50 protein-coding genes, 1 tRNA gene and 2 riboswitches (2 of these 53 only partly in view) are annotated in these 57,671 nt (G+C 49.1%); of the genes, 5 read left to right on the forward strand and 46 right to left on the reverse strand.

The annotated features are described in order from the left end of the window. The 36 genes from MWG26_RS13095 to cobK form a co-directional block, all read right to left on the reverse strand. Positions 1-1,351, reverse strand: the 5' portion of a protein-coding gene (locus MWG26_RS13095) for a sensor histidine kinase (RefSeq protein ID WP_025657122.1). It extends 86 nt beyond the left edge of the window; only the first 1,351 of its 1,437 coding nucleotides appear in the window; it begins with the start codon at positions 1,349-1,351; its stop codon lies off the left edge, out of view. Positions 1,352-1,443: 92 nt separating this feature from the next. Then, complete coding sequence (locus MWG26_RS13100; RefSeq protein ID WP_025657121.1) at positions 1,444-2,097, reverse strand: potassium channel family protein; 654 nt, start codon at positions 2,095-2,097, stop codon at positions 1,444-1,446. Between the two features lie 15 nt (positions 2,098-2,112). Then, positions 2,113-3,453 carry a TrkH family potassium uptake protein gene (locus MWG26_RS13105; protein ID WP_025657120.1) on the reverse strand — a complete coding sequence of 447 codons (1,341 nt, stop codon included), beginning with the start codon at positions 3,451-3,453 and terminating at the stop codon, positions 2,113-2,115. After that, the gene (locus tag MWG26_RS13110; protein WP_117440775.1) at positions 3,450-3,917 is read right to left on the reverse strand and encodes a hypothetical protein; all 468 of its coding nucleotides are present in this window, start codon (positions 3,915-3,917) and stop codon (positions 3,450-3,452) included. Before MWG26_RS13110 ends, MWG26_RS13105 begins: the two co-directional genes overlap by 4 nt. 381 nt (positions 3,918-4,298) lie before the next feature. Then, the gene (locus MWG26_RS13115; protein ID WP_025657118.1) at positions 4,299-4,568 is read right to left on the reverse strand and encodes a Txe/YoeB family addiction module toxin; all 270 of its coding nucleotides are present in this window, start codon (positions 4,566-4,568) and stop codon (positions 4,299-4,301) included. Then, the gene (locus MWG26_RS13120) at positions 4,561-4,830 is read right to left on the reverse strand and encodes a type II toxin-antitoxin system RelB/DinJ family antitoxin (protein ID WP_025657117.1); all 270 of its coding nucleotides are present in this window, start codon (positions 4,828-4,830) and stop codon (positions 4,561-4,563) included. Before MWG26_RS13120 ends, MWG26_RS13115 begins: the two co-directional genes overlap by 8 nt. A gap of 346 nt (positions 4,831-5,176) precedes the next feature. After that, positions 5,177-5,247, reverse strand: a tRNA-Gly gene (locus tag MWG26_RS13125). A gap of 226 nt (positions 5,248-5,473) precedes the next feature. Continuing rightward, the gene (locus MWG26_RS13130; protein WP_025657116.1) at positions 5,474-5,704 is read right to left on the reverse strand and encodes a hypothetical protein; all 231 of its coding nucleotides are present in this window, start codon (positions 5,702-5,704) and stop codon (positions 5,474-5,476) included. A gap of 15 nt (positions 5,705-5,719) precedes the next feature. After that, positions 5,720-6,193 (reverse strand): precorrin-2 dehydrogenase/sirohydrochlorin ferrochelatase family protein, encoded by a 474-nt coding sequence (locus tag MWG26_RS13135; RefSeq protein WP_025657115.1) that lies wholly within the window; start codon positions 6,191-6,193, stop codon positions 5,720-5,722. 74 nt (positions 6,194-6,267) lie between these two features. After that, positions 6,268-6,903: a precorrin-8X methylmutase gene (locus MWG26_RS13140; RefSeq protein ID WP_025657114.1), complete on the reverse strand. Its 636-nt coding sequence runs from the start codon at positions 6,901-6,903 to the stop codon at positions 6,268-6,270. After that, a complete protein-coding gene (locus MWG26_RS13145) occupies positions 6,900-7,952 on the reverse strand; it encodes a bifunctional adenosylcobinamide kinase/adenosylcobinamide-phosphate guanylyltransferase (RefSeq protein WP_025657113.1) in 1,053 nt (350 codons plus the stop codon). Before MWG26_RS13145 ends, MWG26_RS13140 begins: the two co-directional genes overlap by 4 nt. Before the next feature lie 107 nt (positions 7,953-8,059). Then, positions 8,060-9,676: a peptide ABC transporter substrate-binding protein gene (locus MWG26_RS13150; protein WP_025657112.1), complete on the reverse strand. Its 1,617-nt coding sequence runs from the start codon at positions 9,674-9,676 to the stop codon at positions 8,060-8,062. A 10-nt stretch (positions 9,677-9,686) separates the two neighbouring features. Further along, positions 9,687-11,528, reverse strand: coding sequence for an ABC transporter ATP-binding protein (locus tag MWG26_RS13155; protein WP_025657111.1), 1,842 nt, complete (start codon positions 11,526-11,528; stop codon positions 9,687-9,689). Between the two features lie 6 nt (positions 11,529-11,534). Then, the gene (locus MWG26_RS13160; protein ID WP_240285772.1) at positions 11,535-12,416 is read right to left on the reverse strand and encodes an ABC transporter permease; all 882 of its coding nucleotides are present in this window, start codon (positions 12,414-12,416) and stop codon (positions 11,535-11,537) included. After that, positions 12,413-13,333 (reverse strand): ABC transporter permease, encoded by a 921-nt coding sequence (locus tag MWG26_RS13165; RefSeq protein WP_025657110.1) that lies wholly within the window; start codon positions 13,331-13,333, stop codon positions 12,413-12,415. The genes MWG26_RS13160 and MWG26_RS13165 overlap by 4 nt, the downstream gene beginning before the upstream one ends. A gap of 188 nt (positions 13,334-13,521) precedes the next feature. Then, on the reverse strand, positions 13,522-15,063 hold the full coding sequence (gene cobA, locus MWG26_RS13170; RefSeq protein ID WP_025657109.1) for a uroporphyrinogen-III C-methyltransferase: 1,542 nt from the start codon (positions 15,061-15,063) through the stop codon (positions 13,522-13,524). 1 nt (position 15,064) lies between these two features. Then, positions 15,065-15,946: a hydroxymethylbilane synthase gene (gene hemC, locus MWG26_RS13175; protein WP_025657108.1), complete on the reverse strand. Its 882-nt coding sequence runs from the start codon at positions 15,944-15,946 to the stop codon at positions 15,065-15,067. Next, the gene (locus MWG26_RS13180) at positions 15,943-17,463 is read right to left on the reverse strand and encodes a cobyric acid synthase (RefSeq protein WP_117440777.1); all 1,521 of its coding nucleotides are present in this window, start codon (positions 17,461-17,463) and stop codon (positions 15,943-15,945) included. Before MWG26_RS13180 ends, hemC begins: the two co-directional genes overlap by 4 nt. Further along, complete coding sequence (locus MWG26_RS13185; RefSeq protein WP_025657107.1) at positions 17,451-18,536, reverse strand: pyridoxal phosphate-dependent aminotransferase; 1,086 nt, start codon at positions 18,534-18,536, stop codon at positions 17,451-17,453. Before MWG26_RS13185 ends, MWG26_RS13180 begins: the two co-directional genes overlap by 13 nt. Positions 18,537-18,562: 26 nt before the next feature. Continuing rightward, positions 18,563-19,531 (reverse strand): adenosylcobinamide-phosphate synthase CbiB, encoded by a 969-nt coding sequence (cbiB, locus tag MWG26_RS13190; protein ID WP_025657106.1) that lies wholly within the window; start codon positions 19,529-19,531, stop codon positions 18,563-18,565. Then, positions 19,528-20,127 carry a histidine phosphatase family protein gene (locus tag MWG26_RS13195; RefSeq protein ID WP_117440778.1) on the reverse strand — a complete coding sequence of 200 codons (600 nt, stop codon included), beginning with the start codon at positions 20,125-20,127 and terminating at the stop codon, positions 19,528-19,530. The genes cbiB and MWG26_RS13195 overlap by 4 nt, the downstream gene beginning before the upstream one ends. Continuing rightward, on the reverse strand, positions 20,118-20,885 hold the full coding sequence (locus MWG26_RS13200) for an adenosylcobinamide-GDP ribazoletransferase (RefSeq protein WP_025657105.1): 768 nt from the start codon (positions 20,883-20,885) through the stop codon (positions 20,118-20,120). The genes MWG26_RS13195 and MWG26_RS13200 overlap by 10 nt, the downstream gene beginning before the upstream one ends. A 76-nt stretch (positions 20,886-20,961) precedes the next feature. Beyond that, on the reverse strand, positions 20,962-22,020 hold the full coding sequence (cobT, locus tag MWG26_RS13205) for a nicotinate-nucleotide--dimethylbenzimidazole phosphoribosyltransferase (RefSeq protein WP_025657104.1): 1,059 nt from the start codon (positions 22,018-22,020) through the stop codon (positions 20,962-20,964). A 24-nt stretch (positions 22,021-22,044) separates the two neighbouring features. Next, the gene (locus MWG26_RS13210; protein WP_025657103.1) at positions 22,045-23,487 is read right to left on the reverse strand and encodes a cobyrinate a,c-diamide synthase; all 1,443 of its coding nucleotides are present in this window, start codon (positions 23,485-23,487) and stop codon (positions 22,045-22,047) included. Between the two features lie 56 nt (positions 23,488-23,543). After that, positions 23,544-24,782, reverse strand: coding sequence for a precorrin-6y C5,15-methyltransferase (decarboxylating) subunit CbiE (gene cbiE, locus MWG26_RS13215; protein WP_117440779.1), 1,239 nt, complete (start codon positions 24,780-24,782; stop codon positions 23,544-23,546). Next, entirely contained in the window at positions 24,775-25,506 is a 732-nt protein-coding gene (cobJ, locus tag MWG26_RS13220) for a precorrin-3B C(17)-methyltransferase (RefSeq protein WP_025657102.1), read from the reverse strand. The genes cbiE and cobJ overlap by 8 nt, the downstream gene beginning before the upstream one ends. After that, positions 25,499-26,272 carry a precorrin-4 C(11)-methyltransferase gene (gene cobM / locus MWG26_RS13225; RefSeq protein WP_025657101.1) on the reverse strand — a complete coding sequence of 258 codons (774 nt, stop codon included), beginning with the start codon at positions 26,270-26,272 and terminating at the stop codon, positions 25,499-25,501. The genes cobJ and cobM overlap by 8 nt, the downstream gene beginning before the upstream one ends. Next, complete coding sequence (cobI, locus tag MWG26_RS13230) at positions 26,273-27,007, reverse strand: precorrin-2 C(20)-methyltransferase (protein WP_044927254.1); 735 nt, start codon at positions 27,005-27,007, stop codon at positions 26,273-26,275. A gap of 77 nt (positions 27,008-27,084) precedes the next feature. Beyond that, positions 27,085-28,251: a cobalt-precorrin-5B (C(1))-methyltransferase CbiD gene (gene cbiD, locus MWG26_RS13235; protein ID WP_044927243.1), complete on the reverse strand. Its 1,167-nt coding sequence runs from the start codon at positions 28,249-28,251 to the stop codon at positions 27,085-27,087. A 19-nt stretch (positions 28,252-28,270) separates the two neighbouring features. Then, the gene (locus MWG26_RS13240) at positions 28,271-29,053 is read right to left on the reverse strand and encodes a sirohydrochlorin cobaltochelatase (RefSeq protein ID WP_025657098.1); all 783 of its coding nucleotides are present in this window, start codon (positions 29,051-29,053) and stop codon (positions 28,271-28,273) included. 50 nt (positions 29,054-29,103) lie between these two features. Further along, complete coding sequence (locus tag MWG26_RS13245; RefSeq protein WP_025657097.1) at positions 29,104-29,964, reverse strand: energy-coupling factor ABC transporter ATP-binding protein; 861 nt, start codon at positions 29,962-29,964, stop codon at positions 29,104-29,106. Next, positions 29,961-30,734 carry a cobalt ECF transporter T component CbiQ gene (gene cbiQ / locus MWG26_RS13250; protein WP_025657096.1) on the reverse strand — a complete coding sequence of 258 codons (774 nt, stop codon included), beginning with the start codon at positions 30,732-30,734 and terminating at the stop codon, positions 29,961-29,963. The genes MWG26_RS13245 and cbiQ overlap by 4 nt, the downstream gene beginning before the upstream one ends. Positions 30,735-30,765: 31 nt before the next feature. Then, positions 30,766-31,077, reverse strand: a complete 312-nt coding sequence (locus tag MWG26_RS13255) for an energy-coupling factor ABC transporter substrate-binding protein (RefSeq protein ID WP_025657095.1) — start codon at positions 31,075-31,077, stop codon at positions 30,766-30,768. 1 nt (position 31,078) lies between these two features. Then, positions 31,079-31,828, reverse strand: coding sequence for an energy-coupling factor ABC transporter permease (locus MWG26_RS13260; protein WP_025657094.1), 750 nt, complete (start codon positions 31,826-31,828; stop codon positions 31,079-31,081). 104 nt (positions 31,829-31,932) lie between these two features. Beyond that, a riboswitch (cobalamin riboswitch) is annotated at positions 31,933-32,134 on the reverse strand. Between the two features lie 72 nt (positions 32,135-32,206). Next, the gene (locus MWG26_RS13265; RefSeq protein WP_025657093.1) at positions 32,207-32,734 is read right to left on the reverse strand and encodes a cob(I)yrinic acid a,c-diamide adenosyltransferase; all 528 of its coding nucleotides are present in this window, start codon (positions 32,732-32,734) and stop codon (positions 32,207-32,209) included. 162 nt (positions 32,735-32,896) lie between these two features. Next, positions 32,897-33,703 carry a precorrin-6A reductase gene (gene cobK, locus MWG26_RS13270; protein WP_025657092.1) on the reverse strand — a complete coding sequence of 269 codons (807 nt, stop codon included), beginning with the start codon at positions 33,701-33,703 and terminating at the stop codon, positions 32,897-32,899. Positions 33,704-33,871: 168 nt separating this feature from the next. On the opposite strand from cobK, the gene MWG26_RS13275 reads away from it, so the two are divergent. Next, positions 33,872-34,879, forward strand: coding sequence for a GGDEF domain-containing protein (locus tag MWG26_RS13275; protein ID WP_025657091.1), 1,008 nt, complete (start codon positions 33,872-33,874; stop codon positions 34,877-34,879). Positions 34,880-35,183: 304 nt separating this feature from the next. On the opposite strand, the gene MWG26_RS13280 is transcribed toward MWG26_RS13275, so the two are convergent. The 6 genes from MWG26_RS13280 to MWG26_RS13305 form a co-directional block, all read right to left on the reverse strand. Further along, on the reverse strand, positions 35,184-35,660 hold the full coding sequence (locus tag MWG26_RS13280) for a superoxide dismutase family protein (RefSeq protein ID WP_025657090.1): 477 nt from the start codon (positions 35,658-35,660) through the stop codon (positions 35,184-35,186). A 77-nt stretch (positions 35,661-35,737) separates the two neighbouring features. Beyond that, entirely contained in the window at positions 35,738-37,918 is a 2,181-nt protein-coding gene (locus MWG26_RS13285) for an ASKHA domain-containing protein (RefSeq protein WP_025657089.1), read from the reverse strand. A gap of 199 nt (positions 37,919-38,117) precedes the next feature. Continuing rightward, positions 38,118-38,309, reverse strand: a riboswitch (cobalamin riboswitch). Further along, complete coding sequence (locus MWG26_RS13290) at positions 38,306-38,944, reverse strand: corrinoid protein (RefSeq protein WP_025657088.1); 639 nt, start codon at positions 38,942-38,944, stop codon at positions 38,306-38,308. (Overlaps the previous riboswitch by 4 nt.) A gap of 117 nt (positions 38,945-39,061) precedes the next feature. Next, positions 39,062-39,982, reverse strand: a complete 921-nt coding sequence (locus tag MWG26_RS13295; RefSeq protein ID WP_025657087.1) for a CobW family GTP-binding protein — start codon at positions 39,980-39,982, stop codon at positions 39,062-39,064. A gap of 67 nt (positions 39,983-40,049) precedes the next feature. Next, on the reverse strand, positions 40,050-41,414 hold the full coding sequence (locus tag MWG26_RS13300) for a uroporphyrinogen decarboxylase family protein (RefSeq protein WP_025657086.1): 1,365 nt from the start codon (positions 41,412-41,414) through the stop codon (positions 40,050-40,052). A 46-nt stretch (positions 41,415-41,460) separates the two neighbouring features. Then, positions 41,461-42,456: a biotin synthase BioB gene (locus MWG26_RS13305; protein WP_025657085.1), complete on the reverse strand. Its 996-nt coding sequence runs from the start codon at positions 42,454-42,456 to the stop codon at positions 41,461-41,463. 335 nt (positions 42,457-42,791) lie between these two features. Between MWG26_RS13305 and MWG26_RS13310 the strand changes: the two genes are divergently transcribed. From MWG26_RS13310 to MWG26_RS13325, 4 genes are all read left to right on the forward strand, one after another. Further along, complete coding sequence (locus tag MWG26_RS13310) at positions 42,792-45,437, forward strand: pyruvate formate lyase family protein (RefSeq protein WP_117440780.1); 2,646 nt, start codon at positions 42,792-42,794, stop codon at positions 45,435-45,437. Beyond that, positions 45,424-45,696, forward strand: coding sequence for a hypothetical protein (locus tag MWG26_RS13315; RefSeq protein ID WP_025657084.1), 273 nt, complete (start codon positions 45,424-45,426; stop codon positions 45,694-45,696). The genes MWG26_RS13310 and MWG26_RS13315 overlap by 14 nt, the downstream gene beginning before the upstream one ends. Before the next feature lie 377 nt (positions 45,697-46,073). Further along, positions 46,074-47,747, forward strand: a complete 1,674-nt coding sequence (locus tag MWG26_RS13320; RefSeq protein WP_162149284.1) for a PucR family transcriptional regulator — start codon at positions 46,074-46,076, stop codon at positions 47,745-47,747. Positions 47,748-47,791: 44 nt separating this feature from the next. Beyond that, on the forward strand, positions 47,792-48,751 hold the full coding sequence (locus MWG26_RS13325) for a glycyl-radical enzyme activating protein (RefSeq protein ID WP_025657082.1): 960 nt from the start codon (positions 47,792-47,794) through the stop codon (positions 48,749-48,751). A gap of 160 nt (positions 48,752-48,911) precedes the next feature. On the opposite strand, the gene MWG26_RS13330 is transcribed toward MWG26_RS13325, so the two are convergent. From MWG26_RS13330 to MWG26_RS13345, 4 genes are all read right to left on the reverse strand, one after another. Continuing rightward, positions 48,912-50,027, reverse strand: a complete 1,116-nt coding sequence (locus tag MWG26_RS13330) for a glycosyl hydrolase family 18 protein (protein ID WP_025657081.1) — start codon at positions 50,025-50,027, stop codon at positions 48,912-48,914. Positions 50,028-50,099: 72 nt separating this feature from the next. Then, complete coding sequence (locus MWG26_RS13335; protein ID WP_025657080.1) at positions 50,100-53,987, reverse strand: PAS domain-containing hybrid sensor histidine kinase/response regulator; 3,888 nt, start codon at positions 53,985-53,987, stop codon at positions 50,100-50,102. Beyond that, the gene (locus MWG26_RS13340; protein ID WP_330639559.1) at positions 53,984-54,358 is read right to left on the reverse strand and encodes an Hpt domain-containing protein; all 375 of its coding nucleotides are present in this window, start codon (positions 54,356-54,358) and stop codon (positions 53,984-53,986) included. Before MWG26_RS13340 ends, MWG26_RS13335 begins: the two co-directional genes overlap by 4 nt. 48 nt (positions 54,359-54,406) lie before the next feature. Beyond that, positions 54,407-57,671, reverse strand: the 3' portion of a protein-coding gene (locus MWG26_RS13345; RefSeq protein WP_025657078.1) for a response regulator. The gene runs 347 nt beyond the window's last position; 3,265 of the gene's 3,612 nt are visible here — the last part of the coding sequence; its start codon lies beyond the right edge, outside the window; it ends in the stop codon at positions 54,407-54,409.

A 57,671-nucleotide genomic window follows, 5' to 3' on the forward strand; every position in this document is an offset into this window, starting at 1 on the left:
CTTCCACCACCTCCTTGCAGATTGCAAGGCCCAGGCCGATTCCTCGTTTTCTGTCTGTGCTTTTATCCGAAAGTGATACGAATTCATCGAAGATCTTTTCCTTCATCTCCTCTGCGATTCCATCGCCATCATCTTTCACGACAAAGTAAACCCTGTTTTTCCGGTAGGAAACATCCAGGGAAATGCTTCCCCCGTCCTGCGTATGCTTCACCGCATTGTCCAGAAGATTCACCAGGACCTGCATGATCATCTTCCCGTCCATATCCGCTACAACCACACGGTCAGGCAGGGACACTCTGAAATCCCTTCTGCTTTTCAGGCCGATCACATGCTTCTGCACCTCATAGACAATATCGTCGATGACCTCCTGGTGTTTTTCGATGAACTGCTGTCCACTCTCGATCCGGGTCATGCTCAGTACATTTTCCATCATCTTCATCAGCCACATAGATTGTTCTATAACATCCCGCAAAAGTTCGTCCCGTGTCTGTCTGTCCATAGTCTGGTTCTCGATCATCAGGCTGCAGTCACCCATAATCCCTGTCAGGGGTGTCCGAAAGTCATGAGAAATACTGCGCAGCATACTGCTCTTCATATGTTCCCGCTGCACCTCCAGTTTGGTCTGCTCCTGTTCCGCATAGATCAGTTCGCGGTCCAGCGCGATTCCAATCTGGTTGGCCGCCGTTTTCACCAGCATCTCCGCTTCCGCCGCCAATCCCTGTTTGTGGTTGAACACTTTTAAAGTCCCCAGCTGTCTGGCCATACCGATGATCGGGAACATCAGGTAGTCCTTGGAAGTGTACTCATTGCCAGACCCGGCGGGAATTGTCTCCCCTTCCAGCTCTACAATACTTTCATATCCCGTGTGCTCATAAATATAGTGGATTCCCAGCTGGATAATATTATCTTTGCCGGTTACATTGATGAACTTTTCGGACATCTCATAGAGTCTCAGCGCCGTCTCCTCACTGCCCTGGGCAATTACCAGCTGTTTCTGGAAGCGGGCCGTCAGGCTGGAGGATATGCAGGCTGTAATCAGAAAAAAGCCCATCAGCGCCACATCATTCGGATTCATAATCGCGAAGGTGTGTACCGGAATCGTAAAAAAATAGTTGAACATCATAACGCTTACAATAGCGCCTATGATGCCGTACTCATACCCTTTTGTAAATACACTGATCAAAAGCACAGCCACCATAAATACCATCAGCCCGTTTTCCTTTTCCACACCGAACTGATTAAGCAAAAGGCAGACCAGACTGGCAGACAATACGATCAGTATTGTCCGCAGTGCATAAATAAGCTTTATATTTTTTGCAAGATTCCTGATCGCCTTTCCCATTCCGTCCATGGCTGCCTCCTTGTTCCCGTGCCCAACCGCAGGGTGTGAGCAATAACTTCTTCTGGATTACTGGCTCACTGATTCCGTACTATCATAACACTTTAGCGGATATTTGCCAAGATTCTGTCGATGTCCTTTTTCAGCCCCACCACCATTAGATGATCCTCTCTTTTCAGAATCCGCTCCGCATGAGGAAGCAGCTGCAGATGTCCGTCCTTCTTGATACCCAAAATACTGACGTGGTATTTAGAGCGTATAGCCAGCTGGCGGATGCTCTTCCCTACCCACTCCTCGACCGGTGGAATCTCAAATATGGAATACCCCTCCGTCAGCTCGATATAGTCAAATACATGGTTGGCGCTGTGTTTTACAGCCAGCCGTTCTGCAATATCCCGATCCGGGTAAATGACTTCGTCCGCTCCGTTACGCAGGAGGAACTTTGCGTGAATATCTCTGTTGGCCTTGCTAACGACATATTTTGCCCCCATTTCCTTGATCAGGCTGGTTATCTCCAGGCTGCTCTGGAAATTAGAGCCAATACATACAAAACAGATATCAAAATTCCCGATTCCAAGGCTCCTCAGCACATCCTCATTTGTACAGTCTCCCACCTTTGCCATCGTGGCGTAAGGGAGAAGGTCCTGCATGCATTCCTCATTTCTGTCAACAATCATCACTTCATTGCCCAGCTGAGACATATTAACACACAAATGATGACCCAGCCTGCCCAGTCCAATAATCAATACTGATTTCATAATATTCACCTCTGCCTATCCTATCATTATCTTTTCTACCGGCGCCTTCACGGGCGCCTCTATTTTGTGCCCTCTAAGAGAAAGGGCAAATGTCATGCTGCCGATTCTTCCGCAGTACATCAGGAAAATCAACACCAGCTTAGAGACAGTCTCCATGTCCCTTGTAATACCGGTGGACATTCCCACTGTTCCAATAGCCGACACCACCTCGAATGCAACATCCGTCATTGCCGCTGGCTGTACAGTTACAATAACCAGAACCGCCAGGATCACTGCGAACAAATTGATGCACAATACCGCACTGGCTTTCCTGATGGAATCCTCATCCAGCCGTCTTCCCAGGATATTACAGTGCATTTCCTTCCGCAGATTGGCGTGTACATAAATTAGGAGTACCACAAATGTGGTTGTCTTAACGCCTCCCGCCGTTGACCCCGGGCTCCCTCCTATAAACATCAGGATCGTAGTCAGAAGCTTGCTGCTGTCGGTAAGCGCAGCCGTATCCACTGTATTGAACCCGGCCGTTCTTGCGGTCACTGATCCGAACAGTGAACATAACACCTGATCCCCAAAAGGCATGCCGGCAATGGTATTATTTTTTTCAAAGAAAAAGAGCAGCGCCGCTCCTCCGAAAATAAGTATTGCTGTTGATATAAGTACAATTTTAGTGTGCAGCCGGTATTTACGGAACTTTAGCTTATTTACCGAAATGTCATTCCAGACAAAAAAACCGATTCCTCCAATGACAATCAGACTCATAATCACCAGATTCACAACAGGGTCATTATAATATTTAGTAAAGGAAGAGTATGCCCCGCTCTCCCCCATCAGATCAAAACCGGCGTTACAGAAAGCGGATATGGAATGAAAGACTCCAAAGTATACCGCTTTCCCCAGGCTCATCTCCCGGCTGAATCTGACCGCCAGGATCAGAGCCCCCATTCCTTCAAATATCGCAGTTCCGACAATAATCTTTTTAGCCAGCCGTACAATTCCGCCCACCTGCATAATATTGACGCTCTCCTGGAGCGTCCCTCTTGTCCAGAGGCCAATCTTCCTCCGCAGGAGAATTGCGAAGCATACGCCGATGGTCATAAATCCCAGACCGCCAATCTGTATGATACACAGAATAACACACTGTCCGAATGTGGACCAGTACTGAAAAGTATCCGCGATTACCAGTCCGGTCACGCATGCAGCAGAGGTAGAGGTAAACAGCGCATCCGTAAAGGGGGTGTATACCCCTGCCTTCGTTGATACAGGCAGCATCAGGAGCCCTGCCCCCAGAAAAATGATAATACAGTACCCCAAGACAATCATCTGCGTCTGGGTCAGTCGTTTTGTAAACAGTTTCATGCCGCACCAACCTCATTTTCCATTGCAAGCAGCTCCAGCCGCTGCAGCAGTTCTTCTTTTTCTGTAAATACATTGATGTGTGACTGCCTGTAAAGCTTCATGTTGCTTTTCTCATTACATATGCTGAACATCTGCACGCCGGGGTACATTTTATGGAACAGATTGCATACCGACAGGTTATCAATATCGGATCCTGAGACTGCGGCCAGATAGTTTACCTTCTTCCAGTTCTTGTCAATATAAATGCTTTCCAGATAAATCGGACGGATACCTGCTTTTTCAAACCATCCTGCAATTTTTTCCTCCTCGCTGCTCTTACCGAATATGACTGCATATTCTTTCTTCCTGTCTTTCTTCTGGAGTTTCTTTTCCTCATCCATGAAATTATCAATGCCCCTCATCAAGTAGAGGCCGTACAGCATTCCCGCTGTTACTATGATTCCTAAAATAAGATTCGTCAACATAACTATCACCCTCTTTTCTTATCTCTATCATAGTACTTGGCGCGTTTAGGCGGTGATAAAATTAAATTGAATTGTATTAAGATTGTGTTTAGGAAATCGGGAAATAGCGATGATCTTTAGTTTCGGTGCGGATGGGGTATGCCAGGCGGTAGTAAAGAACTCGTCCCCAGAGTGGGTGCCCGAGACGGGGGAGGCGGATCGAATTGACTATGCATATCATGCATCTTGATTAAATGGATTTTAAGGCTTTTATGTATGGGGGCTTTGGGACTGTTTTGATGAAATAATTTTTATTTCCTCATATTAGCGGACATGAAGTCCCCCCCGTCAATTCTCCTGCTGTGGGCTGCGGGTATTTGAAAGGGCGGGGATTCTTCGCAGCTATTTGTCTCCGTAATGTCCTTTGCAATGCGCGATATAGATACGGCCATTTTCCATATGATAGACCAGCCGGTCTTTATCGTTGATGCGGCGGCTGTATTCGCCTTGTAGGTCGCCGGTTAAGGGTTCAGGCTTTCCGATGCCCTCCATACAGCCGTTGCGCTCAATGTCTTTTATGAGCTGATTGATACGCTTTATTGTTTTTCTGTCCTGGGCCTGCCAATAGATATAGTCTTTCCAGGCATCGTCTGACCAGATTTTTTCACTCATCCTCTACCTCGATCAGTTCGTGCGCCGTTCCTTTACCTTCTCGGAGTTCCTTGACGGATTTTTTTACATAGGCCATATTTGATTCTGAAAAAAATGGATCGGTGGCCTGTGTGATTTCAAATGGAATTCGGTTTTCGCGTAAAACTGCTTTTACAAAAAGATTGATGGCTGTGGAGGTATTTAGGCCGACATTAGAGCAAAAGGCGTCAAAGCTGGCTTTATCTTTTTCGTCTACTCGTGCAGTTATAGTTGATTGTGCCATGATATCATCTCCTTCCTGTATTCTATCTGTCTTTATTATAGCATTATTGTATGCGTATTACAAGCTATTGTAATACGTTAGGTATAAAATTTGTTTGGGAATATTTATAAAAATTTGAGCAGTATCTTTTTTGGAGCCGTGGTGTAGCGGAACGTATAATTTATCGCTCTACTCCCCCATAGAAATGCCTGTGGCGCTTACCAAGCGCTGGTTAGTTATTTTAAATTGGGAGTGTGCATACGCTTCTTGAATATAGGCAAAAAAAATACGGCGCACACCCTCTTGAATGGATGCGCGCTGTATTGGCTACCGCAAAATTGTATTGAAGTTTGTCGGTAAATAAAAAAGCAGATAACGGGAATCGAACCCGCCTCTCCAGCTTGGGAAGCTGGCATTCTACCAATGAACTATATCTGCATCACAAAAAATATTATACATCGTTTGATTTTCAAATGCAAGTAATTTTTCCAGTTTAATAAATATTTTCGTTGCTACTCAACTCCCCTGTTTATAGTAACATATTTTCAAATATATCCCATTATTTTTTTTGCCTTTAGTGTTATATCAGCTTCTATTTCTTTTAAACCAACATGGCCTATGCAACCGGCAAAATTGTCTTTTCTTCCTTTTCCTGCCCCATACTCTACTCGTCAAACTCCAATACCGCCACATGGAACCGCGGAGTCTCTTTTATCTCCACGACAGTGCCTGTTCTTGTCTTCAATCGTTCTGCATTTTTGAAGTTTCCGCTCATGCCGAGCGCGTGTTCGATTGTATAAAAATAAGATGTCGGAAGCTTTCCCTCTGTTACCTCGAGGGTCTGGCCTATACGAAATGCCTCTATGTTTTCAATCGTGAATTCCATGGTTCTCATTACTTATCCTTCTTTCTATAACTCCATTTTTTTCTCCAGCTCTTCCCGGAACTTCTTCACCTTTCCCGGATCGTTTCCACCGGAATTGATCCCGATTACAATTTCATCTTTCTGGATCACCGACGGGAAATAAAAATCGCAGAGACTCCTGTCGTCTGCTACGCTGAGCAGTATTCTTCTGCCGCAGGAACGCTCAAGTTCTCTGCATTCCCTGGCAATACTGTGATTCAGCACACTGTCATTGGTTGCAGCAAGGACCAAGTCGGCGCCACTGATATCGCCGGCTTTGTACATGCGGCGTTCGCAGCGGATCTTCTGCTCTGCCGCAAGGTTTTCCATAGCTTCAGATAATTCTGGCGCTATGACTGTTATGTCCGACGCAAAACGGGTGAGCACTGCAGCCCGCCTGGCCGCAATTTTTCCCCCGCCTGCAATGATGATCTTTTTCTCTGACAGATCCACAAATAATGGGAAATATGCTTTTTCCATTTTTACCCCCACCTGCACGCTGCGGTGCGCACTTATTTCAATTATTGAATATACCGTTTTATTCTAACCAACTGTCAGTCCAGCATATACAGCAGTGCATTGCATATACATGCTGCGATGTTGCTTCCGCCCTTTCTGCCCCTGGCTACAATGGACGGAGTTTCCTCCAGCGCAAGTATCAGTTCTTTAGACTGCACTACGTTCACGAACCCGACCGGCACTGCAATGATCAGCTCCGGATTCAGCCTCTTTTCCTGAACCATCTCATAAAGATGTACCAGCGCAGTGGGAGCATTGCCTATGGCAAAAATCAGCTTTTCATCGAGAGCTGCGGCTTTTTCCATACTTGCCGTAGCTCGGGTAGTGCCATTCTCCTTTGCAGACCTTGCAACATCCTCATCTGCCATAAAGCAGTAGACTTTCCCCCCATATTTTTCCAGTCTCTTTTTATTGATTCCCGCTTTTCCCATCTGGGTATCTGTAACGATGGATGCCCCATTTTTCAAGGCTTCCAGCGCACGATCCACGGCGCCGTCCGAAAATACCAGATTCTTTGCGTAATCAAAATCTGCACTTGTATGGATACATCGCTTTACAATCTGTTCCGTTCCCGGAATCAAGGGTGTATCTCCCAACTCTTCCGTTATAATTTCAAAACTTCTTGCCTCAATTTCTCCGGGCAGTACCTTTTCCAGATTTATATGATTCATGCCTGTTTATCTCCTTTCAGCGGAACTCCGATCCCACATATGACCCGGTCTACTCTGGATGCCAGTGCAGCCAGTTCCGTGCAGATGCGTCCCGTTTTTTCTCTGTATTCTCTTTCAAATGCATCGACGGGGACCAGACCGTATCCGATCTCCCGTGACACAACTACCAGCCCCGGGCTGCGCTCTGCGATGGAATGTACCAGACCGTCCAGATTGTCCCCTTTTTTCATTCTTCTTTTTATATACTCTTCAAAATGGAAAATACCGCCGCAAGTGTACAGCGCCTCCTCAGGGCAGTCTGCACCGTCCGCCCATTGTATGTTTCCATAGGTCTGCTCTGCAAATTTACGTTTTCCCTGAAAAGCTCCGCCAATCACCATTTTTAAGGATACGGAGGACGTATTCTTCTGCTTTTTGGTTCCTTTCTGCATGACATTTTCCTCCTGTTCCCTGCGGGCCGGATTCTGTCCTTTTACAAAGACTGGCATCCCATACACTACTTCCACCACTCCATCTGCTGTTGCTGCCATTCCCCGGTTAATCTCCGCAAGCATTTTCTTATACAGTGCCATCTCGCTGGTATCCTCAGTTGATTCCGAACAAATTTCATTTGTCACTACAACCAGATGACGGCAGCGATTCTTCAACATTTCAATTCCTGCAAGCACACTTGCCACCGCATCATTACCGGCTCCTCCAGGTTCATACATCTCGTTCGCCACCAGATTAGACATGCATTCAAGCAGGACACAGGGCTTTCCCTGACTTTTCAAAGAATCTGAAGCATCTTCATACAGCTGCCCTCCTTTTTCGGTCAGCGCACCCAGCCCCGTATAGCACTCTATTGTGGAAAATCCTTTGTTCATGCGCATGTCACGGTGGCGCCGAATCTTGCTCCTGGTTTCCTCCCCGTAAGGAACCATCGTCGCGATATAGAGCAGGCTGCCTGCGGGGTGATCTGACCCGGGCACGTGATAATTCCGGCAGATCAAATCTTCTGCAAAGGCCGACTTTCCGCTGCCGCTGCCTCCTGTTACTACATAAAACATCCCCCTCCCCCTTTCCTGCACTGTCTTGTAAAAGTTCAGGCAGACCTGAACTTTTACGATGTATCACTTTTCTGCTGTATGAACTGTTTATACTTTCTTGCTTCTTCTTATTTCTCAATATCTGCATACCGGTATTCCAATGCCCCCGTAGCCGGAATCTGTGTCACCCCGGTGATCTCCGGGCGGATAAGATTACAGCTCTTCATGGAAAACAACGGGATGATATAGAACTCTTCTCCTACTGCCAGCTGCTCTGCTTCATGCATCAGAGACGCCCGCTTCTGAGGATCTGTCTCCGTGTCGGACTGTGCAACCAGACTGTCATATCTTTCATCCTGAATGCCGCTGCAGTTATAGGTTCCGTTAGAAAGCAGCATGGACAGATACGTATAGGGATCCGCAAAATCCGCTGTCCAGTTCATTCTGCACAGGTCAAAATTGCCCGCACGGCGTTCTGTATAGTTTACCTGCAATTCCTGGGCATTGAGTTCAATATCAATGTTCAGGTTCTTTTTCAGCTGCTCTTTGAAAACCTGGGCCGTATCGGAATCCATTTCCAGTGACGGATAGTTATAAGTCAGCGTCGGAAATCCCTCTCCATCCGGGTACCCGGCCTCTGCCAGCAGTTGCCTGGCCTCTTCCACATTTTCTTCGAAGGGAGGTTCTGCACCGTCCACAAAATATTCACCGGTGGTTTTATCCTTCATATACTTTGCGATAAAATTCACGGTAGGCTCTGTGTCTTCGCCCACGATCTGGCAGAGCTCCTCCCGGTTAATGGCGAGATTGATCGCCTTTCTCACCCGCACATCGTCCAGCGGCTTTACATTCAGGTTCGGGTAGATATACCTGGTGGCAATCGTATCGGTAATCACCAGATCATCCTTTCCATCATACAGTTCCATAACAGAGGACTGGAGGGACGGGGCAACGTCTACCTCGCCGGTCTCATACGCATTTGCCATTGACTGCGTGTCATCGAAGAAACGGTAGGTGATTTTATCCAGCTTCACCTGTTCTGCATTCCAATATTTGGGATTCTTTTCCAGGACAAAATACTGCTCCGGCACATATTCTGTGAGATAAAACGGGCCGTTTGATACGCTGGTTGCCGGACTCTTGTCCCACCCGCTGTCCACTGAATCCGCATATTTCGTGCAGGACGGCGTATAGACCGGAAGCCGCAGCAAATCCAAAAAGTATACACAGGGCTTCTCCAGTGTAAAGATCAGGGTATTGTCATCCGGAGTTTCCACTCCCAGGCTGTCCACGTCCGCTTCTCCGTTGTAAATGGCTTCTGCATTTTTTATAGGGAACAGGTAATTGGCATATCCATTACCGCTTTTCGGATCCAGAGATCTGACTATCGTGTTCAGAAAATCCGCAGATGTCACCGGGGTTCCGTCAGACCAGGACGCTTCTTTGCGCAGGTGGAAGGTCCAGACCGTGGAATCGTCGTTGACCTCGTAGGATTCTGCCGCCCGGTATTCAATCTCGCCCTGGGCATTATAGGTCAGCAGCTCGTCCAGTGCGGACACGGAATATGCCAGATAAGTCAGAGCAATCATCCCCGCCGGATCCAGTCCCCCAGTCTCACTGTTCGTAGCCACCACGATTTCCTTACTTTCTTTTGCTTTCTCAGGTTCCTCCTTGCTGCCACATCCGCTCAGTACAAATGTGGCTAGTAAAGACACGGACACAATAACACTCAGTATTTTTTTCATGCTTTTCTCCTTATATTTGTGAAGTCATCTTGTAATCACCGCTTCTTCTTCCCGTATATTCCACCGAATACAGGAAACAGGCTACCTTCCTGTCACCAAAACAGTACGTTTTTGGCCGGCCTGTATGGCAGCACTCCATCGCATATCCGCAGCGAGGTGCAAACGGGCAGCCTCCTGCACTCTCTGCCTTCTGTCCTGGTTCTCCTGCTGCCGCCATCCCCCGGCGCTTCCTGGCTGTCCGCGGATCTGGGGTCAGTATCGCCGACAGAAGAGCTTTCGTGTAAGGATGCCAGGGATCTTCGTAGATGGATTGTGTCGCCCCGGATTCCACAATACTTCCGGCGTACATAACCCCTATCCTCTGGCTGATTCTTTTTACCACGTTCAAATCATGGGATATAAACAGATAGGAAACCTGGGTTTCTCTCTGAATCTTTTCCAGCAGTTCCAGTATCTGTTCCTGAATCGAAACATCCAGCGCCGAAACCGGCTCATCGCAGACGATCAGCTCAGGTCTTAGCATCAATGCCCTTGCGATCCCGATTCGCTGACGCTGTCCCCCGGAAAAAGCCCGCGGATATTTTCCTGCGTCATCCGGATTCAGCCCGGCCAGTTCCATGATATCCGCTACCTTTTCTTTTCTCTCATCCGGAGGATCCGCCGTGTTCAAAAGCAGCGGTTCCTCCAGTGTCTCCCGGACTGTCATCCTTGGATTCAGCGACGCATAAGGATCTTGAAACACCATCTGGATCTGGCGGCACATCCCCTCCAGCTCTTTTCCCCGGTAAATTACCTTGCCCTCCGAAGGAGCATGTACCCCGGTTATCATTTTAGCGACCGTTGTTTTCCCGCACCCGCTCTCTCCGACTAGGCCGTAGGTCTCTCCCTTATCAATCTCAAAGGAGACGTCGCGCACGGCCTCTGGCTGATTCCCTTTTGCCTGTCCTCCCCCTCCGGAATAGGATTTCGTCACATGCTTCAGTGTGAGCAGCGGCTCGGAGGATATTTTTTTCTTTGTCAAAGCGCTGAGGCCGTTGGCCCTCTCAATGAGCAGACGTGTGTATTCTTCCCGGGGATCATAAAAGATTTCCTCTACGGTACCCTCCTCTACCATTTTTCCGTTCTTCATAACCAGAACACGGCGGCACACCGATGCGATTACGCCAAGATCATGGCTCACCAGCAGAACCGCGGTCTCCGTCTCCTCGGCAATCCGGGCCAGCAGTTTAAGAATCTGCCCCTGAACCGTCACATCCAGCGCCGTGGTAGGCTCATCGGCTATCAGAAGCTTCGGAGCACATGCCAGTGCTATGGCGATAGCCGCCCGTTGGCGCATCCCCCCTGACATCTCGAAAGGATACTTATCCAGGCACTCTCTCGGCCGCCGCAGCCCTGCCATATCCAGCAGTTCTTCGGCTCTTTGCTTCGCCTGCGCACGGGTACAGCTTTTATTGTGCGCGCGCACCGCTTCTGTGATCTGCCTTCCGATCTTTACCGTGGGATTCAGATAGGACAGCGGATCCTGGAACACCATAGCGATCTGGCTGCCGCGGATCTGCTGCATCTTTTTCTCATAGGCTTTTTGTTCCTGTTTCCTGGGTCTGCCTTCCCGGTAAGGAGGAGGCGCGATCTCTTCCCCGTTCAGGAGCATTTTTTGGCACATCACCTCTGCACGCTCGGGAAGCAGCCCCAGAACTGCCTGCATAGCCGTACTCTTCCCCGAGCCCGACTCTCCGACAATCCCCACGATCTCTCCCGGGCCGATCTCAAAGCTGAGACTGCTCACGGCCTCGCCATTTGCATGTCTGTCATGAAATTGTACGCTCAAATCCTGTACACTCAATACATTCATTTGCAGTTAACCTTCCTCTTCCAGGCGGGACGCTCTCTCAAGCCCTGCCCCGATCAAATTTACAGATAATATCAAAATACACAGCACCGCAATCGGATAAAACATCTGGGACGGATAGACCTGCATCTGGCTCCTGGCATCCTGTATTAATGTGCCCAGGCTCGCCACCGGCGCAGCTATGCCCACGCCCACAAAGCTGAGGAACGCCTCCGTAAATATCGCCTTCGGTATCTGAAACGTGATGTTCACGATCACCGGCCCTGCCGCATTCGGCAGCAAATGCTTCCTCAGAACTCTTACGGTTCCAGCTCCCGCCATCCTGGCCGCAACACAGAATTCCCGTTCTTTCAGCCGCATGACCTCGCCTCGGACAATCCGGGCCAGGTCAATCCAGCCGGATATGCAGATGCCGAGCAGGATACTGCCCACATTTGCTCCCAGAACAAGCATAATAAGTATGACATACAATAGGGAGGGGATGGCGTCAATGATATCTGCAAGCCTCATCATGAGCATGTCCGTTTTCTGACCTGCATATCCGGCGATGCTCCCGTAGAGGATACCGATTACACCGCAGAACAGGGCGCTGCCAGCCCCCACAAGCAGGCTGATTCTGGTGCCGTACCACACTCTGACGAAGAGATCCCTGCCGAATTTGTCTGTCCCAAAGAGATGCTGCAGGGACGAACCGGCGTTTTGAATCTCCACATTCTGTGTTTCATAGGAATAGGGTGACAGCGCAGGTACCAGAAGAGCCAGCAGAATAAGAGCAGCCAGCAGAATACCGCCTGTCAGCACATAGGGATTTAACTTTTTTTTGAAACCTGCAGGAGAATTGTCCGGCTGACAGACACTTAAGGGCTGTCTCTGGTAAATCGTCTTTTTCATCGGCAGGCCCTCCTTACACGTGGATCCAGCCATGCACACAGCAGATCCGTAAGCAGATTGATGCCGATCACCACGATTCCCATAAATACGGTCAGACCCATGATCAGCGTGTAATCCCGGTTTCCTATGGAATTCACGAATTCCCGTCCCAGTCCCGGTATGGTAAATATACTCTCAACCACAAAGCTTCCGGTCAGCAAAAATGCCGCTGCAGGACCGATATAATTCAACACCGGAATCCAGGCGTTTTTCAATATATGGGTAAGCGCCGTCCTGCCCGGCTTCAAACCTTTCGCCCTGGCCAGCACGACATAGTCCTTCTGCATCTCCTCCCGGAATGTATTCTGCATCATCCGGGCAATAACCGCCGTCGGATATACTGCCAGCGAGATCACAGGCAGTATATAATTCTCCGTGCCGGTCAGGCCTGCAATGGGAAGGAGTTTCAGCTTCACCCCGAAGAAAAACATCAGAAGCAGGGCTATGACAAAGTTGGGGATACCGGTTCCAAGTATGGCCCCCAGAAATATTCCTCCTTTCACGGCCTTTCTGTCCGAAGATGCCTGCCAGATGCCAAGCAGTGTTCCGAACACCACAGCCGCCAGGATTGCCAGACCTCCAAGGGCCGCTGTCATAGGCCAGGCACGGCGGATCACTTCCACAACAGTCACTCCCGGCTTCTTATAGGAGACACCCAGGTCTCCCTGAAGAAGATTGCCCAGATACAGCCTGTACTGTTCCGTCATGGGCTTGTCCAGACCGTACTCCTCCTCCATGGATTTCAGAACATCACCGGACACATTTCCGCTTTGAAACGGGCTTCCCGGCATCAGGCGGGTCAGAAAAAACGCGGCTGTTACCAGTACGAAAAGAGAAAGGATACCGATAAATATCCGTTTGCCTGTATATTTCAGCATTTGAACTTCCTCCTTTCGTACTGTGCGTTACTATGCACGGCCTATGGGCCGTGCATAGTAACGGCATCTTGCTCATTTAAAGTCGCCTGTGGCGAGGAGCCAGATGCCCGGCTCCATCACTTTATTGGCTCGGATGCCGTGCAGCGTGGTGCACGGCCCCGTGAATAGTAACTACTGTGCTTCCGGGTTTACAACTCTTTTGAAGCCAATTCTTCTATCAGCAGATCTGTCAGGCTGTCTATGGAAGCCTTCTCGGAAACCCGGATCTGCATGTGGTATTTTGCTGCCTCGGCTGCGGTCTGTTCTCCAATACAGACTGCCAGTAAACTACTGTAGTCCTTAAGCTTCATGGCATTTACAAAACCGCGGACCGTGGACGCGCTTGTGAATGTAACTGCATCAATCCCACCCTCTTCAAAGAGGCCGGTGATTTTCTCCCGGATATGACTGTGCGTCTTATAAACCGTCTCATAAAGCGCAATATCTTCTGCCTCAAGTCCTGCCTCCCTTAACGGCGGAAGCAGTTCCTCGGAACCAATCTTAGCCCGGACTATAGTCACACAGCTTCCCGGTTCTGCCGCTTCTGCCAGCGCCTTCCCCAGACTGGCAGCACAGTAGACTTCCGGCACCAGATCCGGGAACAGGCCATATCCCTGAAGCGCCTTTTCGGTAGCGCTTCCAATCGCAGCAAGCTTGATCGCTGCCGGCCTGCCAAACAGGCTGCGCAAATCTGTTTTCATTTCAGCCAGCTGTCCGAAAAAGACCTCTACCCCGATGGGGCTTGTAAACACAAGCCATTCTTCTTTGGCACGGGTTCCGAACCTTTCCAGCGCCTCCTTCAGAACCGGATTGGGGGAGAGTGCCTCCGTCACGATCGAGGGCAATTCTATCACCTGTGCTCCCAGTCCGCGCAGCCTTGCCGCCAGCCTGGAGCTGTTCTGCCGGGGCCTCGTGATGAGGATCTGCCTGCCCCCCAGCACCCGGTCTTCCGCCCAATGGAAGGTATCTGCCAGACCGCAGACTTCGCCCACCAGAATAATGGCCGGGGTGCCGATTCCTGCTTCTTTTGCTGCTTTTGGCAGTCCTGACACAGTGGAGACTACCCGCCGCTGGGCAGCGAGTGTTCCTTTTTCCAGTACGGCCGCAGGCATATTTTCGTTCATCCCCGCGTCCATAAGACCTTTTAGGATGGTCTCCATGGAAGCAATTCCCATCAGAAATACGAGTGTCCCCCCGAGCCCCACGAGGGAAGGATAATCAATTCTGCTGGTTCCATCCTTTCTCGGATGTCCTGTAATCACATGGAAAGAAGAAGTATAATCTCTGTGGGTAATCGGAATCCCCGCATAGGCAGGTACTGCTGCCGCAGAAGTCACGCCGGGGACTACCTCAAAAGGAATCCCGTTTTCTTTCAGCAGCTCCAGCTCTTCGCCGCCCCGCCCGAATATAAACGGGTCGCCGCCTTTCAACCGCAGCACCTTTTTCCCTTTTTGGGCCTCCTCCAGCAGAATTTCATTGATCCCCTCCTGAGGGACCAGGTGGTGTCCGGACCGCTTTCCCACATGGATCAGTTCCTTTTCATCCGGAATCTGGCTCAGAATCTCTGCGCTGATCAGCGCATCATATACGATAACATCCGCCTCTTCCAGCAGCTGTTTCGCCCTCACGGTCAGAAGTCCCGCATCCCCCGGGCCGGCGCCTGCCAGCCAGACTTTTCCGCTCTTTTCCATCTCAATCCCTCCGTCTCATGTCTTCTGCCAGAGCTGCGCCAAGCTGTCTGGCATCCGCCGTATTACCAATTCTTGTCTCTGTCCAGTAAGTATCATCCTCTTCGCGGTAATACAGACCTGTCAGTTTCAGTTCGCTGCCATTTGCCTCCGCGTGCGCCGCTACCGGTGAAGTGCAGCCGCCATCCAGGGCTGCTACAAATTCGCGTTCCGCAAGAGCTTCAAACCTGCTCTTTGCGCTCTCCACGCAATCCAGGAAGGAATGGTCTTCCCCTTTCCTGCCCTGAACGGCCAGAATTCCCTGGCCGGCTGCGGGAACCATCTCTTCTGTGCTGAATATCCGTCCGATGACATGCTCCATGTTCAGACGTCTCAGCCCAGCCGCTGCCAGGATCGTTCCGTCATAGCCCTCTTCCTCCAGCTTGCGGAGACGGGTCTGGACATTTCCCCGGATCCCGCGGAAAGTACATCCTGGATACAGTTTACCAAGCTGCAGGCTGCGCCTTCTGCTGGAAGTCCCAATGACGCCGTTTTCCGGAACCCCGCTGCATCCCGGCCTGCAGATCAGCGCATCTCTTGGATCTATCCGTCTGCTGTATGCGGCAATGGGCAGCTCCTCTGGTATCTCCATGGGCATATCCTTCAGGCTGTGCACAGAGATATCAATACTTCCCTCTAAGAGTGCTTTATCCAGTTCTTTCACAAATAATCCCTTGCCGCCGATCAGTTCCAGGCTTTTATCCAGGATTTTATCACCCGTCGTCTTCATCGTAACCAGTTCGACCTGTATCTCAGGATGGTTCTTCTGTATCAGTTCTTTCACTATTTCCGCCTGAATGACGGCCAGCCGGCTCTCCCGGCTTCCTATCCGAATGACAGAGCTCATGATGTATGGTTTCCTTTCTCCAAGATCTCATAAATTGCCTTCATATCCATATTTTCCCGAATAATATCAGCCAGCTTATCATACTGTTCTTCCTTGTATACCGCCAGATCCACCGCTTTGACGGCCCCGGCATCCAGTCCTTTCTGCTTCAGCAGCACAGCTGCAACCGCTCCGGCCGCCTCCGGCCGGTCAAAAACGCCGTGCACATAACAGCCGCACACGCTCCCGGCCGCCGCACCGTCCAGCTTAACCGCTTTTCCCTGAACGTCGTCTTCCAACGTAAGGATCGGCTGTTCATCCCCCATAAAACTGGTAGTTCCCATATGGATTTCATAGCCCTCAATTTTTACGCCGTTCAATTCTTCCAGGGCGCCGCTCAGATTCCGGAACTGCCCGCTGACCCTGGTTCTCGTCTTCTGCGGCTCGAATACAGTTTTCACGGGAAGCAGCCCCATCCCCTTTACAGATCCCTGATGTTCCATGCCCTGCGGATCCACGATTTCTTCCCCGAGCATCTGGTAGCCGCCGCAGATGCCGAAGACCAGTTTTCCCGCTGCTCCATGGCGGATCACTTTAGCCTCCAGCCCGTTCTGGCGCATCCACAGCAGGTCTTCGATGGTATTCTTGCTGCCCGGCACGATCACGGCGTCCGGGCTGCCGAATTCTCCCGCAGAGGTTACATATCTCACCGAAACGCCCTCTATGCATTCCAACGCCAGGAAATCCGTAAAATTCGAGATACGGGGAGTACGGATCACCGCGATATCCAGTATCCCCACGGTTCCCTTTTTATCAAATCGTTCCGTCAGGCTGTCCTCATCGTCAATGTCCAGGTAAAAATAGGGAATCACCCCCTGCACCGGCACCTTTGTCCTTTCCTCCAGCATATCCAGGCCGGGGCGCAGAATTTCCTTGTCCCCCCGGAACTTATTGATCACGGTGCCTTTGATCCGATCCCGCTCCTCCTTGTCCAGAAGCTCCAGTGTTCCCACGATCTGTGCAAACACACCGCCCCTGTCAATATCCCCTACAAGCAGCACCGGCGCATCCACCAGCTTTGCCATTCCCATGTTTACGATATCATCGTCCTTCAGGTTGATCTCCGCCGGGCTTCCCGCGCCTTCGATCACAATGATATCATATTGTTCCTCCAGCTTGTGATATGCCTCCAAAATAGCCGGAATATACTCTTTTTTATGGCGGTAGTACTCTGCCGCAGACATCACACCGGTTACCTCACCGTTTACAATCACCTGGGAGCCCGTGTCATTGGTCGGTTTCAGAAGAATCGGGTTCATCTCCACGCAGGGCTCTATCCCCGCAGCTTCCGCCTGCATGACCTGTGCTCTGCCCATCTCCAGGCCTTCCTTTGTAATATAGGAGTTCAGCGCCATGTTCTGTGATTTAAAAGGGGCCGTTTTGTACCCGTCCTGCCGAAAGACTCTGCAAAGCCCTCCCACCAGTATGCTTTTTCCTGCATTAGACATTGTTCCCTGGATCATAATTACCTTTGCCACTGTTCTCCCATCCTTTCTGCATCCCGTATTTCTTTCTGCCCGCAGACCTCTTCCAGCGCGCGGATCAGCAGGCGGTTCTCCTCCCTGCCTTTCACGGCCACCCTGTAATATCCCTGTTTCAATCCTTCGTAATTGCTGCAGTCCCTGATCAGTATCTTTTTTTCTTTCAGCAGTGTAAATAAGTCATAACTGCTTTTCAGAAGCATATAATTTGCTGAGGACGGAAAATACCTGACTCCTATTCTTTCAAATTCTTTTTCCATCATTTTCCGTTCCTCACTCACAAAAGCTCTGGTAGTTTTTACCCGTTCTTCCTCCTTCAGAGCCGCAATTCCCGCCGCCTGGGCCGGAGCCGACACGCTCCAGGGCTGTCTCACCCGTTCCATTTTTTCCATAAGTTCCTCATCCGAACAGATTCCGTATCCCAGACGCAGTCCCGGCATGGCATGCATCTTTGTAAATGCGCGGAGCAGAAAGAGCTTGCGGTACTTCCGTACTTTTTCGGGAGCGAACACCAGTTCCTGATTATCCAGAAATTCGTAAAAGCATTCATCCAGTATCATCCGGATTCCCAGCCTCTCACATTTTTCTGCAATCTTTTCCAGCAGATCCGGCTCTATCATATTGCCTGTTGGATTATCCGGTGCGCAGAGAAAAATCAGATCCACATCCTCTGTCAGCATATCAAGATACTCCTCTCCAAGCCGGAAACTCTCTTCCTCCCTGAGATAATAATATCTGATCCCGCAGCCCGACGCGGCAAGCGCCTGCGCATATTCCGCAAAAGAAGGCGCTGTCAGCACGGCCTGTTTCGGCCTTTCGGCGGAAACGAGAGAGAAGATCAGATCCGCAGCCCCGTTCCCGAATACCAGCCTCTCCCCGGACACTCCCAGCTGCTTTGCCAGCGCCTCCCTGAGTGCCCGGCACCTGCTGTCAGGATAAGCCCCGACCGAATCCATCGCCCGGCATGCTGCCTCCTTCACCGCCGCACTCGGGCCGAAGGGATTGATATTTGCGGAAAAGTCGGTCATTCCTCTGTATGTATAAATATCCCCGCCATGTATGTAATCCATGGGAACCTCCTTAAATAATATATCGTTTAGAACCAAAACAGGATCAGCAGAACCTTTACTGCGCCTGCCAGAAGAAATGTAAGAACCGCAGTCCCATAGAGCAGTCTGCCCGCTCTCACAATATCCTCCGCCTCTACAGGCCTGAGCGCATCCCCGATGTGTTTTTTCTTATACAGCTTTCCGAAATAACATGCATCCCCTGCCAGCTGTATTTGGAGCGCCCCTGCACACACAGCTTCTGTCTGGGCGGAATTCGGACTTGCATGGTTCATACGGTCCCTCCGGTAGATCCGCCAGGCATTCTTTCCATCCATCCCCAGCATATATGCGGCCGCCGTCATCAGCCAGGCGGACTGCCTTGCCGGGATATAGTTCAGCACATCATCCAGCTTTGCAGCAGTCCTTCCCAGGTACAAATATTTTTCATCTTTATAACCGATCATAGAGTCCATCGTGTTGACCGCTTTATAGAAAAACCCAAGGGGCGCACCCCCGATCATCATAAAGATCAAAGGAGCTGTCACTCCGTCGGAAGTATTCTCCGCTACGGTCTCCACTGCTGCCTTAACTACGCCCGCCTCATCCAGCTGATCCGTATCTCTTCCCACGATCATGGACACGGCTTTGCGGGCTCCCGGAAGGTCTCCTTTTTTGATCTCATCGTACACCTTCCGGCTCTCCTGCTTTAAGGACTTCGCCGCCAGAAGCTGATAGCACCAGAAACTCTCCAATACGAACCGCAGCGCCGGATGAATCCGCCCTGCGGCATACAACAGGATGCATGGTACGATAACGGATACCGCAATCACAAGGATACAGATCACTGTTCCTGCCCAGAGCAATTTTTTTTCATCCCTCCCGCACAGGACGCGCGCCTTTTTTTCCAGCCATGCAATCAAGGCCCCTATCAGCCTCACCGGATGATAAAGCCACACCGGATCTCCGCATATAAAATCTAATATAAATCCTGTCCCACAGGCGATCAGTGACATCATAACTTCTCAATCTCCCCGCTTACTCTGCTGCCTTGGCGCCAGGCTTCTTCATCCAGCGCCACCCGGTATCCTCCGCCGTTTTCCAGCTGCCAGTGATAGAACTCCCTTTTCTCTTTATCAATACAGGACAGCACCGCCATAATCGTGCCGCCGTGTACGACCATGGCCGCCTTTTTCACCTCTTCCGAGATCAGCCGGTCTACGCATTCGTAAAATCCCTCCACACAGCGCTGTCTGAACAGCTTCGGGTCCTCCCCCTCAGGGAAGGGTATAGTTCCATTGGAATCCAGCCATTCCTGATAAGCCGGAATCTCTTTTAGTTCTTCATAGCGTTTCATTTCAAAAAGCCCAAAGTCACATTCCCGCATTTTTTCACAGAGAACAGGGGTTTTATCCGGAAATATACAGGCTGCCGTCTGGATGCATCTTTTCATGGGGCTTATGATTACCTGCTCCACATCCCGGCATGAGTCCTGCCTTTCCCGAATGAGCTGCTCTCTTCCCTTCAGGTCTGCCAGAGGCTCGTCGGTTCTTCCTATATATCTTTTCTCAACATTTCCCGGTGTCTGGAAATGCCGGATCATGATTATCTCCATCCAATCCCTCCTGCCAGAACAATCACGGTAAGCATGGCCAGTTCACAGAGCTGCAGGAAGTACCCCGCCAGATCTCCGGTTATGCCTCCGAATTGTTTTTTACATGTATGCCTGTAGTATAGAAATACCAATACCGCTGCCGCCAGAGCTGCCGTTCCCAGCGCAGGGCTCAGGATCAGCATCAGCGCGCCCGCCGCAAGAAAACACAGGCTTGTCGCTGCTCGCACGGTCTTTTTCTGGGCCCCATCCTGGAATGTCCTCGCCAGCCCGCTGTTGCGCGCCGCCGGAAAGGTTACGACAGAGAATCCGCTCATAGAGCGGGAAATCACGTATCCGCATGCGATCACCGGCAGCATATCTTTCGTTACTTCACTCCATATCGCGGCATTCCATAGGAAATAACAGCACATGCCGAGAATCGCAAACGCCCCGGAATTAGAGTCCTTCAGAATGGCAAGCTTTTTCTCCCTGTCACCGTAGGAGCTGAGCGCATCCATGGTGTCCATAAAACCGTCCATGTGGATGCCTCCGGTCACCAGAACGGGCAGCAGCGTCATTGCCGCCGCAAACAGAAACGTACCTGCGCCCAAGTCCAGCAGGAGTCCGCCCACTATGACTTCCAAAACGCCAAGCACGCCCCCGACTACCGGGAAAAAGCACATCGCATACTTCATATTTTTTTCGTTCCAGTCCACCCGCGGCATCGGAATTTTAGAATACATGGAAAATGCAATCGCGCAGGATTTCAGCAGATACATAAGGTTCCTCTTTTCTTTCTCAGATTACTCCCGATAACATCACTGCCCTGTCTTAGAGTGTGTCTCCGGATTTACTTTATTTTAGTACTTCGTATTTCTCAATATTCGTTTCCTCAAAGGTGCTCATCTGCAGATATACCTGCAGCCCCATCTCCAGGAGCGGAAATACTGCCACCGCGCCGCTTCCTTCCCCAAGGCACATGTCACAGGTCAGAAATGGCGCCAGCCCGAGCGCGTCCAACAGCATCTGTCCGGCCGGTTCCTTAGATACGTGGGAGGGCATCATATAATCCAGCGATGCAGGCACAAGCCTGGCTGCGCACAGTGCTGCAACCGCAGAGATAAAGCCGTCGATCACAACCGGGATATGATAAAGTGCGCCGCCCAGATAGACTCCGGCAAGCCCGGCAATATCCAGGCCTCCGACTTTTGCCATCACATCCATGGCATCGTCCCTGTCCGGCCTGTGTCTGCAGATGGCCTCTTTGATCACACTGATTTTGCGTTCCAGGCCTTCACTGGTCAGCCCGGCCCCTTTACCAGTCACCTCTTCCACCGGCTTGTCCAGAAGGACTGCTGCCACAGCGCTGCTTGTCGTCGTATTGCCGATTCCCATTTCACCGGTAGCCAGAATGTCATATCCCTGCTCTTTGAGTTCTCCAGCGATCCGGATCCCTGTCACCACGGCCTGCCAGGCTTCCTCTCTGCTCATGGCCGGTTCCTGTGCCAGATTTTTCGTGCCGCAGGCCACTTTTCTGTCCGCCCTGGTAACAGAAGGCACATCTGTCACCATCCCGATATCCACAGGAAACAGATCCGCGCCCGCAACCTCACTCATGATTGCAACGCTTGCCGCTTTTTTCGTAAAATTATCCGCAACGATTGCTGTGACTTCCTGGCCCGTCTGTGTGACCCCCTCCGCCACAACACCGTTGTCCGCACACATGATAACCAGGCCCCTCTTTTTCAGTTCATACTGGGCGCTTCTTTTCATCCCCGCAATCCGAATGACAGCATCCTCCAGCTTCCCCAGGCTGAACAGGGGCTTTGCCACGGACATCCACCGCCTCCTGGCAGCCTCAGCGCTGGCTTTATCGGCCGGCTCGATCTGCGCCCTCAATTTTTCCAGTGTCATATCATCTTTTTCTGCTGTCATTTCTCAAGGTCTCCTTTTCCTACATTCTTCTATAAAACGGCCGGCAAATGCCTGGTTAGAATAAAAGTGGATATGGGGAAATCCTGCGAACAGGCTACCTTCCATGTGAATGCATTCCCACTTTCTTTTTCGATCGGTCTTGACGGCAAGGCAGTCTGTTCCATTGTCTGTACTGTCCCAATAATGAAACTCGTGTCCCCTTATCTTTTTCCCTTTATCCAGATATAGCCCCGCTTTCATGGCTTCCAGCTCTATATAGCCAAAGCGTACCAGGCGCTTTGTCCGGAATGCTTTTCCTGGTATCACTCCCGCCATTCTGCGTGCAGTGCCTTTGTCGTCCTCCATCTCTTCATGCAGATACAGAAATCCACCGCACTCTGCAAGGCAGGGGAGCCCGTCCGCAAGCGCATGTTTTACCGAACTGCGCATGGACGCATTCTTTTCCAGCTGTTCTGTATAAAGCTCGGGATAGCCGCCTCCCAGGATCAGGCCCTGGATGTCATCCGGAAGAGAGCGGTCTCTTAAAGGGCTGAACTGAACCAGCTCACAGCCCGCCTTTTCCAGAAACGCCAGATTATCTTTATAGTAAAAGCAAAATGCTTCATCTCTGGCAACCGCAATCCTGACCGGGGCGCCGTCAGCATCCCGTTCTTTATCCGCTGTTTGCTTCCCCCGGGCGGCTTTTGTGTCTGCGGGATGAAACGCCTCTTTGTCACTGTACCAGACTTCCGGCATTCCCCCGGAAAACTGTGCGGCGATCTTCAGCAGACAATCCAGTTCCACAGTCTCTGACAGGATCTTTCCGGCCTCCTCCAGCTGCTCTCTGATCTCCCCGATCTCCTGCGGCGTCACCAGTCCCAAGTGCCTGCTCTCCAAACCAAACACCGGATTTTCCGGCACATAGCCTATCACAGGGATCGGGTACCCCGCCTGCGCCAGGCCGGTTTCGATCATCCGTTTCATCTTCGGATAGAGCATCCCGGATACACGATTTAACAGGATCCCGCTGATATTACTGTCCTTGCGGAATCCAAGGATCCCCTGAATGACAGGAAGAACAGAAAGTGCCATACCCCTGCACGGGACGACGAGAATGACCGGCGCCTTCAGGGTCCGTGCCACATCGTAGGAACTGCCTCTTTCACTGTCCAGCGCCATTCCGTCATAATATCCCATGACCCCTTCTATGACCGTTATGTCCGCCTGTTTTGCATGCTCATGGAATAAGGCCCGCATAACCTGCGGCTCACAGAAAAATAAATCCAGGTTCTCGGATTCAATCCCCAGAACCTCCCGGTGGAACATGGGGTCAATATAATCCGGTCCGCATTTGCATGCGGACACCTTCATCCCCTTCTGTTTCAGGGCAGACATCAGTCCGCAGGAAATCACGGTCTTACCGCTCCCGCTGGAAGCGGCGGCTATCATAAAACTTGGAATCTGCATACCTGCTCTTCTCCTTTTTCCTCTCCGTTACTATCCTTACTGCCGTTTTCCGGTTACTATGCGCGATCCATAGGCCGTGAATAGTAACGTTTTCCGGCAGAAATAATGTATACGGGATTCTGTCCCGTCATCATATGGTAAGCCCCCAGTTTCCGGGATTTGGCTGCGGACAGCTGCACGATCTCCGCATCGGGCAGGAGCCCCTCCTCCAGCGCTTCCATGGCCTCTTTTACCGTCTCCAGAGAGATCGCATTCAGCACAATCCGTACATCAGGGTTCTTCTCCAGCACAAGTCTTAAGATGTCTTTTAGATTACCGGAACTGCCTCCGATAAATACATGGGTCGGCGGCTCCAGCGCCTCGATTGCTTCCGGCGCCGTTCCCTCCACAATCTGCACATGGTCACAGCAGAACTTCCTGCGGTTTTGGCCGATGAGTTCTACGCCCTCCGGGGTTTTTTCGATGGCATACACCCGAATGCTTCCCGACTGGCAGGCTGCTTCCATGCTGACTGACCCGGTTCCAGCACCTACGTCATAGAGCACGGCTTCCTCCGTGAGCGCAAGTTTTGCGAGGCTGACCGCCCGGATTTCCGATTTTGTCATGGGTACCCTGCCGCGGATATACTCTTCATCTTCCATATGCAGGCAGACCCGCTTATCCGGACTGGGGTTCCGTACATAAGCGGCGGCAAGACCGTCAAGGTCCTGCGGTTCCAGCTCTCTGCCCCTCTTATGGAGAATCTCCTCCTCTTCATAGGAGAGATGTTTTCCTATGTAAAATTCGGTCTCACCCAGGCCATAATCTCGTATCTTCTCACAGATCTCACGGGCGCATTCGATTCCTCCGAACAGCAGAAACGTCTTCTCGTGTTTCGCGATCTCATAGATGAAATTCTGTTTTCTTCCATGTATGCTCACAAGAGCAGCGTCTTCCCAGGAAATCCCCAGTCTTGCCGCCAGATACACCGCGGAAGATATTCCCGGTATCGTATAAACCGGATAATCCGCAAGCTCTTCTTTCAGCTTTCTGGCCCCGCTGTAGAAGCCGGGATCCCCGGAAAGCGCCACCGCCGCCTTCCTGTATTCTCCGTGTGATTTCAGGAAATCGTGGATTTCCTTCGGTTTATAAGAGTGAAATACGGGCTTTCCAAATGACTGCAGGGCATCGGTCATCCGCTGCGCCCCGATAATGCAGTCGCATTCCCGGAATATCTGTTCTGCCTGGGCTGTTAGGGAGTTTCTGTTTCCCATCCCGATTCCGGTGAGATAAATGATCTGTTTTTCTTTACACATTCCGATATCCTCTGGGAGTCACCATCTTCCCGTTCAGTTCTTTTGTCTGTTCATTTCCGATAAACACGGTGGTAAACATATCAACCTCTGTATCTCTCAGTTCTCCAAGGGTAAGGATCCTGCTGGCTTCCTCTTCTCTCCCGATATTGCGCACGGTACCGCAGACCGTATCCGGGCTTTTATACTCCAGCATGTAGTCACAGGCCTTCTGCAGGTAGTCCTTACGCTTCCGGCTGGACGGATTGTACAGGCAGATCACAAAGTCCGCCATGGCCGCCGCCTTCAGCCTCTTCTCTATCTTTTCCCATGGCGTCAGCAGATCGCTTAAGCTGATCACTGCAAAATCATGCATCAGAGGCGCTCCCAGTACCGCGGCGCCGCCATTAGCGGCGGTAATCCCCGGCACAATCTCGATCTCCACGTCCGGATACTCCGCACCGGTCTCGTATATCAGGCCAGCCATGCCGTAGATCCCGGCGTCTCCGCTGCACACCATCGCCACGTCCCGGCCCCCTGCCGCCTCCTCCAGCGCCATCTGGCAGCGCTTTACTTCCTGGGTCATGGGGGTGGTCAGATACGTTTTCTCCGGGTATTGCTGTTTAATCAGATCTACATACACCGTATATCCTACGATGACCTTGCATTTATCCAGCGCAGCCCTTGCCTCCAGTGTCATCTGCCTGTCTGCCCCGGGCCCCAGCCCTACCACATATACCTTACTCATTTGTCTTCCCCTCTCTGCTTGCTTTCCGGAATTCCGTAGTAAAAGACGGATTGTAAAGTTCGGATCGGTCATAGCCGCCCTCCAGCACATCCCCGACTACAATCAGCGCCGTCTTGGTAATGCCTTCGCTCTCCCCGGTATTGGCCAGGGTGTCCACTGTACAGCGGCAGACTTTCTGTTCCGGCCAGGTGGCCTTATACACGATAGCCGCCGGTGTATCCTTCTCATATCCCCCCGCCAGCAGTTCTTTTTCCAGTTCCGCAAGCATCCCCGTGCTCAGGAATATGACCATGGTTGCATGGTGTGCGGCGAAACTTCTGATGGACTCTTTCTCCGGCACCGGTGTCCTGCCGGCCATTCTGGTAATCACCACGGACTGGGATATCCCGGGAAGGGTATACTCTGCCTCCAGAGCTGCAGCGGCCCCGCAGAATGAACTGACTCCCGGGCAGACTTCATAGTCAATGCCTTCTTGTTTCAATGCATCCATCTGTTCCTTGATCGCGCCGTACAGACACGGGTCTCCGGTGTGGAGACGTACCACCCTCTTGTGATTTTTCTCTCCCCGGATCATGACGTCCAGCACTTCCTCCAACGTCATTAACGCACTGTTATGTACCTCACAGCCATCTTTTCTAACCTCCAGCAATGCGGGATTTACAAGGGACCCTGCATATACAATGATGTCAGCCTCCTGCAGATACTTCTGTCCACGCACGGTAATCAGATCTGCTGCTCCGGCTCCTGCCCCAACAAATGCAATCATCTACTTTTCCTCCTTTAATATGATCAGTGAATAATAACTCGCCTCATCCGGAATGTCCTCCGCCTGGCAGTAGATCTTCTCTCCGGGCATCCCGCAGTTCTCCACCATCTGAACCCGGAGCTTCTTCTCTTTCACTGCCTGTTTTACGTAAGGCATCTTTTTTCCGGCCTTCATCAGAACCTTGGTTCCCGGCATCTCCAGGCTTTCCTCGATCCCATAGGACGCCGGAATAATATGTAATTCGTCCCTGTTTTCCACAAGGCCGGAATCCATTCTGGCCGCTGCAGCGCAGAAAGAAGTGATGCCGGGCACCAGGCTGGTCCTGCATCCCCGTTCTTTCAAACGCTTGTGGACATAGAGGCAGGTGGAGTATACACTGGGATCCCCCAGCGTAATAAATGCCACATTTCTGCCCGAACGCAGGACTTCTTCTGTCTTATCCGCGCATTTGTCATGAATCTCTTTCAGCTGTGTCTTTTCCTTCATCATCGGCATGGGAAGGAACAGCTTTGCTTTACGGACGATCTCCGGGATCACGGGCAGGACAATCTGCCACGCTACACATTTTTCAAGGTAAACAGGCATTCTGCTCTCAGTGCCCGCCTCCTCGTATACCGCGTCCTTCAGCTCCGGACTTGAGACCGCAATGGCAACGACCTCACATTCTTTTATGGTGTTCACCGCCTTCAGCGTCATCAGCTCCGGGTCTCCCGGTCCCACACCTACTGCATACATTATTCCGCAGTTTACTGCGGATCCGTCCGTAGGGCATGAATTACGGAGTGCCCTTTGGGTATACATTATTCCTTCGCTCATACCTGCTCCCTTCTGATCTGTTCCAATAATTCTTCTGCATTTTTCGTTTTCCCAAGAATTCCTTCTTCTTTGGAAAATACGACCGCCCCGATTGTCAGCGTATCTCCCGCGCGCTGTCTCAGATGAAATTCAATCCGTCTGATTACCGTCTCCATTACAGGGCGCAGTAACTTTCGTTCTTTCAAATAATCCAGGGCTTCCGTTGTCGTGATGCAGTCCATGATTTTCTCTGCATCCGCCGCTGAGGCGCCTGCCATTGCCGCATGGGAGGCAAGCACTTCCATCCGGCAGTCCGCCTGGCGGGAATGGGTGTTCATAACCCCTGCTGCCAGTTTGACCAGTTTGCCCACATGGCCGATCAGCAGAATGCCTTTCATTCCCAGGCTCACCGCATCATCGATGGTCTCGCCGATATAGTTACTGCATTTTACGGCCAGGCTGCCGTCATATTTTAAAGACTCTGTCAGAAAATCGCTCCCATAATTGCCTGGCACCACATAACACCAGTCATGTCCATTCTCCTTCAATACTTTCATTTCCAGAAAAATCGTATCCGTGAGGGCCTTTTCACTCATCGGCTCTACAATCCCGCTTGTGCCGAGCACTGAGATGCCGCCTTCGATCCCCAATCTGGGGTTAAATGTCTTCGAAGCCAGTTTTCTGCCCTCGGGAATCGTGATTACAATCTCCAGCCCTTTGCTGTAGCCGAACCTCTCCCTTTGCTCCTCGACCGCTCCCAAAATCATCTGCCTGGGAACTCTGTTGATTGCGGCCTCTCCGATCTCCTGCTGAAGCCCTTTCTTTGTGACTCTTCCGACCCCTTCTCCCCCATCCAGGCAAAGGGATCCATCCGCGGTCTTTTTCACTTCTGCATAAATATAGATACCATCCGTAATATCCGGATCGTCCCCGCTGTCCTTCTGGACAGCACAGCGGACCCGGTCCGGGCCAATGTCTATCTGCTCGATGTCCAGATACAATGTGATGCCTTTCGGAGTCAACAGGGATACCTGTGTGATGACTTCTTTTGAAAGGAGCATGTACGCGGCGGCTTTGGCTGCCGCTGCCGCACAGCTGCCGGTGGTATAGCCCGAGCGCAGCTGCTTTTGGTTTTTCCATACTGTCTCTGCCTGCGTCCTGCCTTTTGGCAGCTGTTTTTCCATGGTCTTTCTCCTCTCTCTGTTACATAGCGGCTTCAATATGTTCAACAAAGATATTGCGGATTCCCTTCATCTCGCCCAGCCCCCGGATCAGTGCCTTCACTTCATAGCCGGCGTCCTCCAGTTCTGCCTTCCAGGAATCGTCTTCCCCCGCCATATCGTTCTTCGCATGGTCACCTGCCACCACCATAAACGGCATCAGCGTTACCTTGCGGATTCCGGAGATTTCCAGTTTCGTCATGACGTTCCTCAGATCTGGAAAACCTTCTACCGTGCCCACCAGCACCTGATTGTAGCCAAGTGAGTGGAAGGTATACTCCAGGGTCGGGTATGCTGAATTCGCATGATGGTCTGTGCCGTGCCCCATCAGGATCAGTGCCTCGCCCTCCTCCAGGGTAACCTCCGCCATCATGGCATGAATGGATTTCTTATAGTCATCCACACTGGTAAGAAGCGGATTTCCCACGCGTATCCTGCGGAATCTGTCTGTGTAATCCATCACGTCCCTGAGCATTCTGTCGTTCTCTATCCCGTTGATAATATGGGTCGGCTGTACAATAACCTGCTCGATTCCGTCCTCTGCCATCTGTTCCATGGCTTCTTTGACATTCGCTACGAATAAATTTTCCTTTTTCTGCAGTTTGTTCTTAATCATTTTGCTGGTAAATGCGCGATAGATTCTATAGTCCGGAAATGACTCTCCGATCTGCTTTTCAATCGCCGTTATGTTTTTCTCCAGAGTGTCCAGATGGCTCGTCCCAAAACTCACGACAAGTATGGCCTTCTTTCCTGTTATCTTATCCATTTTCTGCTCTCTCTTTCCTATTAATTTCTGATATCGGCCTTCACCGCCTCTTATGCCTTGGAGGAGGCCTCTATATAATATTCCAGTTCTCTTATATTCACAGGCGGCTTCAGTCCGCCTCCCAGTATCCCTTTTTTCTGGAGCCGTGCAAACAGCTTTAATACGGCGGGTTCTTCCTGGTTGGTCATGGCCAGCGCCTCCTGATCCGTACACACTGTGACGGGATCCGCATGCCGCAGTACTCTTCCCTCATGCATCAGCACGATCTCATCAGCCCAGGACAGTGCGTAATCGATATCGTGCGTAGCCATCAGTATCGTAATTCCTTCTTCCGCCAGCCCATCTACGATCTGATTGACGATCTTTGTATGTTTTGCGTCCAGCGCGGCCGCCGGTTCGTCCAGTATGATGACTTCCGGATGCATCACCAGGATGTCGGCGATGGAAACCTGCTTTTTCTGTCCTCCGCTCAGGGCATGGGCCGGGCGGTCCCGGAAGGGCGTTATCTCAAGATGGCCGATCACCTGGTCCACTTCCTGTCTTGCTTTCTCTTCCGCTACACCCATGTTCAGGATTCCAAAGGAAATCTCCTGGTACACGCTTGCCGAAAACAGCTGATTATCCGGATCCTGAAAGACAATGCCGACCCTGCTTCTAAGATCCAGCAATCCCTTTTTGGAGTAATCCACCGGCTTCCCTTCAAATAGAACCATTCCCTCATCCGGCTTATATATCCCATTGCAGCATAGAAAAAAAGTGGACTTTCCGCAGCCGTTTGCACCCATGAATGCCACCTTTTTCCCCCTTTTTATTTTCAGGCTCACGCCGTTTAGGGAGTGCGGGCCTCCTTCTTCATATGCGTAGTGGACATCTCTCGCCTCTATTATGACATCCTTTTCCTCTGTATTCATAAGAATCTCCTCCATATTGTCAATGCAAGCAGGATCACTTCAAACACTGTGATTGCAGCGACCTCCTTTTTTCTGGCCGGATGATGTTCCGCAAGTACTCTGATCCTGCCGTCGTAGCACCTGGATTCCATGGCGTCATACAATGCATTGGATCTCTTAAATGCGCGGAGCAGCAGGCCCGCCCCCATCTTTCCGAAGGAACTCACCGATGTTCGCAGATCTTTGTTGCCCAGCCTGGACTTCTGTGACACCATCATGGCGGAAGCAGTCTCCATGAGCACAAAGATGAACCGGTAGATCAGAAGCATGAGTTCCGTCAATATCTCGGGGCAGTGCAGTTTTGCCAGCACGTCCAGAATATCTGTCATTGTCGTATTGAGAGATAAAAAGTACAGGCAGGACACACTCGCCATGGCTGTCGCAATCAGCTGTATCCCGAATAGAAGGGAATGAAAACTCCCTGTGATAAAAAAGCTGCCCACTGGAATTGCATAAGCATCCAGTGGGACTTTTGAGATATTGACTATAATCGCAAGTGTACTCAATATCAGGAATGTAAAAGGCACCGCCAGCAGCTTTGCGTATTGCCCCGCCGCTATGCGTCCTTTTTTCACGGTCAGGTATGTATTGACTGCAAACGCCACGCCTGCAACGATGAGTGAGCGGCTGACTACACAGAACAGCAGAGTTATCATGGAAAATGCAAACTTTTCAGCCGCATTTACATATCTTAATCTGGAGCGATAACAGAGCTTATCTACTACAATCATGCCGCCCTCCTTCCCGGAATCTTATTCCTCTTTATTCCATCTTTTTCTGCCATTTTTTTCTTTCTACGAATCGTCCCATCACAAAAGCGATGATGCCAACCCCGATCCCTGTCTGGATACAAAAAATCAAGCTTTCTACCTCGCCAGGCAGTTCGCCGCCCAGCGCAGTCTCCAGCACCGGTGTAAACCATGGGGTGTATTCCCCCTGAATCTCTTCTATCATAACGCTCCCCGCGTCATCAGAGCCGCCGAACTCAGCGCCTTTCTTCGCGAACAGGGGCACAATTGCAATTAATACAGCTGCGATCAGAAGAATAATGACTGTTTTTGTATTTTTACTCATCCTATTTTGCCTCCTTTAAAAATCCAATTGCCTTGAGTTCCGGTTTTGCATATGATTCCAGGCCGATGACAATGATAACCGTAAGGATGCCTTCGATGACTGCCAGCGGAAGCTGGGTCGGTGCAAATACACCCAGGAATTTAACAGCAGATGCCGCAACACCGCCGGCCTCGGATGGGTAAGCGAGTGCAAGCTGGATGCTGGTCACACAGTATGTAAAGATATCGCCCAGAAAAGCCGCCAGAAAAACGGATACTTTTCGGTTCACATTCATTTTTTTACAGAGCTGAAAGATTCCAAACGACAGAAGCGGTCCCGCTATCGCCATGGAAAATGTGTTTGCCCCCAGTGTTGTCAATCCGCCGTGTGCCAGCAGAATCGCCTGGAACAAAAGCACGATGATTCCCAGTACGCTGACTGCCGCCGGGCCAAACAGGATTGCCCCCAGCCCTGTGCCCGTCATATGGGAACAGCTTCCCGTCACGGACGGGATTTTCAGGGAAGAAATCACAAAAATAAACGCCCCCGCCATTGCAATCAATGTGATGGTCTTTCTGTTTTCTTTTAATCTTTTTTTCAGGGAAATCAGGCCGGCAACCAGGAATGGAACACAGATAACGCCCCAGGCAATACAGTATTTAACCGGAAGATACCCCTCCATAATGTGCATTGCATTCACAGCCGGTGTGACGGCAAACATCAGCGCAAACGCGATGGCTGCCTTGAGTAAGAATTTTTCTTTTTTTGACATATTTCTCTCTCCTTTTTTGTGATATGTTGTCTTGAAATACCCCCAGGTATACCACAAAATCGTATGAGATCTGCGGCATAACACCCGGTCATATCCCCGTAACCATTCAGATCCATTTAAAAGCGGGTTTTCTGACTCAGGCATCAACACGGTATTCCGCCTTCCCATGAAAATTCTCACAGTGACATCATGGATACCATTCCACCTTTACAGCAACGGGTATTGTGCAGGATTTCCACCTGCTTCCCCTGCGGCCGTCCGCTGCAGATACTATACTCCACTTGGACAGCTTACTTTTAAATTGTATGCCAGACCTGAATTATATACCGAAAGGGTAACATTACCCTTTTGGCTGCTTTTTATCGGAGGTATCTCCCCCTAATACTCGATCCCCCGTCTTGCCCGGATCTCCCGGTCAAAGGGATGTTTGATTTTTCGGATCTCGGAAACATAATCCGCAAGCCCGATCAGCTTTTCGTCCGGATTTCGTCCGGTCAGAACGACCTCCAGTTCCTTAGGTTTCTTTTCCAAAAAGGCCAGCGACTTTGTGTGATCAATGAGGCCATAATGATAGGCTGCCATAAACTCGTCGACCACAAGCATATCATACTCTCCGGATACTGCTTTTTCACAAACCGTATCCCACAGCCGTGCATAAGTCTCCTGAGCCTCCGCTTTCTCCGCTTCGGACAGCGTGTTGAAGAATCCAAATGATTTGTCCATATGGAGTACCGTAATTCCCTCCACGGCATCCAGAATCTTGAGCTCTCCGGAGTCCTCGTTCTTCAGAAAACGCGAAAAAAGAACCTTCATACCGCTTCCGGCCGCTCTGACAGCAAGCCCTGTTGCGGCAGTCGTCTTCCCCTTTCCATCTCCACAGTAAATATGTATCAGCCCGTTTTTCATGCGCCCACCTCATCCAAAATCCCTCTTATTTTATCATAAATTGTCTGATTATGCAATTTTCACTATCTATCATTGTATATGATTTTCCGTTCTTCCGTTTGTACTTTTTTCTTTTGTTTATGTAATTTTTTAAGAACGAGGGCAAAGGGGTCAGACCCCTCTTCAGAGGGGTCTGACCCCTTTGCCCTCCGTATTCAGAATATTCTGAATATAACCCTTTATTTCTTCCACACTGTACCCTGTTTCTGCAGGCCTTCCAATCACTACAAGCGTTACCCCTGTCTCTCTGGCAGCCTCCAGTTTTTCCTCAAACCCCCCCGCTTTGCCTGATTCCTTTGTCACAAAATAGTCTGCTCCTGTGTATTTCAGCATGGCAGTATTTAATTCTTTCGAAAAGGGTCCCTGCATGGCGATGAGATGGGAGCCCTTGAATCCAAGCTCCACGCTCTCTTCCACGGACTCTTTTGTCGAAAGAACCCTGGCAAAACAGCGTTCTTTGTAATGGTCGATCGCTGTGTACAGCCTTAATTCTTTGCTCCCGGTGGAAATGAATATCCGGCCTTCCCGTGTTTTGAGATACTCTACTGCTTCTGCCACGGAATTTACAATTACCATATTGCGGTAAGATCCTGCGCCGCCTGTCCCGCTTTCGTCCCGCAGACAGCGGATATAACCGGCGCCGCTCCCCTTACAGGCATTTTGAATATTCTCCGTGGCCAGGCGCGCAAAGGGATGAGTGGCATCGATCACAAGCCTGATCTGATTCTCCCTGATAAATCCGCAGATAGCCTCTTGATCCATCCGGCCCGTTATGACCCGGATATTTTGAATTCCTTCCACGCATTCCATTCCGTACTCTGTAGCCGTACTGACGAAGGCTGGCGCAGACAGCGTGCCTAAAAATTCAGCCAGCATTCTTCCTTCTGATGTTCCCGCAAACAGCAGAATACTCATTCTTCCGTTCTCCATATTCCTTTTCCTCCCCTTTTCCGCAGCCTATTTATGTCTGATACTTAGATTTTATTTTAAGTACAACAACTGGCATATCCTGGAAATATTCCGGTTGTGTTTAAACCTCTTTCACAGTATAATATATCACATAGCAAATTGAAACCACAAACATAAGGGAGCTTTTATATGTTTTTTAATCTAATTGGATTTATTCGGAAAGACTTAGACCTAAAAGAAACCTATTTTAAAAGTGCGGAAAATGAAATCGCAAAGAAAAATCTGATCCTGCTTCAGGTTTCCAGTCTGCTCAATGTCCTTCTCCTTGTCTTATTTTACATAATAACCCCGTTTATCATTAAAGGCTGGACAATCACATTACAGCATTTTCTTTTTCTCCCGGCGGCACTGGCCTTTTTCATCATCTCTACAGTTTACGCAAAGACAGGCCGCAGAGACAAGCGCGTGATAACCGGCATCTGCCTGGCTTTCGAAATCACGCTGTTTGCTTTTGTTATTTCTATAGATGTCTTTCCTTACCCGGATGCTCCCAGCTCTTTCCTACCGCTTTTATATATTGCGTTTCCAGCGCTGTTCATTCTCCGTTTCCGTCAGATGTTCACGGTCATGTTTCTGGTCGAGGTCGTATACGCCGTTGCAGTCTTACAGATAAAAAATCCGCTGATGGCAGAAAACGACATCTTTAATTCTGTCGTTTCCTTTATCTTTTCGCTGGCAGTCGCCCACGTAATCCTGAAACTCCGCGCCGATGACCACGACATACGCAGCCGTTACAAACGCCTGAGCATGCTGGATTCCCTCACTGGCATTCTAAACAAAAAGTCCTGTGAAAATGCAATTTCCCAGTATCTGAATACAAACGCCCCCGTGTATTGCGCCCTGCTCTTTCTAGATCTGGACGACTTCAAAAAGATCAATGATACCATCGGCCACTCCGCCGGAGACCGTCTTCTGGAAGAGACCGGAAAATTACTCCACAAAACATTCCACGCATCAGATATCATCGGCCGTGTCGGCGGAGATGAATTCATGATACTACTCACAAACTACCATGATTCAATAGAGTCCCTGAAAAAGAGGTGCACCGCCTTGCAGCGCACTCTCCAGCAGATCATGCAGAACCACGGAGTCCAGGCTACCTGCAGCATAGGCGCACTCCTGGTCAAAGGACGGTGAATCAGCTTCCAAACCGCATACACCCTAGCCGACAAATGCCTGTACGATGCCAAATCCTCCGGAAAAAACAACTGCATAGTCCAAACCCTGCCCAAAGAATGATCTCAGCAAGCACTTAATAAAGGAGCGCATGCGTATGAATACGCTGACTGCTCCAAAAAACCGTTGCCGGATATGTGTGCTCCATACCCACATATCCGGCAACAGTTTTTTGAAGCAGTCAGCAGTACGGGTACAAATCGCAGCGGCATATACAGCCCCTATGTCTTCCCAGCATCACTGACATGGAGCGCCCCCTTCTAACTCATTCCCCCACCCATTCATGGATCTCGCCGCAGGCAATCATTTCGCCGCTGTCTCCTGACGGCTGTGTCTTAAAATCATCCGGGTTCATATGGATGACCACTGTTCTGCCGACCACATCATCCGGGTAAAATCTCCCGGTATATACCGCACTGCAGGCTGCACCGTGTGTAGACAGCAGAGGCGGCAGATCACCGGCATGTTCCGGGTGATCCGTATGTTCGGGATTAAAATGCCCATCGGCATCTGCGAAAGGCTCCTCAGCATTCCCGGAACATTGTTTCCCTTCATGAATGTGGAAGGCAAAAAATCTGCTCATGTCCGGCGCATTTTCATCCGGCAGCCCGTATACCTCAGCCAACACGATCGTCCCTCCGTATACTTCATAGAAATAAACCATTCCATGGATCTCTGGGTATTTATCCGATCCTTTTATCTTTGCAGAAGCTTCCGGCATTCCGTTTAATTTATCAACCATATCATCATCCTCCTCTGCTCAGTATATGCAGCAGCCCGGAGGATGTTCATGCTTTGCGTAAACAAAAATCACTGCGCCTATTCAAAATACATATAGTCCATATAAAATTCATTAAAATGTTTATCGTTGGAGAGCTGTACTTCCGATGAACTCTCCAGAATACGCTGCACGCGCTCTGTGCAGTCGCTGCTTAACAGGTATGTCCGGGTTCCTTTCAGGCAGCTGTTTCCTACCGCCTCAATCTTATCTTGGCATTCTTCCGGAAGCAGCCCGATTCCCACGGCTTTTACGATATCCATCTTATATCCAAAGCCTCCTGCAATATAAATAGCCCCAATATCATCATAAGATGCGCCGAAGTTCAGGATCAATGTCTCAAGCCCGGCACGTACTGCGGACTTGGCAAGCTGTATTTCCCTTACATCCTTCTGGAAAAATGAGATCCCCGTCCCATCGCTGCTGACAGCAAGCGGAAAGCCGTCGTCGAAATAATCTTCCTCCATTAGCCCAGTCTCATCCACAAGCTCCGCCTTTACCAGCTCATATACCATATCGATCACCCCGGTGCCGCAGATGCCGACAGGTTTGGCATCCTGGATCGTCCCGGTAACTGCATGGCCGTCCTTCAGTTCGACTTTGCAGATTGCTCCCGGCACGCTTCCCGTGCCAAAGGTAATATTGCCGCCCTCGAATGCAGGGCCCGCTGCCGTTGAAGTCGTCAATATCCTGTCCTTATTGCCAATCGCCATCTCCCCATTGGTACCCAGATCCACCAGGACAGACACCTTTTCTCTCTTATCAAAATCCAGAGAATACAGGCCTGCCACAATATCGCCGCCCACATAAGTAGAAATTCCAGGGAAAATCACTACCTCAAAGTCCCTGTCTTCCTGCTCAAACAGTTCTTTGTAAGTTGTATGTATGGTGTCAATGTTAACTGGGGTGAAAGGAAATACGCCCAGTGTTTTACAGGAGTACCCCATCAGCAGGTGTACCATAGTCGTATTGGCTCCGATTATCATCTTCTCCACCCGGATCTTCCCATTTTCTGTCAGGCTCTCAATTCCCTGCATCAGGTCAGTCTGGATACTTTTTCTCAGGGCTTCTCTTTTCCCGCCGTTGGAGGCCTCAATTCTGCTGATTACATCCGCACCATACGCCCTCTGCCTGTTGATTGTAGTGAAAACGTCTTCCGCTTCCTGTGTCTCCATGTTGACCAGCTGCATGGCGATCGTCGTCGTTCCGATGTCCACGGCGATTCCATACCGGCGGCCGGTCTTTGCACTGCTTTTCGCCGCTTTTCCCGCTGTCTGCTCCTCATCCGCCAGAACCGCGAATTCTTCTTCCTTATGCAGCCCGACAGCGATCACGCAGTCATCCTCAGGATAGGCCTTACATGCCAGACGGTATCCCTCCTGCAGCTGCTCCCCGCTGAAGAACTTCCTGTCCTGCTCTGAAGGCGCAATGTCCCCTTCAAGGACCTGTATTCCGCATTTACCGCAGGTTCCCCTGCCCGCACAGACTGCCGGCAGGAAGATTCCCTGTTCCTGGAGAAGTTCCATCAGCGAATGTCCCTTTCTGCCCTCCAGTACTCTGATGTCGCCTCCGTCATGAAGCGTGATTGTGTAATCCGAGACATTTCTAAGGCTGCAGCCGACATTAGGGCAACTTGCACAATTATGATGGATACGGAACATGTCCGAATGATCCGTAGTCAGGTAAACCTGACAGGTCGTCTTGACCGGGTCATACATACAGCTGTCCAGTACACGGATCCCTGCACTGTTTTCTCTTGCGGTCACCTCCAGCGCCTTTTTCTGGGCCTCCATCGGAATATCCTGGGGCGCCTCCAGGCGGCGGGAAACTCCACATTTTTTCTCCCTGCACATGGCGATAATATAGGGCTGAAGCTGATGGTCCATCTGGAAAAGATAGTCATCCGCAATGGCATCCGCCAGCATACCGCCCAGATAATCCCCCTCATTGAACAGCTGTGTGGACCACTGGCTCAGCTGACCGCCCACCGAAGTGACACAGTAGAGCGCCTGATGGATTCCCTCTCCATACCGACTGAGCTCAAATCCCTCCACATCACCGAATTCCAGCAGTGCGATTGGCTCTATTTTTTTATATGCTTCCGGAAGCATTTCCTCATATTCTTCCATTACATCATCGTAGGTAGCGCTGTCTTCATAACAGTCTATCAGGGAAAATACATTTTCTCTGCATATCTCTATATTAAATTCCGTTATTTTCATGTTCTTATCCTCTCTCAACTAACGGAAGTCTAAGCTCTGCCCCCGCAGTTTTGACAACCATATCCGTACTTGCCCAAAACCCCGGGCAGGTATCAGTATTTCATTCATTTTCCAGTATAAAAAGAAAAACTCCTTGTAAAAAGAGTTTGCTGCTGACACACTTTATATAATTCAAACGGAATCCTGTTTCCCACCCAAAACAGGTCCATAGGGATATGTAAGTATCCTGGCTCACGTTTCATCCTAGGAATGCCTTCTCATCCTGACGGACAATGGCTGTTATTCTTCGTCCACGTTTACAGTAGGGGTAAGCCTGCACCGGATTTACACCGGTTTCCTTCATTCGATGCTCTTTGTCACTATAATCCGCACTTTCCCAAAGGGCTCTTATTTCTCCAAAACTGCTTTCTTCGCAACTTCTGCTGCTGTTGCTGCATCTGGTGTATAGTAGTCTGCTCCAATCTGCTCTGCAAAGCTGTCATTAACCGGAGCGCCGCCGACCATAACGATATACTTGTCGCGAAGTCCCTTTTCGTTCAGCTGGTCAATGCAGTCCTGCATCTTCGGCATTGTTGTTGTAAGAAGAGCTGACATACAGATCACGTCCGCGCCTACTTCTTCAGCCTTGTCGATAAATACAGCCGGTTCCACATCTACACCGATGTCATGGATCTCAAATCCAGCTCCTTTAAGCATCATTACGACAAGGTTCTTGCCGATATCATGAAGGTCTCCCTGTACTGTTCCGATTACAGCTTTTCCAACCGGCTCATTACCTACCTCAACCAGTTTTGGCTCCAGGACTGTAAGACCTGCATTCATAGCTCTTGCAGCTACCAGAACTTCCGGTACAAATACTTCGTTGTTCTTAAACTTTGCACCAATGATCATCATTCCTGATAAAAGACCTTCATTCAGAATCTCTTTTGGATCGAGCCCCTCATCCAGAGCCTCCTGTACCAGTGCCTTTACGTTCTTTGCCCTTCCTTTTTGAAGGAATTCTGAAATTTCCTGAATCTTTGACATTTTACATACCTCCATCATTCATTAAGCGTGTCTGCTTTAGTTATCATTTTACAATATCTGCTGCTCTGTTTTTAGTAATTTTTTTGGAACTCTTTGTACAAATATCTCTTTTTTTGTTTACTTTTTCAGTTCCGCGGCAATCTCGGGATACCACGCCATCGCTTTTTTCAAAGACTTTTTAACGGGCAGGCCATTTCCTGAGAGAATCACCAGATCATTGACGTGTTCCGGCTTCCCTTCAAACCTTTCAGCCTGGTAGATACTGCCCACGCAGTTCACAAGATAAATCTCCCCCTGCACTTCAACAAATCCTTTGACACGGTAAGTATCATCCAGAAACATTTCAATGAATTTCTGAAGTTTTTTCAGTTCCAATCCCGGATTCAAACGGAGCAGGTATTTTTTCAAGGTAATATCCGCGCTCTGTATCACAGGCTCTTCCGGCTGGTTATCCGGAGGAGCGGCAGGATTCAGCCAGCCGCTTTCGATCCGGCCGAAGGTGGTCGTATGTACAGGAACCTCCGGGCGGTGTTTTCTGATAATGCCCTTTATTTCCTCAATCTGTTCTTTGGATGCCAGATCCGTTTTATTGACCAGCACAAGATCACTGACCGCCAGCTGCTTCTTTACCACGACTGCCGTCTCATAAACCTTCTGAAACTGTCTCGCATCAACCAGGCAGATGCTTCCCATGTATTCCACATCTGAGAATTTGCCTTCCTGATGCAGGATTTTTCTGACATTCATAGGATTGGAGAGGCCGGAAGCCTCCACAATTATTATGTCCGGTTTTTCCGAAAGGGCTTTTTCAAGCACTTCCTCGAATTTATCCAGCCTGCATGAACAGAATATGGAACCGTTGTTGATCTCATCCAGCGCCGTTCCCAGTTCTCTAAGAAGCTCCCCGTCCACGCCTTCTTTTCCAAATTCATTGATAATCAAATGCAGCCGGTAGTCTGACAATTCATTTATAAAATTTTTTAAAAAAGTAGTTTTACCGGCTCCTAAGAAGCCGGTAATTAAATACAGTTTACTCATTATTTCATACCTCATTCTGCTGCTTAGCAGCAGACCCGCCCGTTAGGGCCTGAATTACGGTGTGACCTTAGGGCATAACAGCCTTGATTGCTGCCTCCAATTCTTCTTTCGCAGGTACAAGAGAACGAAATTTTAATTCACCGTTAATATACATAGACGGAAGGTTCGGAACTCCCATTTTCTTGCAGCGTGCAATGTTCTCCTTGATCGTAAACTTATACTCGATCATATCAATTGCGTCACCGAATGTCTCCTTTGCCTCATTGGCAGCGCCCATCATATACGTACATGCCGCACATGTTGCGGAATCCAGTGTAAATACTTCCACAAGCGGTTTCTCCAAATGCTCGTAATCCGGCAGTTCCACTTCAATATCCTCGTCTGCAGCCACATAGTTTTTCAGGATTTCTCTTACGGAGTCCGGCTCATGGATTGCCTGTACTACACCGATTGTGTTCTCAACAGGAACAGCATACGGCATATCACAGCCCGGAGCAAGGATGAAGTTTTTCTTGTTCGGCATATTATCCAGAAGGTCGATCACGAACTTCATATTATCCTGCTGTGTACCGTGCAGCATGACCGTTGTCAGCGGGATATTTCCGCCAAGCGCCACGTTGTACTTATCCGTGATCGCCTTTGCTGCAAGCAGGTCCACGTTCTCATCGATAGAGATGGAATCAGGGCCTGTCTGGCACATTACCTCGATGTTCCTTGTCGCATCGCCGCATACAAAGAAGGAAGACAGTGCGCCCAGTTCTCTGATATGGTCAAACAGCTTCTTGAACGGTGCGCTCATGAACATCTCAAAATGATCAGAAGAAATCTGGGAAATCAGCGGGTCTACTACTGCGATCACATCCATACCTGCTTCTATATAATATTCGGCCATCTTCATAGCAATCGCATCACAGTATTCCAGGAATTCAATCACGGCATCCTCATCGTCGTACATATCCATGAAAATGTCATTGCCGCGCAGATGTGTTGCCAGTGTAAAAGGTCCGCAGATCAGGCCGTATAATGCAGTTGTATCACCGACCGCTTCTTTCATACGCTTCATAACGTCCATGATCATAGGAATACGACCGGATTCTTTTGTCGGAATGGTGCAGTAGCAGGGTGTCTCCAGCTCCTCTTCTCCTTCCATCGGATGGCTGGCTACAGACGGCGGAGCGTCGTCCGCCCACACCAGATTACATCCCAGGCATTCCGCCTCAACCTGCAGGTCAAAGATAACTGGCTGTCCCGCCGGTTTATACAACTTATTCACTTCCATCAGAGATTCAAACAGTTTGTCCCCGTCCTGGAGCACTTCCGTAGCTGTATAGCCCAGAAGGCTGCCCGCATGCACGCCTGCAAATGGTACCCATGCCACCTGGTCTGTCTCCCCGTGGTGCAGTGTTTTGATAAGAATTTCTTTCTGGTTCATTTTGCTTCCTCACTTTCTTTTTTGCAATATTTTATCTTAAAAACTTTCATGATCCACATGTATCATAGTCTGCCTGTGCAAGCATTGCCCTGACTTCGGGTATGGAACAGCCCCGGTTTGTCCCGGTTTCAACGCTGCAGTCCCTTGGGTTAATCCCGATCTCCGCATACAGCTGGTTTACGCCCGCGAGCAGCGCCATCTGCTTCGGCTCATGGACATTCATAGACTGTTTGGGCCTGGTTACCAGCCTTGCCGCAGCGACAATCTTGGCCAGTTCCAGATCTGTAATCTCTCCTTTATCAAAAAGAGGAGTACCCGGCACGCCTACCCGTTTCATACAGGCCATAACATTTACACTGTATTCTCTGGCGCGCAGCATTTCATCTGCAATCTGTTCGTATGTATGTTCCGGTCCGATCGGCTCTACACAGTAGATCAACTCCAGGCCCGCTGCTTTAATGGCATCCAGAGTCGCAATTCTCTGCTCCTTTGGAAGATCCGTATCCTGTCCCTCGTTCATTCTGACAATATGGTAAACGCCTGTGTATCCCACTTCCTTGAGCCGCTTTGCCGTTTCCAGTCCAAAGTCACCAATATTGGCAATAAACATCATCTCCGGTGTCAGCAGTTTTTTCACTTCTCCGGAAACCTCCAGAAATCTCTCAACCCCGTAATCCGCCGTGGTCATAAGAAACAGGGCGTCCGCCTTCTCCTCCACTGCCCTGGAGGCTTCTGCAAGTATGTCTTCCAACGGCTTTTCTGTTTTATCCTCTACTACAAAACTATCCCTGGCAAGGGAACAGAACTTGCAATTCCCGGTACATGGCGCACTATTGAGCCCAATCTGTGCAAATACATATCCCTTTCTTCCATACTCTCTTCTGGAGAGTTCATTCGCCTTAGCCAGTAATGCATAAAACTCCGAAGAATGACTGTCTATACTAAGAAGTTTTACTGCATCGTCCTTTGTCAAATCCTGATTCTCATCAACTTTCCTGAAGATTGCTTCAAGCCCGTCGACATGATTAGAAAAAGAAATCATCACTATGCCTCCTATCTGTTCTGAATTCATAGTAAGATTTCTTTTCTTTTATTTCTTGCAATTTCTATAGCTAAATTGTGATTTTTTTAAGGTGTTTTAAAATACTCAATATTCTATCATGCGTACTTATTCTTAGAAGTTATCTATTGAGTGCACACTGAATAGATAATGAATTCTTTTAGTAACAAAAAAGTACGGTTAATTTTGTTGCTGACAGATATATAGTTTAGTGTTGATATATTGTATACTTTTACGTAGATAAGTTAATGTATGTTGTGCAATTTTAACACAAACACACCATAATCAAAAAGATTTATAAAGGAGGAAGAGTATTTATGGAAGCAACAACAAATGACCAGTACTTATGTTTCACCTGTGGCACACCCCCTGAGGAAGTAGAGGACCGTGAGGTAAAAAAGAGTGCATGTCCCCGTGCGAGAAAATTATTGCAGGAATTTTATGATGCAAAGATTTCTCTTGACACAACGTTCCCTTACTGGTACACAAGAACCTGGATGAAAGAAGAGGGGCAGCATCCGCTGGTCCGCCGCGGACTTGCAATGAAGAGTGCATTCTCCCACCTTGAGGCAGCAATCCGCCCTGATGAAATATTAGTTATGAGCCGTAATAAGTATGTCCGTGGCGCCAGTATTACTCCGTGGACAGCAAACGAGTTTCCTCTGAGCGATGAAGAGCGTGCAAAGAAAGACAGCAAGAAGGCTTCAAATAAGGCTCTTGAAGAAATTACGATACTTGCAACCGGCGGCGGCGTCGTTTCTGAAAGCACTCCGGAGGTTCTCTCTATGGCACGTCGTTATGGTATGCGCGTTGAAGAACATGCGGCTTTAATAGAAATTTGCCGTTACTGGCAGAACAAGTCTGCCGAGGATACATGTTGGAAGTGGGGTACCCTGCATCCCGAGTATGATACCCTTGTCAATTTCAAGAATGCTGTCCTTATGGCTGCCGATATGGAGTACGGCAACCGTCACGGACGCAGTGTCACAAACTACCAGATCGTATTTGAAAAAGGCTTCCAGGGTATGATTGACCGCTGTAAAGAGCTGATTGCTGCTAATGTGGGCGATGGTACTGCAGTAGATAAAGTTGCTTACTGGCAGGCTACAATTTATGCAATCGAAGGCGTACAGATTTGGGTTCGCAAGTATGCCGCTGAAGCAACCCGTCTTGCTTCTCTTGAAAAGGACGCAGAACAGAAGGCCGTTTTCGAAGCCATGGCAGCGCGCCTTGAGTGGATTTCATCGAATCCGCCCCGCGATTTTATGGAAGCCCTTCAGCTCCACTGGACCTGCCAGCTTGAGGTTTACAACGAAATGCAGGGCTCTGGATTTTCTCCCGGACGCCTTGGCCAGGTTCTCTATCCCTACTGGAAAGAGGATATTGATAACGGCAGAATCACCAGAGAGCAGACTCTTGAGGTTCTCGAATGTATGCGCGTTAAATACACGGAACTTGAGATTGCAACCTGTGCAGGTACCACTGGTATACTTGCAGGTAACACATTTAACAACATCTGTCTCGGCGGTGTCAAGCCTGATGGCTCCAGCGCCGAAAACGAACTGGAATACTTATTCATCCAGGCCGCAATTAATTGCCCTACTGTTTCTCCAACTCTGTCGATTATTTATGACGGCAGGCTGTCCAATACTTTCCTGCAAAAGGGGATTGAATGCAACAAGACCGGTTGTGGTATGCCTGCCTGGGTAAGCAACCGCGTCGGCATTGAATACTGTATGAAGAACCATTCATGTGAAGGGATTACTCTTGAAGATGCAAGAGCATGGAGTATAGGCGGCTGCCTTGAGATCCAGCCCGGCGCTGTATATGACAACAAGATTGGCGCAGGTTCATACAGTTCTTCAGGAATCAATTTCATTAATGTTCCAAAGGTTCTTGAACTGGTACTTTTTGATGGTGTAGATCCCAGAACAAATGTCCGTGTATTTCCGGCAACCGGCAAAAAATACGAAACATTTGATGAACTTATGGACACCTTTAAGGCATATTTCAAAAAGGTGATCCAGATTTTTGAAGAAACTTATAATATGAAGGTATCTGCAACGTTTGAGCTTGACCAGCCGTTACTTTTCTCTGCACTGTCTGCTGACTGCATTGAAAAGGGAGACGATATTGACCATGCGGGTTCTCGTTACAACCGCTGCTTCACAACATGGATTACCGGTCAGGTTAACACAGCAAACTCTCTTGCCTCTATAAAGAAGAATGTGTTTGACGACCGTGCATTTACACTTGATGAGCTTAAGGATGTCTTACTTAACAACTTCGGATTTATCAGTGCACTGGATACGGGCAACTTCTCCATGATGGAGCAGACTAAGGATGTTTCTAACCCTGACTGGGAAAGAATACACGCTTTGTGTATGCGCGCACCTAAATTCGGTAATGATGACGCTTACGTTGACGATATCTATGTCCAGGTAGCGGACTGCTTCCTGGAATCCGTGGAAGAGATTACCGATGTATTCGGAAACAAGTGGTGTGCATCCATGCTGTCTGTAGGTACCCACGGACCGCTTGGCCAGGCTGATATCGCTTCTGCAGACGGCCGGCTCGCAGGCGTTACTCTGGCAGACGGCGGCCAGTCACCTTACCCCGGCACCGACCAGAATGGACCTTACGCTGTACTTAGTTCTGCAACTGTAATCGACCATACAAATTTCAAGAATACTCAGCTGAACATGAAGCTGCATCCTGCATCAATTAAGGGCAATATGGGTTCCGCTAAGATGCTCGATATGATTCGTTCCTTTATGGATAACGGCGGCTTCCATATCCAGTTCAATGTTGTTGATTCCCGTATGCTTAAAGATGCGCAGGACAATCCAAATAATTATCGTGATCTGCTTGTCCGTGTGGCAGGGTTCACGCAGTATTGGTGCGAAGTTTCCAAACCTATTCAGGATGAACTGATTGCCCGTACAGAATATGAAGAAGTTTAAGGAGGATAATATGATGTGTGATAAATGTAAGGATTGCGCCAATCTGTCTGCCCGCGATGTGTTTAACGGTGTATGCATAATCAGCAAGGAAACAGTTTCTATCGACGCTCCTGTTTGTAAAAAATTTTTACGTGCTAATAAGTGCAAATATTGCAGCAAATATATCGTATCTGAGAAAGATCCCAATCTCGGCACATGCGACGGCGATATGGTTTACCCGGATCTCGGCGGCTGCGAGGATTTTACTCCTGCAGAATAATGGTATACCCAAAGGGCACCCCGTAATTCATGCCCTGACGGGCGGATCTGCAGCAAAGCTGCAGAACAAAGTATATGTTTCTAACTGTTCGGTACAGGACTGTGCATTCCCTGCACAGTCCGTACGGAAACATCAGTTACGCAGCAGCAGGCCCTCTTGCCAAAAACGATTTTCATGGGGTACTTTTCCAAGAAGAAAAAAATCAAGTTAATAAAGGCATTTATTTTTTCTTACTTCCGTTTTCTTTAAATAATGATATAATATCTTATATATATCGGTACGTTGTAACAAAAATAATCAACAGGCAGTCCATGAGACCGTGTACTGGATTGTCGGTTTATTTTGAGTACATTATTATATCAGAAAGAGGAAGTATTATGCCACCAAAAGTAACTGTAAAATTAGTCTTAGAAGAACCAGAGTTGCAAGGAGCCCTTGTATTAGCCGGAGAGGCAGGCTTAGACCGTGAAGTGAAGGCGGTGACAGTGGCAGAAATTCTCGATATCGCCTTTTATTTAAAGGGCGGAGATTTTGTACATAGTGTTGCATCTTTTATGGATGAACACAGTGAGAATCAATTATCCGTTGAGGCCTTGTGCGAATGGACAAAAAATTTAATAGATCACGGCGCCAGCTGCCTTGCTATTAAAACGAAGCGGTATTTAAAAGAAATTCCGGCGCCTCTGCTGCAGTTAGGCAATGAAAATGATTTTCCCATCATTGAACTGCCCCCGGGAGATACGCAGAATGATGTAACGCAATGCGTTTTAAGAGTTGTTATGGAGGCGGAAGAGCAAGGTAAGAATCGCAGTTTAACAGCTCTTTCTAATCTACATGATGCCGTGGTTAATGGGGCATCCATCGTTGATATATCACGAATATTTGCAGGTTATTTGAACAATCCGGTTTTAATCGAGGATCATGAGTGGCGTTATGTGACGTGTTGCGACAATCAATCAGCAGGAGCTGCCGAAGCCTTGCTTGCCCGCCGACGGGAAGAAAATCTGCAGGTGATAGTAGATCATATTGTTGGCGAGTCATCCATCCGCACTCAAGTGGTCATGGATAATAGAACGATTTGGCAGGAAACATGGCCAATAATATTCAAAGAAAATGTCATAGGTTATTTCAGCATTTGTGAATATGAGGGGGCAATAACATCCGAGAACCGTCAGCTTGTCGAGCGGTGCCTTGATATTCTGGCTTTGACAATTTATCATCATCAAAGCTATATTGACAGTACTGCATGGCATACCGGAGAAGTATTTTTACAGGCTCTTTTGGCGGAAAATTATCAAAAAGAAGTTGTCAGCTATTTTGCTCAAATGATGGGCTTCGATGAACAGAAGAATATGTCAGCAATCGTCATAAGTCCGATCAGCAAAGCACAGAAGGAGCAGCTAAACAGTAAAAACTGGTCTAAATATCATTATTTCACTGAGTATGCAATTCACAGCATACAGAGTTTCATTGCGCAGAAGAATTTCAAGGTTATTCTGGGCGGCTATTACGGATTCCTTGTAGTATTTGTTGATACTGGATCTAAGGGGATTCGGGACATGAAACAAATTGGTATGTCAATTTGGGAATCATTAACTGGCGGAAGAATGAAAATGGATGTTGTGATGGGGATTGGATGCATAGGCAAGGGAATCCACTCTTACCGTGAAAGCTGTTTGGAAGCGCTTGATGTTGTGCGTTGTATCCGCAGGTTTGGTCTGAAAGAAAACGTGATGTGTTACGATGAACTTGGGCATTATGCTCTGCTGAATTCTATCCTGCGTAAAGATGAGGCTGCACTGCGTTATAGCCAAACGGTGCTTGGCAAATTATATAATGACAAAGATGCGGAAGAGTTGGTAAGTACACTTAGTACATATCTGGATAAAAATTGTAGTTATATAGAAACAAGCCGTGCACTTTATCTGCACGTTAACACAGTAAAATACCGCATTAAACAAATACAAGAACGGTTGTCAGTAGATCTTTCCACCCAAGACGGTCGGTGCAGCATTTGGTTAGCCTTAAGCATTGATCGTTATCTAAAGTGATATTGTTCTGCATGGTCTCCGTTCGGGAAGGAATCGTTTAGAAAATGAAACTCAATTCAAATAACGAGGCTGTCATTTTTGATATCCAGGGTTTCTCGGTGCATGATGGTCCTGGAGGCCGGACATTAATATTTTTTAAAGGCTGTCCGTTAAAATGTTACTGGTGCTGTAATCCTGAGAGCCAGCAGCTGCAGCCTCAGCTAATGTATCGTGTTAGTAATTGCGTTAACTGCTACGGTTGTGTAGGCAGGAATATCTGCCCGCATAATGCGATTTCCCTGCCAAAGCAAAAGGGGGAGCATGTCTCATTTGACCGTAATAAATGTGACAGCTGTGATACAATTGAATGTTCTGAAAATTGTTATCATGAAGCGCTAAAAACGGCCGGTAAAGTATACACGATTGATGAGATTATGCACAGAATAGAACGGGAAAGCCGTTTTTGGGGACCGGGAGGCGGCGTGACTTTAGGAGGCGGCGAGGTTGCCGTGCAGTATAAGTTTGCTGCTGAGCTTTTGCGCCGCTGCCATGAGCGTTATATCAATACCGCAACTGAATCCTGCAGCTTTGCGCCTTGGCCCCATCTTGAGCAGATTTATGAAAATGTAGACTGGGCATTTACCGACATAAAACATATGGATACCGAAAGGCACAAGGATGCTACTGGGGTTGGCAACGAGTTGATTCTTGAAAACATAGCAAAAATTGCCGAGCTTGGCCACAAGGGTAAACTTCGCCATATCGTACGGATACCTATTATTGATGGTTATAATTCTGATGAAGTTAATATTGTAAAAACGATTGCTTATATAAAAGAGATCGGAACGAAAGAGGTTAATATTTTACCATTCCACCGTTTGGGGGCCTCCAAATATGAGCAGCTTGGCCGTATATATGACTGCCGCGATATGACTGGCTGCTCTGAAGATATTCTGCATCGTATTCAAGTACAGTTTCAGACGGCAGGATTAACCTGTTATGTCGGCAGTGATACTCCCTTCTAAACTTCTCTGCCACTGTTTTATCTGCAGGGTTTAGCAGGGAAAGGATATGAGATGTAATGGACAGTATACGAATTTTCCTTGTTAGCCTATAAAGTAAGAATAAGCCAGCCCGCTCCGGTCAGAAAACAGGGTTGGCTTATTTATTCGTGCTGATTATTCCTTATTTTTCCAACAGCAGCCAATTCGCCCGAAACGGCCGCATCAGATTCCAGTACCCCACCCCCAGCAGTTCATATTCTCTCGCCAGATTCAGCTTTGCCTCTATGCTCCTCACATCCTCAAACCAGACTTCATGTGCAATCCCGTTCCTTGTATAGTTAAAGTGAGGGCTTTGTGCAAGATCATCGTATTGTATCGATACCCCGTTTTCTGCTGCAATGTGCACAGCCTCCACATTGCCGATCAGCCTTGCCTTGGTGATCCCTCTTTCATAGGGCAGCGCCCAGTCATAGGCATAGTTGGGAATCCCCATCAGTATCTTTTCCTTTGGTATCTGTGTCAGTGCATACTCCACCACCTGGCGCACCTTATTCAAAGGCGCCACAGCCATAGGCGGTCCGTATGTATAGCCCCACTCATATGTCATTAGAAAAACATTGTCCGCATTCGCGCCCAGAAGTGCATAGTCCATTCCCTCATATAAAAGGCCCGGCTGACCGGTGGAAGTCTTGGGTGCCAGCGCAACAGATGTCTTATATCCCTGTGCATTCATAACTTCCCGCACTCTGCCAACAAACTCCGCATATGCAATCCTATTTTCCGGAAGGATATACTCAAAATCAATATCCACTCCTGAATACCCCCTGTCCTGTACGGTGGACAGCAGGTTGTCGATTACCCTCTGCTGGATCACTTCATTTTCCACCAGCACTTTCACCAGCTGGTTATTAAAAGCCCCTCCTGAGAACGGTGTCAGTACCAGCAGCGGTTCAATACCGGCCTCCCAGGCTGCCTCAATCATCCAGAGATCGTCCTGCGGAGGCGGCACAAGTTCTCCCTCAAATGTAAAACCATATGAAAAGACCAATAATTCATTCAGGGCCGGGAACGCCTGTTCCAAAATATACGGCTCCACAAATGGATATGCATATCCCGTGACTAACATATCTCCACGCATACTCGCAGACTCTTCCGGCTGCAGGATAAGGAGTGCCTGCCCGATCACCAGCTGATCCTGGCTCGCCAGCTGATTGTCATATACCATTTTCCAGACGGGCACACCCGTCTGTGCTGAAATGGAAAGCAATGTGTCTCCCTGTTTCACAACATAAATCACAAAATCACCCCCTATGTAATAACATATGAGGGTGATTTTTTATTTATGCCCAAAGGGCATCCCACGACTGTCTTATTTGTATTCGATTCCCAATACTCTGCAAAGCGTTGACTGCAGCACGCTTACATCAATTGGTTTTGCAACATGCGCCGTCATTCCGGCATCCATTGAGGCCTGGATATCCTCGGCAAACGCATTGGCAGTCATAGCGATAATCGGTATATCCGCCGCATCCTGCCTGTTCATCCGCCTGATTGCGCGGGTTGCCTCATATCCGTTCATCTCCGGCATCTGTATATCCATGAGAATTGCATCATAGGCACCCGGCCTGTTGTCCGCAAATTCTTTTACCGTCTGCAGCCCATCCGTTTTTACAAGGGAACTGGCCCCATACATTTCCAGGAGCTCACGGAGGATCTCCGCATTGATTGCATTATCTTCGGCTATCAAAAAACGGCGGCCTGCAAGGAAAGCAGTATGTTCTTTTCTTTCTCCCCCATCGTCAGGATTCACAGCTGCTCTGTCCGGTTCCCCCGCCTTTTCACATTCCAGAGTGACCTGAAATACAGTTCCCTGGTGCTCTTTGCTCTCCACGGTTATGACTCCGCCCATCAGATCCACCAGCCCCCTTGTGATACTCAGCCCCAGCCCGGTTCCTTCGACACATGAAGTATTGCTGCTGCGGGAAAACGGCTCAAAAATATGTTCCAAAAACTCCTTCTTCATCCCCACGCCTGTATCTCCAATTGTAAAGCAGTACCGGACATAACCATCCCCACGTACAGAAGACAGTTCTTCCGCCAGAAATACAACCGAACCGCCTTCCGGAGTAAATTTAATCGCATTACTCAGAATATTAATAAAGATCTGATTCAGGCGCAGCATATCGCCATAAAACCCGAAGTTTCTTATGCCCTCAGCCTGCATATGAAACTGGATTCCTGCCGCCTTCGCCTGGGGCTCTATGATCGCTGCCAGTTCATCCATCAGTTTTGGCAGATAGATTTTCATTCTTCCAAGGGCAATCTGGGACCGCTCAATCTTGCTCATATCCAGGACATCATTGATCAGGCTCAGTAAATGCCTGGATGATATTGATATCTTTTTCAGGCAGTCCGATACTTTGTCCCGGTCGTCAATATGTGCACATGCCAGAGTAGTCATCCCCATGATCGCATTCATCGGAGTCCGGATATCATGACTCATGGCCGAGAGGAATTCGCTCTTCGCCTGGTTTGCCTCCTCGGCAAGTACAAGTGCCTTCTCCAGCGTCCGTTTTGTCTGGCGCTCTGCCGCCAGCATATCTGTTACGTCTGCCCGTACCATACAGATTGTCCGGTGATTCTCGTCGCCCCACAGGACATTGATCTGCTTATACAGCACTTCCTCTCCCTCTTCATAAGGAAATACAAAATCATATCCCTCCGGTTTTTCTCCCAGCCTTTCCAACATCGTTTCCACACAGAACTGCCTGGAAATTTCTTCCCTGTCTTCTGCCGTTCCAAAGTGGAGGGCAAACTCTTTCACCGCGTCCTCGTATTTCTCCAGATAATAAGGCGCTAAGTTCTTGAGTACCGTCTCACGCGTATACATTGTCAGGGATGTGGAATTCATATTTATAAAGCAGGCAAGCTCAAAAGTATAGGCAATCATATTGAGCAGCCCCTGCTGCTCGCGCAGGGATTCTGTAATATCGGAGCGCACCAGGCAGGCTCTTCCGATTCTCAGATCAATGGCAGAGACCGTCATATTCTTTGTACGTATATCGCCCTGCTCATCCGCAATGGAAAATGCAAAGGTGTAGGACCCCTTTTCCGACAGGCGTTTCATCAGTTCTCCTGCCTCCAGCGATCCCCAATACTGTTCGCGGTCTTTCGGCACGACAACCTCTTCTGCCATGAAACGGATTCTTTTTGAATGGCTTCCGAAAGTATCCGGCAGCCTGTCCGAATTCTTATTATATGCCAGGAGCTTATAAGTATCGTTTATCAGATCTAGGTCAATCACAAAATCGTAGCTGGTCACAGAAAGCTGATGCAGAATCCGGTTTGTGACTGTCTCGTCCGTAATGTCTGTTACCGTCAGAATCCCGGTGACATCGCCTGTATCCGGAGTCTCTACCAGGTTCACTTTAAACTTGACATGACGTCCCTTTTCCTCTTTAGGAAGTTTAATAAAACAATGAAGTGTCTGCTCCGTATCATTTCTGCCAAATGCTCTCAGCGTGGGCTCGTTCAAGAAGGTTTCTAAAAAGATCTGCCGCTCTTTTTCGTCCGTCACGAGGCTCGAAATACCGGCAAAAAACTTTTCCCGTTCTGCACTGAATGTCTTCAGCAGATCCGAATCTGTATGGTCGATAATCTCCAGAATCTGGTTCTGGGTTATATTACAGTGCCCGATAATCAGTGCATTCGGATCCGGCGTCCGGTAATGCTGCATAATCATCTCTTTATACTGCTGCCGGAGCTGCTCCTTCTCGGCGATCTCTCCGCTGATATCGTGATAGACTGCGTAGAACTTTCTTTCGCCGCTCTCCATTTCAATCAGAGAAAGGTTATTCTTGACCCAAACGTAGCTGCCGTCTCCCCGTTTCAGCCGGTACACCAGTTCACACTGGCTTGCCCCGCTTTCAATGAATTCCGTAAGCCGAGCGTTCACCCGCTCCAGATCCTGGGCGTTCACGCCGGCCATAGCATCCGCACTGTACAGTTCTGATATTTCTTCCTGGGACATGCCCGTCAGCTCAGCAAAACCTTCCGACACGAATTCAGGTACCATGCTGCCGTCCTCGCAAAGTTTAACTACTGCAATTCCCCCCGGCAGATTCTTAACAACCGTCTGAAAATACTGTTCCAACCGTTCTTTTTCCCTGCGTGTTCTCACTTCTTCGGTTATATCACGGACATATTTCACATATGCCGGTATACCATTCCAATCAGTCTCACGGAAACGCGTGCTGAAAAAACGGTTCTGCCCGCTGATCTTCATCTCATGCTCCCGCCCGTCCGCCTCATATTTTGTCAGACCGCAGAAATCACAGGGAGCGTGATTTCCATAGATTGCTTCATAGCATTTTCTTCCCACACAGTCACGGTTAGTCAGACCGTCTTGTTCCGGTTCATTCACATATAAAAGGTCATAACTCTCCTTTGCAATGATATAAATGCTGTCAGCCATTTCGTTGGCAATACTCTGAAACAGCCGGGTCTCCAAAGACATACCGGTAAATACCGCATAGAACCTGGTATTTTCCGAGAGCGGCCCCATGCGCCTGCCATTGAGATGAATCCAGACCAGGCCGCCATCCTTATGGCGCATCCGGTAGGAAACATCCAGAACCTCTCCGCTGGACAAAGCGGCCTCTGCCGCTTCCATCACCCGTTCCCTGTCCTGCCCGTATACAATATTCAGCGCATTATCCCCGATCAGTGCTTCGTACTCCGCCCTCGTATGCCCCGACAGGGCCATAACACCGTCAGAGAAAAATGTAGGAATAAAACGGTGATTCTCCACGCGATAACTGGCAATCCCCCCGGGAATCGAGTTAATCAGGTGCTGCATCTCCAGCTGGGCCTCTTTCAGCTCAGAAATATTATGGAACACGCACAACAGCAGAGGACACCCGTCCTCTTCCCCGCTCCATTTTACCTGGACCCGCACCCAGACTATATGCCCGTCACGGTGCTGTTTGCGGAATTCAAATTCTGCCGTCTCGTGAGTACGAATAACCTGTTCTGCCTTTTGGACCACCATGCCGGTGTCTTCCCTGTAGATAAGTTCTGCCGCATCGCCCTTGCTCAATTCATAGTATTCGTCTACCGTATAGCCTGACAACTCAGGCACGCCGTCTGAAAAATAGACTGTCTCGAATCTGTCCGATACCTTATAGATGGCAACTCCGCCCGGGATCGCATTGATAATATCCACCAGCCGCAGAGCAAGAGGAGTATCACTGGTCATGGCTGCACTGCCCTTTTCAGGGCCCCCCGCAGCTCATCCGCCCTTTCGAATTCGCTTTTAATTTCCTGATATAAATCAGCATACGCTGCCTCTTCCTTGCAGATGCGGAGAGGTTCTACGATAGCGCATACCTTATCGAACAGCGGGGTCAGCCCCATATTCCCTGCAACACCTTTCAGCGTGTGTGCCGCCTCAAACGCGCCTTTTAGGTCATTGCCCTCCAGCGCGGTATGTAATCTGCTGATACTATCATCCTCAAAAAACTTGTCAAGAAACTTCATGTACATCTCTTCATTATTGATAAAACGTGCCATAGTGATCCCATAGTCTCCTCCATAGGCCTCGAATATCTCTTTAAATCCGCTCATCATCCCCATGCCTCCTTTCTGATTCCAATACTGCCTGCTATATTTGTATCGCTACCCACAGTCCTGAGAGTCCTGTGCATTCTCCCTCTCCTGAATAAAGTCATATAATATCTGGTACAGCCGTTTTGGTTCGATGGGCTTTGCCAGATGAGCATTCATTCCTGCCGCTTTGCTTTTCTCGATGTCATCATCAAAAGCGTTGGCGGTCATCGCAATAATCGGCACGAACTTTGCATCCTTATTGCTGAGATGCCTGATATTTGTGGCCGCTGTCAGTCCATCCATCAGCGGCATCCTGATATCCATGAGGATGGCATTGTAATACCCTTCTTCCGATTTGCTGAACTTTTCCAGGGCGCGCAGCCCGTTTTCCGCCGTATCAACAGCAAAATTACGGCTTTCCAGCAGCATAACCGCCACCTCTGTATTGATTGCATTGTCTTCTACAAGAAGAACACGTTTTCCGGCAAAATCATAATCGGCATCTACCGTCTGCCTTGCCTCTTCTTCTTTTTTCCCGAGGGCCCTGGTAAATGCAGAGACCAGGGAAGACTTGAACATGGGCTTACTCATCAGAAGGTTGACGCCTGCAAGCTTCGCCTCATGCTCAATGGCAATCCAATCATAAGCGGTCATAATAATAATGGTCACTTCTGGCCCTACAATACGGCGTATCCGCCGGGCAGTTTCTATACCGTCCATTCCCGGCATCTTCCAGTCTATCAGAATCATATCGTAATACCGGCCCTCTGCCCATAATATCTCCACCCTGTCGACAGCTTTCCGCCCGCTGTCTACCCATTCCGCCTTAATCCCGATCTCTTTGAGTGTGGCAACGGCACCCTCGCACACAGCCACATCATCATCCACCACAAGGGTTTTTAAATGAGAAAAATTATAATCCTGCTTCCTTTGATTATGCCTTTGCTTCTCCTCCTCACTGATGCCAAGCTTCACATCGACCATAAACTCTGTGCCGATCTCCTTAATTGAACGCACCGTGATCCTGCCGTCCATCATGTCCACTATATTCTTAGAGATTGCCAGGCCCAGCCCGGTTCCCCCATATAGTGCAGTGGTTCCGGTTGATTCCTGTGAAAACGGCTCAAATATATGGGGAAGGAATTCTTCGCTCATTCCCACTCCCGTATCATTAACTATGAATCGCACTACAACGTCGTTCTTTGTCCTTTGCCTCTGTTCTACGGAAAAAGTGACCCTTCCGCCCTCTCTGGTAAACTTAATGGCATTGCTTAAAATATTAATCAGCACCTGCTGCAGCTTCATCGCATCCCCGATATAATAATCATCTAACACCGGATCAACAATACACTCGTATTCCACATTCTTGGCCGCCGCCTGGCCATAGCAGATTGAATTGATTCCGTTGATAAATTCCTCTGTAGGAATCTTTTCATTCTTCAAAAGCATCTTGCCGCTTTCAATTCTGCTCATATCCAATATGTCGTTAATCAGTGACAACAGAAATCTGGATGAAATACCGATCTTTGATATGCAGTCTTCCACCTGTTCATCATCTCCGATCGACTGTGCGGCGATTGCACTCATCCCGATGATTGCGTTCATAGGCGTACGGATCTCATGGCTCATCCTGGACAGGAAATCCGATTTGGCTGCATTTGCCTGTTCTGCTGCAACCAGCGCCGCTGCAAGTTCCTCCTTCTGTTTTTGTTCCTTTCGCACCACATCTGTGACATCTGTGCGGGCAAGGCATACCCGCCCAAGCTCTTTATTGATATAGAAGACCTGGAATCTTTTCGTTCTGATACCGCCGTCCCTATCACTCATCTCCAGACTAAAAGTGTAAGCTTCCTGCTGCCCGAGCATGTCCTGCATGTAGTCATAATCCAGCTGCTTCAAATATTCCTGTGCTGCCGCCTCATCCATAAAACTTCCGGCGGTTCTCCGGATCTTCTCCTGAAAATGCAATTCCTGCCAGGCTGGCCCCATACCGCTGCTTTCAAAGGTGAGCCCCCTGAATATATCTTTTCTGATATCAATCTCCACAATGACATCATAATCCAGAGACGCAATCTTATGAAGCAGCTGTTCTTTGAGCTTTTGCTCCGTTATATCAAATGTATAGAAAAAGACAATGACATCTCCCGTCTCCGGATTCAGATAGGAGCGGAAATTGGTGCTTGCCCAGAACAAACTTTTATCGCTGCGGCGGCGCAAATATTCAAAATGGTAGTCAACATTGCCGGCAGAATAGTCTTCCAGAACCTTCTCCCTGTCCAGCACGCTGAGTATCTGTTCCCGGTCTGGCGCTTCAACAGCAGAGGCTGCCAGATTGAAAATACTCTCCTGATACGTGGCGCCGACATGGGATATCGCCGCGTTGGGATCTGTCATGTAATTTTCCAATACATTCTTAGAAATATTAAATCTCCCCTGCGTACTCCCTTCCGAAGAGGAGAGTTCGGCAAAATACTCCAGTTCTTTCTCGTAAAGCTCCCGCACACGGCTCTGCAGCTGCTTTTCCTCCGTGATGTCAACAAAAACGCAGTAAAAATACTGTTCCCCGGTTTCTTCCTTGAGCATTTGTGCCTTCAGAGAAACCCACTTTACTTCCCCGCCTTTGCATATCACCCGGTTGTCATTGTTGATCGTATTCCCGTCCGCCAGTCCGGCCCCCAGCTTTCCCCTCAAGGCATCCACATCCTCCGGATGGATCACCGAGAAAAAACGGTTTCCTATAGCTTCAAATTCTTTTCTGGTATAATTTAAAAATTCAAAAAAACCATCGTTTGCGTCTATAATCGAAAAACATGTATCATACCTGCATCGAAATACCGCACCGGGCACATTATTGTATATATGCATCACTTCGTCCTGTGCCTTTTTCCGTGCCGTAATATCAATACAAACGGAGGTAATGGCTGGCCTGCCATTCTCGTCTTTCATCTGCCGTCCTATATCATGTACCCATATATAGGAACCGTCTTTCCGCTTCATACGGTATTCAACCACATATTCTCCTCTACAGGCTAGCTGCTGCTCTACTTCCTCGTCTATCCTCTGCCTGTCGTCCGGATGCATGCAGTTCGTGATCAGGCCCCCGATATCTTTTACGAATTCGGCTTCCTCCCCATAACCCAGATATTCCAGCATCCTGCGGTTAATAAAATAAAAAGGAAAGCCGGGTTCTATATAACCGCCCATCATCCCTCCGGCGATGGACTCATTCAGCAGATCATTGCGCTGTTTCATTACATTTTCCACGACGAGAGTCTGCGGATAATGCTCTCCGTCCTGCTGGCTGCTTCCCGGTTCCGCCGCGTGGAAACAGAAG

The sequence above is a fragment of the Faecalicatena contorta genome, from assembly GCF_022835095.1.
Taxonomy (GTDB): Bacteria; Bacillota; Clostridia; order Lachnospirales; family Lachnospiraceae; genus Faecalicatena; species Faecalicatena contorta.

What these genes read in the sequence shown, in the direction of transcription:
- cbiB (WP_025657106.1), bottom strand. Translation starts at nt 19,531, where the DNA reads ATGATGTCACTGATCGCCTGTGGGACAGGATTTATATTAGATTTTATA.
- cbiE (WP_117440779.1), bottom strand. Translation starts at nt 24,782, where the DNA reads ATGTGTAAAGAAAAACAGATCATTTATCTCACCGGAATCGGGATGGGA.
- MWG26_RS13140 (WP_025657114.1), bottom strand. Translation starts at nt 6,903, where the DNA reads ATGAATCATATAAATCTGGAAAAGGTACTGCCCGGAGAAATTGAGGCA.
- hemC (WP_025657108.1), bottom strand. Translation starts at nt 15,946, where the DNA reads ATGAGCTCTGTCATTCGGATAGGAAGCCGGGAGAGCCGGCTGGCCGTC.
- MWG26_RS13260 (WP_025657094.1), bottom strand. Translation starts at nt 31,828, where the DNA reads ATGTCAAAAAAAGAAAAATTCTTACTCAAGGCAGCCATCGCGTTTGCG.
- MWG26_RS13200 (WP_025657105.1), bottom strand. Translation starts at nt 20,885, where the DNA reads ATGTATCTGCTGAAATCCTGCGCGATTGCATTTTCCATGTATTCTAAA.
- MWG26_RS13280 (WP_025657090.1), bottom strand. Translation starts at nt 35,660, where the DNA reads ATGGTTGATAAATTAAACGGAATGCCGGAAGCTTCTGCAAAGATAAAA.
- MWG26_RS13305 (WP_025657085.1), bottom strand. Translation starts at nt 42,456, where the DNA reads ATGATTTCTTTTTCTAATCATGTCGACGGGCTTGAAGCAATCTTCAGG.
- MWG26_RS13335 (WP_025657080.1), bottom strand. Translation starts at nt 53,987, where the DNA reads ATGACCAGTGATACTCCTCTTGCTCTGCGGCTGGTGGATATTATCAAT.
- MWG26_RS13100 (WP_025657121.1), bottom strand. Translation starts at nt 2,097, where the DNA reads ATGAAATCAGTATTGATTATTGGACTGGGCAGGCTGGGTCATCATTTG.
- MWG26_RS13195 (WP_117440778.1), bottom strand. Translation starts at nt 20,127, where the DNA reads ATGGAGATAATCATGATCCGGCATTTCCAGACACCGGGAAATGTTGAG.
- MWG26_RS13110 (WP_117440775.1), bottom strand. Translation starts at nt 3,917, where the DNA reads ATGTTGACGAATCTTATTTTAGGAATCATAGTAACAGCGGGAATGCTG.
- MWG26_RS13135 (WP_025657115.1), bottom strand. Translation starts at nt 6,193, where the DNA reads ATGGAAAAAGCATATTTCCCATTATTTGTGGATCTGTCAGAGAAAAAG.
- MWG26_RS13255 (WP_025657095.1), bottom strand. Translation starts at nt 31,077, where the DNA reads ATGAGTAAAAATACAAAAACAGTCATTATTCTTCTGATCGCAGCTGTA.
- MWG26_RS13320 (WP_162149284.1), top strand. Translation starts at nt 46,074, where the DNA reads ATGCCACCAAAAGTAACTGTAAAATTAGTCTTAGAAGAACCAGAGTTG.
- MWG26_RS13285 (WP_025657089.1), bottom strand. Translation starts at nt 37,918, where the DNA reads ATGAAAATAACGGAATTTAATATAGAGATATGCAGAGAAAATGTATTT.
- MWG26_RS13120 (WP_025657117.1), bottom strand. Translation starts at nt 4,830, where the DNA reads ATGGCACAATCAACTATAACTGCACGAGTAGACGAAAAAGATAAAGCC.
- MWG26_RS13160 (WP_240285772.1), bottom strand. Translation starts at nt 12,416, where the DNA reads ATGAAAAAGACGATTTACCAGAGACAGCCCTTAAGTGTCTGTCAGCCG.
- MWG26_RS13130 (WP_025657116.1), bottom strand. Translation starts at nt 5,704, where the DNA reads ATGAGAACCATGGAATTCACGATTGAAAACATAGAGGCATTTCGTATA.
- MWG26_RS13340 (WP_330639559.1), bottom strand. Translation starts at nt 54,358, where the DNA reads ATGATGAGCGGATTTAAAGAGATATTCGAGGCCTATGGAGGAGACTAT.
- MWG26_RS13185 (WP_025657107.1), bottom strand. Translation starts at nt 18,536, where the DNA reads ATGGATTACATACATGGCGGGGATATTTATACATACAGAGGAATGACC.
- MWG26_RS13245 (WP_025657097.1), bottom strand. Translation starts at nt 29,964, where the DNA reads ATGAATACAGAGGAAAAGGATGTCATAATAGAGGCGAGAGATGTCCAC.
- cobK (WP_025657092.1), bottom strand. Translation starts at nt 33,703, where the DNA reads ATGGAGAACGGAAGAATGAGTATTCTGCTGTTTGCGGGAACATCAGAA.
- MWG26_RS13275 (WP_025657091.1), top strand. Translation starts at nt 33,872, where the DNA reads ATGTTTTTTAATCTAATTGGATTTATTCGGAAAGACTTAGACCTAAAA.
- MWG26_RS13210 (WP_025657103.1), bottom strand. Translation starts at nt 23,487, where the DNA reads ATGCAGATTCCAAGTTTTATGATAGCCGCCGCTTCCAGCGGGAGCGGT.
- MWG26_RS13310 (WP_117440780.1), top strand. Translation starts at nt 42,792, where the DNA reads ATGGAAGCAACAACAAATGACCAGTACTTATGTTTCACCTGTGGCACA.
- cobT (WP_025657104.1), bottom strand. Translation starts at nt 22,020, where the DNA reads ATGACACTGGAAAAATTGAGGGCGCAGATCGAGCCGGCCGATAAAGCC.
- MWG26_RS13145 (WP_025657113.1), bottom strand. Translation starts at nt 7,952, where the DNA reads ATGTTTTATGTAGTAACAGGAGGCAGCGGCAGCGGAAAGTCGGCCTTT.
- MWG26_RS13295 (WP_025657087.1), bottom strand. Translation starts at nt 39,982, where the DNA reads ATGAGTAAACTGTATTTAATTACCGGCTTCTTAGGAGCCGGTAAAACT.
- cobM (WP_025657101.1), bottom strand. Translation starts at nt 26,272, where the DNA reads ATGATTGCATTTGTTGGGGCAGGAGCCGGAGCAGCAGATCTGATTACC.
- cbiD (WP_044927243.1), bottom strand. Translation starts at nt 28,251, where the DNA reads ATGGAAAAACAGCTGCCAAAAGGCAGGACGCAGGCAGAGACAGTATGG.
- cobA (WP_025657109.1), bottom strand. Translation starts at nt 15,063, where the DNA reads ATGGAAAAGAGCGGAAAAGTCTGGCTGGCAGGCGCCGGCCCGGGGGAT.
- MWG26_RS13165 (WP_025657110.1), bottom strand. Translation starts at nt 13,333, where the DNA reads ATGCTGAAATATACAGGCAAACGGATATTTATCGGTATCCTTTCTCTT.
- cobI (WP_044927254.1), bottom strand. Translation starts at nt 27,007, where the DNA reads ATGTATGCAGTAGGTGTGGGACCGGGAGACCCGGAGCTGATGACGCTG.
- MWG26_RS13300 (WP_025657086.1), bottom strand. Translation starts at nt 41,414, where the DNA reads ATGAACCAGAAAGAAATTCTTATCAAAACACTGCACCACGGGGAGACA.
- MWG26_RS13265 (WP_025657093.1), bottom strand. Translation starts at nt 32,734, where the DNA reads ATGAAAAACGGGCTGATACATATTTACTGTGGAGATGGAAAGGGGAAG.
- MWG26_RS13115 (WP_025657118.1), bottom strand. Translation starts at nt 4,568, where the DNA reads ATGAGTGAAAAAATCTGGTCAGACGATGCCTGGAAAGACTATATCTAT.
- MWG26_RS13105 (WP_025657120.1), bottom strand. Translation starts at nt 3,453, where the DNA reads ATGAAACTGTTTACAAAACGACTGACCCAGACGCAGATGATTGTCTTG.
- MWG26_RS13325 (WP_025657082.1), top strand. Translation starts at nt 47,792, where the DNA reads ATGAAACTCAATTCAAATAACGAGGCTGTCATTTTTGATATCCAGGGT.
- MWG26_RS13240 (WP_025657098.1), bottom strand. Translation starts at nt 29,053, where the DNA reads ATGGATAAGATAACAGGAAAGAAGGCCATACTTGTCGTGAGTTTTGGG.
- cbiQ (WP_025657096.1), bottom strand. Translation starts at nt 30,734, where the DNA reads ATGATTGTAGTAGATAAGCTCTGTTATCGCTCCAGATTAAGATATGTA.
- MWG26_RS13315 (WP_025657084.1), top strand. Translation starts at nt 45,424, where the DNA reads ATGAAGAAGTTTAAGGAGGATAATATGATGTGTGATAAATGTAAGGAT.
- MWG26_RS13290 (WP_025657088.1), bottom strand. Translation starts at nt 38,944, where the DNA reads ATGTCAAAGATTCAGGAAATTTCAGAATTCCTTCAAAAAGGAAGGGCA.
- MWG26_RS13150 (WP_025657112.1), bottom strand. Translation starts at nt 9,676, where the DNA reads ATGAAAAAAATACTGAGTGTTATTGTGTCCGTGTCTTTACTAGCCACA.
- MWG26_RS13155 (WP_025657111.1), bottom strand. Translation starts at nt 11,528, where the DNA reads ATGAATGTATTGAGTGTACAGGATTTGAGCGTACAATTTCATGACAGA.
- cobJ (WP_025657102.1), bottom strand. Translation starts at nt 25,506, where the DNA reads ATGAGTAAGGTATATGTGGTAGGGCTGGGGCCCGGGGCAGACAGGCAG.